This is a genomic window from Nocardia sp. NPDC059154 (assembly GCF_042755705.1).
Classification (GTDB): Bacteria; Actinomycetota; Actinomycetes; order Mycobacteriales; family Mycobacteriaceae; genus Nocardia.
In genome coordinates, this window is record NZ_JBHZCS010000078.1 from 1 (window position 1) to 43,905 (window position 43,905).

Sequence of the window (43,905 nt, forward strand, 5' to 3'; positions counted from 1 at the left end):
CCTCTGCCTCCCGGGACAGTCGGATACGTCCGAGTATCCGTTTCCCTACATGTTCGTTGCTCACACGTAAGTTGTACATGTTCGACCGTCGACATCTGCACCGCCCAGATCACGTCGGCGAGCTTCTCGACGCAGAGTTCGTCGGCGGTGCGGCCGTAGCGCGGGAAATACAGCTGGACAGTCGGAATCCAGTCCGGCGCACCGCCGGGCAGGCGTTTCTGGTGGACCTTGCCGCCGGGCAGGCCCTTCGGGAAGCGGTGCAGCATGCACGGCCGGTCCCGCAAGGCGTTGACGATCCCGCCGCCGACGCTCAGGTAGTACTGCACCAGGTCGAGCTTGGTCGCCCCGGTCTCCGGGAAGTACACCCGATCCGGATTGGACACGCGCACCGTGTGTTCGCCGACCGGCACCTCGATCGCCGGTGCGGCTGACTTGCTGGCCACCCGTCCGACGGTAACCGGCCTTCCGGTCATCCGCGACCGGCTCGCCGCGAACCACACACCTAACTAGAACACGTTATAGTTCACCTCGCTGGGATTTCTTCACTCGGGAAGGTGGGCGCAACGGTGCGGACCTGGGACTCTTCGGCCGATGTGGTGGTGGTCGGATACGGCGGCGCGGGTGTCGCGGCGGCGCTGGCCGCGCGGGAGTCGGGCGCCGACGTGCTCGCCCTGGACCGCTACCTGGGCGGCGGGGCGACCGCGCTGTCCGGCGGAATCGTGTACGCGGGCGGCGGCACCTGGGTGCAGCGCGCGGCCGGAGTCGAGGACGACGTGGAGAACATGCTCGCGTATCTGCGCGCCGAGGTCGGCGACACCGTGAGCGAGCGGACACTGCGCAGGTTCTGCGAGGAGTCGCCCGCACTGATCGATTGGCTGACCGGGCACGGGGTGCCGTTCCAGCCGTCGCTGTGTCCCTTCAAGACCTCGTACCCCACCGACGACTACTACCTGTACTACTCGGGCAGCGAAAACTCCGGCGGCTTCCGGGAATTGGCGCGACCGCGGCAGCGCGGGCATCGCGCGCACGGACGCGGCGTGTCCGGCAAGAAGCTGTTCGGTCCGCTCGCCGAGTCGGCGGCGAAACACGGAGTGCGCGTTCGAACCGGCACCCGGGCAACGCGACTCGTGGTCGAGGACGGCCGGGTGGTCGGCATCGAGGCGACCACGATCAGCGGCGCGCCCGCGGCGGTGCAGCGCAGGTTCGCCGCGCTGGCCCGGATCTCGGCGAAACCCGGTGTGTACCACCAGGGCTTGCGCAAGGCGGTGCAGGCGCTGCTGGCCCGCATCGAGCGGCGCTACGGGACGCCGGTGCGCATCCAGGCGCGGTCGGGGGTCATCCTCACCACCGGTGGCTTCATTGCCAATGGCGCGATGGTCGCCGAGCACGCGCCCGACTATCCGTGGGCCGAGGGCCTGCCGCTGGGCACCGCCGGTGACGACGGCAGCGGTATCGCCATGGCCCAGGCGGCGGGCGCGACCACCGGTCGCATGGACGCGCTGTCCACCTGGCGTTTCATCGCCCCGCCGAGTGCCTACTTCGGCTCGATCGCCGTGGATGCCAACGGGCAGCGCATGATCGACGAGTCCCGCTACGGCGCGGCCCTGGGCGCGGCCATCGCCGCCAGTCCGGGGCATCGGGCCTGGCTGCTGGTCGATGCGCGGCTGGCCGCCGAGGCGCGCCGCCAGATCGGGAAGCAGTCGGTGTGGTTCCAGCGCATGCAGGCCGAGCGGCTGCTGCGGTTCGGCAGCGTGACCGGCCGGACCGTCGAGGAGGTCGCGGCCCGGGCCGGTATCGACCCGGCGGCCCTGCGCAAGACCGTGGACGCGCACAATCGCGCCATCGAGCAGCAGCTGCCCGACCCCATGGGCAAGCCCGACGACATCCGCCACCCGTTGCACGCGGGACCCTTTGCGCTGCTGGATATCTCGTTCAAGTCCTGGCTGACCTACCCGATGCCCATGCTCACACTGGGCGGGCTGCTGGTGGACGAGGAGACGGGCGCGGTCCGCACCGAATCCGGTGCGGCCATCCCGGGTCTGTTCGCGGCGGGCCGGGCCGCGGTCGGGGTGTGCTCGAACTCGTACGTGAGTGGCCTGTCCCTGGCCGACTGCGTCTTCTCGGGCCGCCGCGCCGGCACCCACAGCGTGGAGCTGGCGGCCACGCACTGACCCCGGCGGCCGGCCGCGGCGTCAGTCGGTGGTGCGCGCTCCGAGTTCGAAGGTGTGCAACAGATCCGCCGCGACGCTCACCGCGATGACGGCCGGTTCCTTCCCGGTGATATCGGCCAGCCCGATCGGAGTCTTGATGCGGCCCAGGGCTTCCGGCGAATGACCGCCCTCGGTGGTGAGCCGCTTCCGGAACCGCGCCCACTTGGCCGGGGATCCGATCAGGCCGATGGTGCCGAGGCCGTCGGCGCGCAGGGCGGCATCGCAGAGGGCGGCGTCCTCGGCGTGATCGTGGGTCATGATCAGGATGTGGGTGCCGGGCGGCAGCCGGTCGAGGACCTGCTCCGGCAGCAGCGGCGTGTGATGGGTATGGACCCGGGCGATGGCGTCGTCCAGCGGCGCGAGCCGTTCCCCGGTGAGCACATCGGGCCGGGAGTCGATCAGGTGCAGGTCGACATCCTGACGGGCCAGGATGCGGGCCAGTTCCAGCCCGACATGACCGACCCCGAAGATCGCCACCGCCGGGCGCACCGGCAGCGGCTCGAGCAGCACGGTCACCGTGCCGCCGCAACATTGGACGCCGTGCTGACCGACGACCTTGTCGTTGAGGGCGAATTCCATCAGCTCGGGCTCGGCGTGCGGTTTCGCGATCAGCTCCCGGGCGCGCTCGACGGCGACGGCCTCGACATTGCCGCCGCCGATCGAACCCCAGATATCGGACTGTCCCACCACCATTTTCGCGCCCGCCCGGCGCGGCGCATGGCCGCGCACGGACGCCACCGTCACCAGGACGCCGGGTTCCCGCCGGTCGCGCAGGCGCGCGACCGCGGTCACCCAGGTCATGTCACGCACGGGCGGAAACGCTTTCCTCGGTGGCGAATTCGCGGGCCCGCCGGGCCGCGTCGAGGGCCCAGTACACCGCCTCCGGCGTGGCGGGTGAGCCCAGCTCGACGCTCACCCCGTCCGGTCCGAAGGCCGCAGCGGCCTGGCGCAGCGCCTCGCGCACCGAGAACGCCAGCATGAGCGGCGGCTCACCCACCGCCTTGGACCCGTACACCACGCCCTCCTCGTGCGCGTGCTGCAGCAGGGTGACATTGAAGACCTCGGGCATCTCCGAGAAGCTGGGCAGCTTGTAGGTGCTCGCCGCCTGGGTGAGCAGCCGCCCGCGGCCGGGTCCGTCACCGGTGTCCCAGCGGATGTCCTCGAGCGTCAGCCAGCCCGCGCCCTGCACGAAACCGCCCTCGATCTGGCCGATGTCGATGAGCGGGGACAGGCTGTCGCCGACATCGTGCACGATGTCGACGCGGCGGATGTGGTATGCGCCGGTGAAGCCGTCCACCTCCACCTCTGCGGCGGCGGTGCCGTAGGCGAAGTACTTGAACGGCGAGCCGTGCATGGTCTTCGCATCCCAGTGCAGACCCTCGGTGCGGTAGAAACCGGCCGCGGACAACTGAACTCGCTGCAGATAGGCCGTCCGGCACAGGTCGTTCCACTCGACGACCGGGTCACCGGGCCCCAGGGCGCGGGCGACGCCGTCGGCGATGCGGACGTCGGAGGCATGCACCCCCAGCCGGGCCGCCGCCACCTGCAACAGGCGTTCGCGCAGTTGCTCGCAGGCGTTCTTGATGGCCGCGCCGTTCAGGTCGGCCCCCGAACTCGCCGCGGTCGCGGAGGTGTTGGGCACCTTGTCCGTTCGCGTCGGCGCGAGCCGCACCTTGTCCAGCGGGATGCCCAGCGTGGTGGCCGCCACCTGCAGCATCTTGGTGTGCAGGCCCTGCCCCATCTCGGTGCCGCCGTGATTTATCAGCACCGACCCGTCCTTGTAGATCAGCACCAGCGCCCCGGCCTGGTTGAAGGCCGTCATATTGAACGAGATGCCGAACTTGACGCCGGTGACGGCCAGCCCGCGCTTCACGTGCGGATGCGTCGCATTGAAGGCCGCGATCTCCCGTGTGCGCGTGGCGATCTCACCGCGTTCGAGCACCTGGTCCCAGGTGGCGGTGATGCGTTCGGGGTGGCGCACCTGCTGCCCGTAGGGGGTGGACTGCCCGGCACGGTAGAAGTTGCGGCGGCGCAGTTCCATCGGATCCAGGCCGAGCAGCGGCGCGCACCGGCCCAGCAGGTCCTCCATGACAAGCATGCCCTGCGGACCGCCGAAGCCCCGGAAGGCGGTATTGGAGGGCTTGTTGGTCTTGGCGATGCGACCGGTGAAGCGCGCGTTGGGAATCCAGTACAGGTTGTCGACATGGCAGAGCGCGCGGGCCAGCACCGGTTCCGAGAGGTCCAGGCTCCAGCCGCCGTCCGAGGTCAGGGTGGTGTCCAGGGCCTGAATGTGCCCGTGGGCGTCGAATCCGACCCGCCACTGCGCGTGGAATCCGTGCCGCTTGCCGGACATGGTCAGGTCCTGGGTTCGGTTGAGCCGCAACCGGACCGGACGCCCGGTGAGGGTCGCGCCGAGCGCCGCGATGGCCGCGAAGCCGTGCGGCTGCATCTCCTTGCCGCCGAATCCGCCACCCATGCGCAGGCATTGCACGGTCACCTCGTGACTGTGCAGCCCGAGTACGTGGGCCACGATCTCCTGGGTCTCCGACGGATGCTGGGTGCTGGACTGCACGAACACCTGCCCGCCCTCGTCGACATGCGCCAGGGCGGCATGGGTTTCGAGATAGAAGTGTTCTTGATCGGAGAAGTGGATTTCACCGGTGAACACGTGCGCCGAGGCCGCGAACCCGGATTCCAGGTCGCCGCGCCGCACCTGGGGATGCGCGCCCTGGAAGCTGCCGGCCGCCACGGCTTCCTCGATCGTGATCAGCGAGGGCAGCGGCTCCAGTTCCACCTCGACCGCCGCCGCGCCCAGCCGCGCGGCCTCCAGCGTCTCGGCCAGCACCCAGCAGACGGCGTGGCCGTGGAAGCAGACCTCGTCGGGGAACAGCGGCTCGTCGTGCTTGACGCCGGCATCGTTGATGCCGGGGACGTCCGCCGCGGTGAGCACCCGCACCACACCCGGCACTCGCAGCGCGGGCGCGGTGTGCAGGGCGGTGATGCGCGCGTGCGCGTGCGGCACCTGTACCGGATACGCGTGCAGTACATCCTTGGTGCGGTACACCAGGTCGTCGGTGTAGAGCGCGGCCCCGGTGACGTGCAGGGCGGCGCTCTCGTGCGGCAGCGCCACACCCACCGCGGGATTCTCGGGTCGTTGCGACAGGTGGCTCATGACAGCACCCCCGCGGGTTCGGTGGTCTCGGCGAACAGTTTGCGCAGGCTCTCCCCGAGCATGGCGCTGCGATACCGCGCGCTGGCGCGGTGATCGTCGAGCGGCGTGCCCTCGTCCCGCAGCACCTGCGCGGCCGCCATCACGGTCGATTCGGTCCAGGGCCGGCCCACGAGGGCCGCCTCGGTGTCGTAGGCGCGCACCGGGGTGGCGGCCACACCACCCAGCCCGATGCGCGCGGTTCGGACCAGACCATCCTCGATGTCGAGCGCGAAAGCCACTGCGACGCTGGAGATGTCGTCGAAGCGGCGCTTGGCGATCTTGTGGAAGGCGGTCACCGGCGCCAGCGGCAGTGGAATCCGGACGGACTTGATGAGCTCGTCCGGCCGCCGCACCGAGCACCGGTAGCCGGTGAAGTAGTCGGCCAGCACGACCTCGCGCTCGCCGTCGGCATCGGCCAGCACGACCGACGCCGCCAGCGCCAGCAGCACCGGCGGCGCGTCGCCGATGGGCGAGCCGGTGCCGAGGTTGCCGCCCAGGGTGGCCGCATTGCGGATTAGCCGGGAGGCGAACTGCGGGAACAACTCCGACAGCAGTGGCACCCGCCCGGCCAGGCGGCGTTCGATCTCGGTGAGGGTGAGCGCGGCGCCCAGCTCGATCCGGTCCGTACTGATGGTCAGCTCACGCAGTTCGGGCAGCTGATCGACGGCCAGCGTGTACTCCGCCCGCTGGCCGCGGAGGTTCACCTCGACGCCCAGGTCGGTGCTGCCCGCCACCACCGTGGCGTCCGGGTGCTCGCGCAGCAGCCGGAGCGTGTCGGCGAGAGTCGCGGGCCGGACGAAACGCTGCCCACTGGAACTGAAGTCGGTCGCCACCGGTTCCGGCGGGTCGGAGGCGAGCCGCCGGGCCAGTTCGTCGTCGGCCTCGGGCTCGCCCACCGCGAAGGCGGCATCGCGGATGGGCCGGTAGCCGGTGCACCGGCACAGATTGCCGCTGAGCGCGTGCAGATCGAAGCCATTGGGACCGGTCTCGGCATGCGCGCAGTCGGGTGCGATCTCGTCGAGCGGCCGCCGATCCGGCCGGTAGTACTCCGCGGCCATGCTGCACACGAATCCCGGTGTGCAGTAACCGCATTGCGATCCGCCGCGCACCGCCATCTCGCGCTGCACCGGATGCAGCCGCTCGGGGCCGCCCAGGCCCTCGGCGGTGACGATCTCCTGCCCGTCCAGCGCGACGGCGGGCACCAGGCAGGCATTGATCGCCACCCATTCGGTCGGCTCGGCCACTCCCGGCCGGGCCACCAGCACCGAACACGCGCCGCATTCGCCTTCCGCGCAACCCTCCTTGCACCCCGTGAGCCCGAGCTCCCGGAGAAAGTCCAGCAGAGAGGTATGCGGCGCGGCGGGAGAAATCGTCGTGGTCTTCCCGTTCACCGTCATGAAAATTGCCATTGCAGGCTGCCTTCTACGTCGAGTGCACTATCCAGTGTTCGCGGATTAATTCCGCTCGTCGAGAAAGCCGTGCCTCAGCAGCCGTGCGCCACGCGGCCGGGCACCCACACCGTCCGGTGGGCGAGGCGACGCAGGTCGGAATTGGTGGACATCCGGTCGCCTCCTGCCTGTGACCACGGGTTACGAGGCACCGAACCTACGTCGCGGCACAATATTAGGTCAACACGAAGGGCCGCGGGCCGCGGGATTCTGTAGGAAAATACGAAGGCGGCCGGGAGGCGCGCCGAACCGGCTGGACAATCGAACAATCTGCTGCGGGACAGGTATTTCCTGCGCCATCATTCGGGTCGTGGTCGCGGCCTGTTCGGGCCGTTGTTCACGCGTTCCAGGAGGCATCATGCAAATGCGCTTTTCGCGCCCCTCCCGTAAACCCGATATCGGCGTCGCCCGGCCCCGGCATCCGGTCGACGAAATCCCGCCGCCCCCACGATTGGCGCTGCTGGGCCTGCAGCACCTGGCGATCATGTACGCGGGCGCGGTCGCGGTGCCGTTGCTCGTCGGCGGGGCGCTGAAACTGCCGGCCCACACCATCGGCCTGCTGGTGAATGCCGATCTGCTGGTCTCCGGCATCGTCACCATCATCCAGTCGGTCGGCATCGGCCGGATTCTCGGTGTCCGGCTGCCGGTGGTCGCGGGCGCGACCTTCACCGTGGTCTCGCCCATGATCCTGATCGCGCAGCAGTTCGGCGGCGGCGAGGCCGGGCTGCCCACCGTCTACGGCGCGATCCTGGTGTCGGGCGTGTTCGGTCTGATCATCGCCCGCTTCTTCGCCAAGGTGGTGCGGTTCTTCCCGCCGCTGGTGTCGGGCTGCGTGATCTGTGTGATCGGGCTGTCGCTGATCGGCGCGGACGCCGGGCTGATCGCCGGCGACGACCCGAAAGCGGCCGACTACGGCCAGATTTCGCATATCGCGCTGGCCGGGCTGGTGATCGCGCTGATCGTGGTGATCCACCGGTTCGCCCGCGGGCTGATCGCCCAGCTGGCCGTGCTGATCAGTGTCGTGATCGGCACGCTGGTGGCGGTGCCCATGCATCTGGTCGACATGTCGGCGGTCGGGTCCTCGGGCTGGTTCGCGATCTCGCGGCCGTTCATCTTCGGCGCCCCCGAGTTCCATCTCGGCGCGATCATCTCCATGTGCGTGGTCATGCTGGTGACCTTCACCGAATCCACCGCCGATATGGTCGCCGTCGCCGAAATGGTCGACAAGCAGCTCGAGCCCGCGGACCTGGGACGCGGCCTGGCCGCCGACGGACTCTCCGCGGTGCTGGCCGGATTCATGAACTCCTTCCCCGACACCGCCTTCGCCGAGAATGTCGGCCTGGTCGGGCTGACCGGCGTGCGCAGCCGCTGGGTGGTCGCGGCCTGCGGCGGCATGCTGGTGGCGCTGGGGCTGGTGCCCAAGGTCGGCAGTGTGGTCGCGGCACTGCCGGGTCCGGTGATCGGCGGCGCGGCCACGGTCATGTTCGCCATGGTCACCGCGGTCGGGCTGCGGGTGCTGCACAAGGTCCAGTTCGAGGGCACCAGCAATATGCTGATCATCGCGGTCACGCTGTCGGTGGCGCTGCTGCCGGCGGTGGCCCCGAACATCTACACCAAGTTCCCGGCCGACTTCCAGATGATCGCGGGCAGCCCGATCACCTCGGCCGTGATCGTGGTCTTCGTGCTCAATCTGGTCTTCAATCACTGGGGTGCGAGCAAAACCGGCACACCCGTGAACGAGGCGCACTGACCGATCACACCGGTTCCACTGCACCGCTGGGTAACTCGGCTTCCACCGGGTCCGCCCGGCGGGCATAGCGCTGAGCCAGAGCCGCGCAGGTGAAGAGCTGGATCTGGTGGAAGATCATGAGCGGCAACACGATCAGACCGACCGGATGCCCGGCGAACAGCACCGAGGCCATGGGCAGGCCGGTGGCGAGGCTCTTCTTGGAGCCGCAGAAGGTCAGCACGATGCGGTCCGCGCGGGAGAAGCCGAGTAGCCGGCCACCCAGCGTGGTCAGAGCCAGCACGGCGGCCAGCAGGGCCGCGCAGACCAGCACCGTGGACACCAGCACCCGAGCCGACAGTCCGTGCCAGATGCCGGATGTCACACCGGCACTGAACGCCGCGTAGACGACCAGGTAGACCGAGCCTCGATCCACCGTCTTGGTGGCGGCCGGATGGCCGAGCACCCAGCCCAGGCGGGGGCGCAGCAGCTGCCCGGCCAGGAACGGCAGCAGCAGCTGGACCACGATGGCGAGCACCGCCGACGGTGAAACATGCACGCCCACCGTGGTTTTCATGCAGACCATCACGAGCAGCGGGGTCGCGAGAACGCCGATCAGATTCGACAGTGAGGCGCTCACCACCGCGCCCGCCACATTGCCCCGGGCCATCGAGGTGAAGGCGATGGAGGACTGCACCGTCGAGGGCACCAGGCACAGGAACAGCACACCGGTGTACAGGTCCGGGGTGAGCACGCTCGGCACCAGCACCCGCAGGGCCAGGCCCAGCAGCGGGAAGATCACGAAAGTGGCTGCCAGCACTCCGGAGTGGAGTCGCCAGTGCCGCAGTCCGGCCAGGGCCTCACGGGGTTCCAGGCGGGCGCCGTAGAGCAGGAACAGCACCGCGATGGCGATCTTGGTGGCCCAGTCCAGCACCTCGGCCGCGTCCCCGCGCGCGGGCAGCAGGGCGGCCAGCGCCACGGTGGCGAGGATGCCCAGCATGAAGGTGTCGATGCGGAGTTTGGCGAGGAGCTGCACGTTTCGACGGTAGGAGCGCGGACGCTGATCGCGATAGTCGTTCGATCCGATATCTCTCATCGGGATACGTGATAATTACCGGCATGTTCGAACCCGAGCTGCTACGCACCTTCCTGGCCGTGGAGCGGGCCGGCGGCTTCACCGCCGCGGGCCGTCAGCTGGGCCTGCGCCAGTCCACCGTGAGCGGCCATATCGCCCGGTTGGAACAGGCCGCCGGGCGGGAGCTGTTCCGCCGCGACACCCGCAATCTGGCGCTCACCGCCGACGGCGCGGCCATGATCGGCTTCGCCCGCACCATCCTCGACGCGCAGGCCCAGGCCCAGGCCTACTTCTCCGGTTCCGCCCTCACCGGCCTGGTCCGGCTGGGCACGTCCGACGATGTGATGGCCCGCGCGCTTCCCGACATCCTGGTGGAGTTCCAGCGCACCCATCCGGGCGTGGATCTCGAGCTCACCGTCGGCCTGAGCGAGACCCTCAAATCCCGCATGGCCGCAGGCGAACTCGACCTGGTCTTCGGCAAACGGCTGCCGGGCGAGCGGCACGGCACTCTGCTGTGGCGGGACCGGCTGGTGTGGGCGGGGCGTTCGGCCACAACGGAATTCGAGGATCCTGTGTCCTTGGTCACCTATCCGGAGCCGAGCCTGACCCGGCAGCAGGCGTTGCGCGCGCTCGAGCACGCGGGCCGCACCTGCCGGGTCGCGTGTGTCAGCGACAGCCTGCTCGGACTGCGGGCGGCGGCCCTGGCCGGGCTCGGGGTGATCGCGCATGCGGCGGGTGTGCTGCCCGATGGGCTGGTCCCGCTCACCGACCCCCGGCTCCCCGAATTGGGGGAACTGGATTTCGTTCTCATGCACCGCCGCACCCGGCTGGCGGATCCGGAGCAGGCGCTGGCCGACGCAATCATCGCCAATGCGCGCCGCCTATCACTCCAGACCACACGGTCGGGCATGTGACCGCACCGCTCGCCGTGGACGGTAGGGTGCTGAGAATCCGAATTCGCGCTACGCAGAGCGCGGATCGGCCGGCCGATGGCCGGCAGCGTCAAGGCGGGTGGGCTGAAGCGTTCGTGTTCAGCATTTCTCGAGCCCGGCAGGTTGTATCGCACATCCGAGGTGGGTCTGGTGTTGATCGGTGCAAGGACGAACGACAGTGCTGTCATTGCGGATTCCGGTGGGCCACCGCCGGTATGGAGCAGAACGACGCTGATCGTGCTGGCCTTCGGTGCGGTGCTGTCGCTGGTGCTGATCTTCACGACCGCGGATCCGTGGCTGGACCAGGTGGGTTTTCTGGCGGGGGGCTTCGACGTCCACGTCTATCGGGACGGCGCGTGGAAGATCTACCACGGCCATCCGCTCTACACCGAGACGACGCATCGCGGCCTGTCCTACACCTACACGCCGTTCTCCACGCTGATGTTCCTGCCGATCCTGATGGTGCCGTGGGGCTACGTCACGAATTCCTGGCTGGCACTGAACATTTGCGTGCTCTACGGCTGTGTCCTGTTGTGCTGGCGCGTACTCGGCCACCGCCTCACCTGGCGGCTCGCCGGAATCAGCGCTCTGCTGGCGGCGACGGCCATGTTCCTGGAGCCGGTGCGCACCACGCTGTACTACGGCCAGATCAACCTCGTCCTGATGGCGCTGATCCTCTGGGACTTCTCGCGCCCGGAGGGCAGCCGGTTGCGCGGCGTGGGCACCGGGCTGGCCGCGGGCATCAAACTGGTGCCGCTGTATTTCGTGGCGCAGTTCCTGGTGCTGCGGCAGTGGCGGGCGGCAGTGGTGGCCGCGACCACCTTCGTCATGACGATCCTGGTCGCCGGCGCCGTCCTCCCGTCCGATTCGAAGCAGTACTGGACCAGGACGTTCTTCCAGTCGGACCGCATCGCTCCCGACACCCAGCCGGCCAATCAGTCGCTGCGAGGCGTGATCGCGCATCTCTCGGGCCATCAGGTGCCGCAGTGGCTGTGGCTGCTGATCGCCGTCCCGGTCGCGGTCGGCGGCCTGCTGCTCGCTGCGGCGCTCTACAGCCGCGGCGAGAGACTGCTCACCGTCACCACCGCGGGCCTGACCTCGTGCGCGGTCTCCCCGTTCTCCTGGAACCACCACTGGGTCTGGTTTCTGCCGCTGTTCGTCTACCTGATCAACCGGGCCGCGTCGGAACCGCGTTGGTGGTCGGCGGCCGGTTTCCTCTACCTGACCACCGGCGCCTGGGCCTACCACTGGACCGATCGCTGGGTGGTGGTCGGCTGGTTCCTGTTCCCGCCGTCCTGGCCGATCTCGCAGATCCTGCTGAACTGCTATGTCATCGTCTACGTGGTCATCCTGGGCGGCCTGATCGCCTGCCTCCGGCGCTCCCCCGATCGCGGATAGGCAACCGACCGGTCGGCTATTGGGCCGCATCCGTTATGGAAGAGATGCCGAGGGTATATCCGAATCAGGCCCAGGATGGGAATCCCTCTCGCGCATACCTTTCGCGAGCGATGACCGAGGAGGACGCCATGAAGGAGCCGGTGTGCATCGATTGCTGGCGGCGTGACAACCTCACCTTCGCCCAGCGGCTGGACCCCGCCTTCATCAAGCCGGGGCCGAAGTACCGGTGCGCCATGCACCGGGCGCAGTGCGAGGCGGACGGCATCGGACCGGACCACACCGAGCGCACCGACCGCGCCGCCTGACGAACCCGGACGCGGGGCGCGTCACGGCGTCTCGATGACGAGACCCGTTCGCGCGCTCCGCTTCTCACCCCACTCGTAGAGCGCGGTCAATACCGGGACCAGACTCCACCCCTCGTCGGTGAGGTCGTACTCCACCTGCGGCGGCACAGCGGGAAACACCGTGCGCCGCACCAGCCCATCGGATTCCAGCTCCCGCAACTGCTGAACCAGCATCTTCTCGCTGGTGTCCGGCATGAGCCGCCGCAACTCCCCGTACCGCCGCACCCCCTCCTTGAGGTGCGCCAGAATGACCGCCTTCCATTTCCCCCCGATCAGATCGACGGTCACCTCGACCGGGCAGTGGTAGCGCTTGGTTGGCATCTCGCCTCCGGTACTTACCGAAAAGTGCGTTCTTGTAACACTGTAATCATGGGACTTTCATGAATTCCCATGAAGGTCATTACATTCGATCGATTCAAGCCCGGCGTCACGCTGGAGACCATCACCCCGTATCTGCCCGAGGAGGTCGCCAATGTGTGGCGGCTGTGGAAGGCGGGCATCGTGCGGGAGAACTATGCCCGCGCCGACGAGCCGGGCGTGGTCATCGTGTTCGAGGTCGACAGTGTCGAGGAGGCACAGCGATACGTGAACGACTTCCCGCTCACCAAGAAGGGGTTCCTGGAGTGGACGTATGTGCCGGTCACGGCACCGCTGCCGATCGAGGCGCTGATGGACGCCTCGGTGGATGTCGCGGAACCCTACGACCGCACCCGGTGAGGCCGTCATGCGACAAGCCTACGGACTGACCATTCCGCAAACCGTCGAGGACGCCTGCCACCCGGAGCGCATGGCGCTGCTGATCTACGACATGCAGGTCGGCATCGTGGGGCAGCTGCCCGACGGCGAGAGCATCGTGAAGTCCTGCGTGCGGTTGCGGGATGCGGCGCGGGCGAACGGTTTCCGCGTCTTCTACACCCGGCACATGTCGATTCCTCCGGCGGCGGCGGGGATTTCGCAGTTGCGTACCGCCATGGAGTGGCAGCACGTGGACGATCCGGCCGAGGTGCGGGCCGCCTTCGCACAGGGCTCGCCGCAGTACCAGTTGGTGCCCGAGCTGTCCCCGGGTCCGGACGAGGTCGTCTTCGACAAGATCACCATGTCCGCCTTCGCCGGGACGCCGCTCGATATCGCCCTGCGGGACTTGGGAATCGGCGCGTTCGCGGTGGCGGGCATCGCCATGGAGGTCGGCATCGAACCCACGGTGCGGCACGCCACCGACCTCGGCTACCTGCCCATCGTGGTGACCGACGCCTGCGGTGCGGGCCATGCCGAGGCGGCCGAACGCTCGCTGGCCGGACTGGCCTTCGCGGGCGGTTCCCGCACCATCGACACCGATGCCCTGAGCGCGCTCATGAATCGCCGCTAGCGGGCAGAATCTCGGTGTAGGACAACGGGATCGCGGCCGGTCCGCGCAGCGTGACGTGTTCCCTGTACGGCGGACGCTCGCAGTCGAGCCGGGGTTCTCGCACGCGCCGCGCGAATCGGGTGAGGGCGATGTCGGCCTCCAGCCGGGCCAGCGGTGCGCCCAGGCAGAAGTGCTGGCCGAGACCGAAGGCCAGGTGCCGGTTCTCGCGGGCCGGGTCGAAACGGCCGGGCTCCGCGAAGACCTCCGGATCGCGGTTGGCGGCGGCGAGCAGCATGATGATCATGTCGCCCGCCGCGATCTCGATGCCCGGCAAGGTAATCGGGTCGCGGGCGATGCGCGGAACCAGTTGAACCGGCGGGTCGTAGCGCAGGGTCTCCTCGATCACCGGCCCGGCAAAGGGTGCGGCGGTACGCAGGATGGCCAGATGGTGACGGTGATGCAGCAGCGCCAGGGTGGCATTGGCGATGAGGTTGACGGTGGTCTCGTGACCGGCGATCAGCAGTAGGCCGCAGGTCGCGATGAGCTCCTCGTGGGACAGCGCGTCGCCGGATTCCTCAGCGGCGATGAGCGCCGAGAGCAGGTCTGCGCCGGGCCGCCGACGCCGTTCGCGCGCCAATTGTTCGAAGTAATCGTGCAATTCGTTGTTCGCACGTACCAGCTCGCCCGGATCGGGGCGGCCGGCCGTCGCGGTGCCCGACACCGGATCGAGGGTGCGGGCGAGCACGGTCGACCATGCCCGCAGACGCGGCTCATCCGCGAGCGGCACGCCCAGCAATTCGCAGATCACCGTGATCGGCAGCGGGTACGCCAGATCTGCCACCACGTCGAGGTGCCCGCGCTCGGCAGCCCGGTCCAGCGCGGCATCGGCGATGGCGGTGATGCGCGGCGCCATCGCGTGCACGACCGCCGGGGTGAACGCCTTGGCGACCAGCCGCCGCAACCGGGTGTGATCGGGGGCGTCCCGGAAGAGGAACGAGTGGGTTCCCGCCAGCTCCCCCGCCCGCTCGCCGGCGAGATCGTGGGTGGGTGTGGGCCCCAGCGGCAAGGTCGCATGCCGACGGTCCACCACGGCCGCCGAATGCCGCAGCACTGTCGCGCAATCCCGGTAGGAGGTCAGCACGATCACCGGCCCGGCACCGAGCCGCACCGGCCCGTGCTCGCGCATGCTGTCGTAGAGCGGATACGGGTCGGCCCTATTGGCCGGATCGAGCAACCCGGCGAAGAAGCCGGGTGTGGCCGAGGAGGACGCGGTGGTCATGAGTGCCGCCTGGAATCAGCCGTGCCGGATGGCGCGGTGGGTGAACGTGGGCGAGGTGCCGGGGTTGAGCAGTGCGCCGGTCAGTTCGCTGGAGGGGAAGAACTGGAGGAACCGGGAATCCTGTTGGGACACCTCCACGATTGTCTTCTCGATGACGAGCGAGTTGTACTGCTCGTAGGTGGTCTCGAGGGTATTGGCGTTGAGGATCACCTCGTGCCCCCAGGATTTCGCCGCGTGGGACAGCCCCGGAATACGCGACCGCTCCGGCGTGAGACATTCGGTGGCGATGGCGTTTTCGCTGATCGCCCAGATTCCGGTGTCGGTATTGAGCACCAGGGACTGATTGCCCAGGGCGTGGCCGGGCGTCGCGATGAGCGCGACCCCAGGACCGAGCAGCACGCTGCCGTCCAACGGCAGGATCTTCTCCGGCGGCAGATCGACGAAAGTGGTGGGCTGGTACCAGGGCCGTTGGAACGGGTGCAGGTCGGCCATGGCCTCCAGTTCCTCGCGCTGGGCGAGCAGCTTGGCGTTCGGGAAGGCCGCTGCCACCGGCTTGTTCGGGCTGATATCGGATTGCGGCCGGGTGGTGCCCAGCCAGCGACGCACATCCTGGGTGTGCAGGTGGTCGAAGGCGAGGTAGTCGACGTCGCCGGGATCGATCCCGGCCTTGCGGCACACGGTGAGCACATCGGAGTGCTCGGTCACGAAAAGGCGGCGCACCGGTCCGGGTGTGTAGCGCTGGAGCTCCGCGAAATACGGTGTGTAGGAGTCTAGTTCGTGGTCGCTCGGTTCGAACAGCAGGGTGCGGCGGGTACCGTCGGTCTCGGTCCAGCGGACGATGATCATTCGGTTGCTGATCGTGACGAACGGCGTCGGGCTGATCGCGGCCCGGAACAGCCCGTAACGCGTCGGGTACGGCAGCGAGATCAGGTCGTGGGTGCGCACCGAGTCCGGGCGGCCGGTGGCGGCGAACTCGCGGCGGAAATCCAGTGCGGCCGTGCGAGCGGCGCGCAGCCGGGGGCCGAAACCGCCGGCTGCGGACAGGGCCTTGTCGAAGGTGTCGATCCGGGCGAACGGCGCGGTGGTGGCCGGGCGCGGAATGGCGAGCGGCTCGCTGACGAGATGTTCGGCGATGCTCATGCGAGCCTCCTGGGGGTCACGGTCGATGGTGCGGCGGTCACAGGATCCGGGGCCGCATGCGAGTCAGGCCGAACAGCGGGCTGAGGGGACGCAGCGGAATCGGAGGTACCCACACGCCCAGCAGGTCGACCCGGTGCAGGCGGGCTTCGATGACCCGGCCGATACCCATCTGGTCGAGGGGATCGCGTTCGGATCCATGCACTTCCAGCCGGAAGTCCTCGATGCGGCGGACCTCGACGACGCTCTCGCACGGGGTGAAGGCCACCAGCCAGGACGGGAACAGCCCGGCGAGCCCCACGACATTGCGGTGCGGGCGGGCCAGGATGGGCGGCGGATCGGTGATGACCTCGCCGAGTCGCCCGTTCATGCTGAGCAGTTTGTGCCCGCGACGGGTCGCCTCGGCCCGGATCTCGGTGTCGGTGACCGACCAGTCGACCTCGCCCAGCTTCTTCGGATAGCCGAGCAGTTCGCGGCCGATGATCAAGGCCACGTCGTCGTCGAGAATCATCCACGGGCAGTGGATTCCGGTGCCCTGCACCGTCTTCACGTGGACGAACACACCGGCTTCGTGGTACCCGGGCGACTCGAAATTGTTGTCCGGGAAGCAGGCGGTGAACAGATCGGCGCGCGCCGGCTCGGCGAGCCGGACGCCGGCGGGCAGCCATTGCCGCATGCGGTCGGGATCGACTTCGACCGTCGCGCTGAAGTAGTGGGCGTCCCGGTACAGGCTGCGGCGCGGATCGCCCATGGCCAGCACGCGGCGCAGGTCTCCGCCGAGGGATCGGCCCAGGGTCCGGATGGCGGGTTCCCAGCCCATGTCACTTCGCCTTTCGATAGACGGTGCGCAGGATCGGACCGATCAGCGCACGCGGGGTGTACTGGCCGCCGACCGTCTGGACCTTGGCGAAGGCACCCGGCACCACGCGGCGGCGTCCCGCGGCCAGGCCCGAAATCGCTTCGCGCGCCGCCTGTTCTGCACTCACCCAGAGCGGGCCCGGGACCAGCCTGTCCAGGTTCGGGACCTCGGCGACCTCGGTGTACTCGGTGCGTACAGGGCCGGGCGCGAGCAGGGTGCAGGTCACGCCGGCGCCTGCCAGCTCGGAGTGGAGTGATTCGGCAAGGGTATTGGCAAACGCCTTGGTGGCGGCGTAGGTGGCGTTGCCGGGGCCGGGCTGGTTGCCCGCGGTGGATCCGGTGATCAGGATCGCGCCGGTGCCGCGTTCCACCATGGCGGGCAGCACTGCCAGCGTGAGGTCGTGCACGGCAACGGAATTCAGCTCGACCTGCTGGTGCTCGCGGGCCGGGCTCGCGCTCGCCAGGTCGCCGTAGGTGGCGAAGCCGGCGTTGTTGCACAGCACGGCGATGTCGCGGCAGGCCAGTTCATCGCACAGTTTCGAACGCTCGCCGCGGTCGGACAGGTCGACGGCGCGGATCTCGGCCTCGATGCCGTGGCGGGCGCCGAGCCGGACGGCCAGCTTGCGCAGCCGGTCTTCGCGGCGGGCAACCAGGATCAGCGAATGGCCCAGGTGGGCGAGCTCTTCGGCCAGGGCGACGCCGATACCGGAGGACGCTCCGGTGACGACGGCCCGGGAGGTGGGTGTTGGAGTGGGCAGGCTCATCGTTGGCTCCTCGATCAGAACTGGGTCAGTGCGCGGGCGGTCACGGTCATCCCGGCAGCGACCAGGGTGCGCAGCGCGCCCGGACCGCTCACCTGCTTCTCACCGGCGGCGATGCGGCGGAAATTCGCCGCGTGCCAGGCGAGTTGGAGGTAGGAGTTGACGGGCGCGAGGGGTAGCGGGATACGGGGTGCAGTCGGGAGCACCACCGGTTCCGCGGTCCCCGTCAGCAGGTCGGCGGCGATATTCGAGCGCACCGCGAACGGGCGGCCCAGCCCGATCACGTCGACCGCGCCCCGGGCCAGCACCTCGTTCATGAAGTCCAGGGTGCGTATGCCGCCGGTCAGCATGAGCGGCATCCTCGAGCGGGCGCGCAGTTGCTCGGCATAGCGCAGGAAGTACGCCTCACGCTCGCGGGTGCTGTCCTGCACCACGCCGGTCATGGCCGGGGCCTCGTAGTTGCCGCCGGAGATCTCCAGCAGATCGATCCCCGCCTGCTCGAGCGCGAGCGCCACGTCCAGCGACTCGCCTTCCTCCAGCCCCCTGCGCTGGAAATCGGCCGAGTTCAGCTTCACCGAGAGAATCGCCTTCGGACCGATAGCCTCTCGTACATCGGCGATCACCTCGAGCAGTAAGCGGCGGCGGTTCTCCGGGTTGCCGCCGTACCCGTCGGTGCGTTGATTGGCCAGCGGAGACAGGAACTGCGACAGCAGATAGCCGTGCGCGGCGTGCACCTGCACACCCGAGAAGCCCGCCGCCACAGCCAGTTCGGCGGTACGGGCAAAACGGCGACGCTGATCCGCGATGTCCGCGACCGACAGGGCGCGCGGTTTGCGCAGGTTGTACCCGATCACCTGGGGACGCAGCGCCGACGGGCCGACCGGGCGGCGGTGCAGCGGACCGACCGCCACCCGGCCCGGGTGATTGATCTGCATGAGCATCACCGCGCCCGCACGGGAACCCGCCCGCGCCCAATTGCTCACGGCCTCCAGGCGCCGATCGTCCTCGAGGGTCACATTGCGGGGTTCGACATAGGCGCGGCGATCGATCATGACATTGCCGGTGATCAGCAGTCCGGCGCCGCCGCGGCCCCACGCGCTGTAGAGGCGGGTCAGGGTCTGGCCGGGTCCGCCGTCGATATCGCCGAGCTGCTCGCTCATGGCGGCCTTGGCCAGCCGGTTGGGCAGTGTCACGCCGCAGGGCAGCGTGAGCGGACTGCCCACGGCGACGATGCGGGGTGCGCGGGTCTTGGGTGGCATGAATGACTCCTGGTGTCACGGAAGGGAATCGGAGGTCAGGCGATGCGCCGGGCGGCGGCGAGGATCGGGCGCAGAACGGCGCGCCGCAGATCGCGCGCCGGGCTGGGCGGTGGTGACACGTCGGCGGCGGTCGCGCCGGGCAGCAGGGTGAGCAAGGTTGACAGTTGGGTCATGGCGCGCACCAGGAACCGGCCCCGCAGCACCTCCCAGCGCAATTCCGGTCCGCCCGCGAGGATCTCGCCGGACGGCTCGGCGATGCGTGCGTAGAGGTCGCCGAGCGGAGTACGCAGGCGCTGTTGCAGCAGCGCGCATTCGGCGAGCAGACGGGAGGCGTTCATGAGCAGCATGCCCGCGCCCGATCGGGGTGCCACCAGACCGGCGAAGTACAGGTTGGCCAGACCGGGCGCGAAACTGTGCGCGACCAGCCGGGGCTGGCCGCGGTCCCACTCGAGCAGGCCCTCGCGCAGGAACGGGAAGGTCGTCCGGAATCCCGTCGCCCAGACGATGGTGTCGTATTCACCGCTGGTGCCATCGGTGAAATGCACCGTGCGGCCGTCGAATCGGGCGATCTCCGGCCGGACCGCGATGCGGCCGTGCTTGAGGAAGTACGGCAGTTGCTGGTTGACCACCAGATCCTGGTCGAAGATCCGGTGGGCGGGCTTCTCCAGCCCGAAGCTGCCGAAGCTGCCCATCCCCAGCGTCACGATCGAGCGGAACACGGCCTCCTGCGCCGGTTTCGGAATCGGCACCGAACCGATGTCGAATCTGCCGCTCGGGATCCCGAAGACGTACTTGGGGATGAACCAGTAGCTACGGCGCAGCGAGATCTCGGAATTCCCGAACGTGACGGCGGCCTCCACGGCCAGGTCGCAGCCGGAGTTCCCGGCCCCGACCACCAGCACGCGCGAGCCGTCCAGGTCCGCGGGGCGCTTGTAGTGCTTGGAATGGATCTGCTTGCCGGTGAATTCACCCGGGTACGAGGGAATGTTGATGTCCCAGTAATGGCCGTTGGCGACCACCACGCCGGTGTATTCGCGTACCCCGCCGCCCCCGAATTCGACTCGCCACCCGGCCGTGCCGGACTCGTCCAGCGGCGCGACATCGGTTACCAGTGCGCCGAATTCGATTCGGCGGTCCAGCCCGAACTCGGAGGCGAAGGCGCGCAGATAGTCGCGCATCTGCGCGGCGCTCGGAAAGTCCGGGTAGTCGTCCGGCATCGGGTAGTCCGGGTACTCGGTGACGTCCTTCGAGCTGATCAGGTACGTCGAGTCGTACACCCCGTGCGACCAGTTGCCACCGCTGGCATCGGTGGCCTCGACGTGGTCGTAGTCCAGGCCGAGATCGGTGAATGCCTTCGCCACGGCCAGCCCGGTGTACCCGGCTCCGATGATGCAGTAACGACGCGCCATTGCGACCTCCCAGAAAAGCTACAGTTTGTGTAGCTACAGTGAGTGTAGTATTTGCGCAGCGGTGCCGGTTGTCAAGACCGGCCCTGATCAGAGAGGTGGACGGCGAGCATGGCCGAACGTCAAAACCGGGCATACGCGCCGCGCATGGCTCCCGAGCAGCGACGGGAACAACTGCTGGACGCGGTCCTGCGCGTGATCGTCGAGCAGGGCATTCACAAGGTGTCCATCGACACGGTGGCGCGGGAGGCGGGTGTCAGCCGGCCGGTGATCTACGGACTGTTCGAGGATTCCAACGCCCTGCTGCGCGCCTCGCTGGACCGCGAGGAGACCGCGGCACTGGCGCAGCTGGCTTCCGCCGTGCCGCTGGCCTCCTTCGGGGATCCGGTCCGGGCCATGACCGACAGCGTCGAGCATTTCCTGTCCGCGGTACAGGCCGCTCCGGATCGGTGGCGGGCCGTGTTCCAGCTGGTCGATTCCAGCACCCCGACCTTCCGGCGACGGCTGGATCGCGGGCGGCAGGCATTCATCGCGGCGCTGGAAACCTTCGTGCGCGAGGCGGTCCCGGCGGAGCGCGAGGCAGCGGTGGATGTCCAGCTCACCGCTCGCACCATGTATGCGTTGTTCTGGGAGGCGGGACGGCTGGTGCTGGCCGATCCCGAAGCCTTTCCGCCGCAGCGTATTCGTGATTTCGCGGCGACGCTGATCCCCGCGCTGCCCGCGTTCCGGGCCTCGCGCGGGTGAGCGCTGCCGCATCTGGGGGAATACCCGGATAGCCATTGATTCGGGCATTCGAGAAACTGGATGCCGTGAATCGCCTATTGCCCGAACGGGTCCGCGCCTTCAGTGAGGTGCAGTGGTGACGGCGCTCGCCCGCGGGGAGAATCGGCCCGCGCCCGCCGACCGGATGACGGTCACCGTAACCTGTTCCGCCGCAGTCGATGTGTCGGCGCTGCTCCTGGGCGCGAACGGGCGGGTGCGGTCGGACGGGGACTTCATCTTCTTCAACCAACCGGTCGGCCCCGGCGTGGTCTACCGGCACGGCCGCGGCGCCGGGGACATGGTGGACGTCCAGACCTCCGCCCTGCCCGCCGACGTGGATCGGGTCGCCATCACCGCGAGCCTCGACGGCAGCGGGCCCGCCACCTTCGCCGCCGCCGGGACGCTCACCGCCGCCATCGGATCCCCCGCGGGCACACTGACTTTCGCGATGAACGGCCTGACCAGCGAGGCAGCCGTCGTCTGCGTGGAGATCTACCGCCGCGGCGACGCCTGGAAGGTGCGCGCGGTCGGCCAGGGTTACGACAACGGCCTGGCCGGACTGGCCGAGGCCTTCGGCGTGACCATCGACGACGACCCCGAGCCGCCGGTGCAGGCCCCACCCGCCCCGACGCTTCCGGCGCAGGCCCTCCCGCCGCAACCGGCCGCGCCACCTCGGCAGCAGCCGCAACCCGCGCAATACCTGCCGACACAACCCAATCCCGCCGCGCAGCCGATGCCGTTGCCGCCCACCCTGCCGGCCCAGCAATTCCAGCCGCCGGCCGCGCCGCAGCAGATGCCCATGGCCCCGCAGTCTTTCGCGCCGCCGCCCTATCCGCCCGCGGCCCCCGTCTCGAATCATTCCGCGCCACAAGGAGTTCCGTCCGTGCAGAGCGAGCTGTTCCATCCGAATCATGCCGAGGTCAGCGGTTACGGCATTCAGAAGCAGGGCGGCAAGATGATCCGGGTGGCCGTCGACGGGGAGACCCTGGCGCGGGCCGGATCGATGGTGGCCTATCAGGGCGAGCTGCACTTCAAGGCGCTCGGGTCGGGTGGGATCGGGCGGGCGATCCAGCAGCGGCTCACCGGGGAGGGTGTGCCGCTCATGCAGGTGTCGGGGCGCGGGGATCTGTTCCTGGCCAATGCCGCCTCCGATGTGCACATCGTGGACCTGGACGGCACCGACGGCCTGACCATCAATGGCGCGAACGTGCTGGCCTTCGACTCCACGCTGTCCTACAACATCCAAAGGGTCCAGGGCGCGGCCGGTTACGCCAGCAATGCGGGCTTCTTCAACTGCGTCTTCACCGGTCGCGGCCGGATCGCCATCACCACCCACGGCTCCCCCGTGGTCCTGAATGTCGACCAGCCGACCTATGCCGATCCGCAGGCCGCGGTGGCCTGGTCGTCCAGCTTGCAGACCGGCATCAAGCGCAATGACTCCTTCGGTTTCAGCCGCCTGATCGGCCGCAGCACCGGCGAGGGCCTGACCCTGTCGTTCTCGGGCCGCGGCTTCGTCATCGTGCAGCCCTCGGAGCTGCCGCCCGGCGGTTTCATCGGTGGCACCGGCGGCGGTCAGGAGGCCGGGCAGTCGGGCGGCATGTTCGGCGGGCTGCTCGGCTGACCTCGCCGTTCGTGGATCAGAGTGTGGCTCAGCGCTTGACGGCCGTCACGAATTGCACTGCGCCGGATGAATTCCGGCCGGTCACCTCGCAGCCCGCGGCGGTGAGGACGTCCGGCACGACGTGGTAGCCGAGGCTGCGCGCGCCTCCGATGCCGGCCACGCCGCGGAAGAGCGGGAAGTCGAGCACCGGCGGGTGGGCCAGCGCGGTCACCGCGATCCGCCCGCCCGGCCTGGCCACCCGGGCTATCTCCGCCAGCGCGCCCTCCGCGTCGGGAAAGAAGTGCAGCGCGAAGAAGCAGGCCACGGCGTCGAAGGCGCCGTCGGCGAAGGGCAGGTGGCCCGCATCGCCGCGCACGAAACCAACCGGTCCAACCGCATTGGTGCGCGCCGCCTCCGCCAGCATCGACTCCGAGGCATCGAGCCCGACGGCCAGGCCCGAATCCCCCGCCGCCCGGCCGAAAGCCCTGGTGAACAGCCCCGGCCCGCAACCGACATCGAGTACCAGCGCGCCCTCGGTGATCCCGAGCGAGTCCACCGCACGCTGCTTCTCCCGGCGCACGCCGACCGCTTTGCGTCCCATGGCGAGCCGGAAGAACTCGCGCCAGATGGGTTCGTAGATGCGGGAGATCAGCGGCACCCGCATGGCCGCCTGCCCGATGCCCTTGGCCGGAGGCGTCTCCGCCCCGAGCACATCGAGATAGCCGTGGACGACGGTAGATTCGGGGAGGAGCAGTTCCACGATGCGCTGCTGCGGCGACTGGGTCGCGATCATGCCGCGCAGCTTACGCAGGTATTCGGCGCAGCGAAAGGATTGTCTGGGACAGGAACCGACTGTTAGGTTCGATCTGCACGTCTCGTTCCGATGGAGGGGTTTTGCGCACAGTCACCCGAACACTGCTGATGCTGGTCACGCTGGTCTCCGCACTGACCCTGCTGCCCTCCCAGGCCATGGCCGCCCCCGCGCTCGACGAGGCCACCTCGCAGCAGCTGGACGAACTGCTCGCCGTGCGCAACTCGACCACGGGCACCCGGACCGACGCCATCGCCCAGCTCTCCAGCCGCTTTCTCGGCACCCCCTACGGCGCGAACATGCTCATCGGCTCCGCCACCCAGCCCGAGCAGCTGGTCATCGACTTCCGCCGCGTCGACTGCTTCACCTACCTCGACTACGTGGAGGCCCTGAGCCGCTCCACCACCCGCGCCGATTTCATCCAGAACCTGGTGGCCACCCGCTACGCCGACGGCCAGGTCGAATTCACCCGCCGCAAGCACTTCTTCACCGACTGGGCCGCCGTCGACCGCATCGCCGCCACCGACATCACCCCCACCCTCACCCCCGCCGCGGTCACCGTCACCAAACACCTCAACGCGAAAGCCGATGGCGGCAACTACCTTCCGGGCATCCCCGTGGTGGACCGCGACATCACCTACATCCCCAGCGGCTCGTTCGACAACGCCGTCATCACCGCCCTCCACACCGGCGACTACCTCGGCGCCTACGCCCCCGACGCCGGCCTCGACGTCTCCCACGTGGGCATCTTCATCAGCACCCCGAACGGCCCGATGTTCCGCAACGCCTCCTCCCTGACCGCCAACAACCAGGTCGTCGACACCCCCCTGACCCAGTACCTCACCACGGTCCCGGGCCTGGTCGTACTGCGCCCGAACTGATTCGGCCGCGCTCAGACCAGGTGCACCTCGACGCCCGCGTCGCGGATGGGGGTGAGGGCGGTGGGGTCGGCTTCGCGGTCTATGACCAGGACGTGGATGGCGTCGATGGGGCAGATGCGGGCGAGGGCGGTGCGGTTCAGTTTGTCGGCGGTGGCGACCGCGATGACGCGGTGGGCGCGGCGGACCATTTCGGCATTGATGCCCGCCTCGTCGAGGTGGCGGCATTGGGCGCCGCCCTCCGCGGAGATCGCGCCGACGCCGAGAATTACTGTGTCCAAACGCAATTCGGCCAGGGCCAGGGCCGCCAGGGGGCCGTGGAGTTCGTAGGACTCGCGGCGGGCCAGGCCGCCGAGGCAGATGGTGCGCAGGTGGGGGCGCAGGACCAGTTCGGCGGCGATGTTGAGGGCGTTGGTGACGATGGTGAGTTCGTGGTCGGTGGAGGTGGGGAGGTCGGGGCGGGCGGCCAGGGCGCGGGCCACGGCCGTGGTGGTGGTGCCGCCGTTGAGGGCCACCACTTCGGCCGGATCGATCAGGGCCGCAGCGTGTTCGGCGACGCGCTGTTTGGGCTCGTCGGCGCTGCCGCGGTAGCGGGCGGGGAGGTCGTAGGCGACGGCGGTGGCGACGATGCCGCCGTGGGTGCGGGTGGCCAGGCCCTGGTCGGCGAGGGCGGTGAAGTCGCGCCGGATGGTGGCGGGGGATGCGCCGAGGCGGGCGGCGGCTTCCTCGACCGAGAGGCGGCCGGCGTCGGCGAGCAGTTCCAGCAGGCGATTCCAGCGCCGGGAACGGTCTGCGGGAGCGGTCATTTGACGCTGCCGGCGGTGAGGCCGGCGACCAGGCGCTTCTCGATGAGCGCGAACAGAATCACGACGGGCACGATGCCGACGGTAGAGATGGCGAAGACATATTGCCAAGCCACGTCGTACTGCCCGACGAACTTGGTGAGCGCCACCGACAACGGCTGATTCTCCGGCGTGGTGAGAATGACCAGGCTGGCGGCGAATTCGTTCCAGCACGAGACGAAGGCGAACACGGTGGCGGTGACGATGCCGGGCCACACCAGCGGCAGGCTCACCCGGGTCAGGATCTGCCAGCGGTTCAGCCCGTCCAGCTGGGCGGCCTCCTCCACCTCGACCGGCACCCCGGCGAAGAAGCTGTGCAGGATCCACACCGCGAACGACAGATTGAACGCGCCGTTCACCAGGATCATGGCGAGCCAGGTGTCGTTGATGCCGAGGGTGAAGAACTCGCGCAGCAGGCCGGTCACCAACACGGTCGGTTGCAGCATCTGGGTGACCAGTACCAGACCCAGGAACAGCGTCTTGCCCGGAAACCGCCGCCGCGCGGTGTAATACGCGGCCGGAACGGCCACCACCAGCACCAGCAGCGTCCCGAACACCGAGATCACCAGGGTGCTCACCAGATTGAACGGCAGCGGCGTCTCCGGCGTGTGCCACATGGTGGCGTAGTTGTCCGGCCGCCACTGCCGCGGCAGGTAGGTCGGCGGGATCCGCAGGATCTCCGAACGCGGCTTGAGCGACCCGAGCACCATCACCAGATACGGCAGCAGGAACACCGCCGCCAGCACCGCGCCGACGGCCGTGAGCCCCCACCGCCGCCGGGTCATCGCGCCTCCTCACCGGCGGGCCGGATCAGCTTCACGTAGATCGCGATGATCACCAGGATCAGCACGAAGTTCAGCACGCTCATGGCGGCCGCCGTCGCGATCTGCTGATTCTGCCGAATCAGCTTGAAGGTCAACGTGGTCGTGGTGTCCGCCGAGAAGCCCGCGATGCTGCCGGTCAGCACCTGCAGGATCGGCAGCGAGTTGAACGAGTTGATGATGTTGATGACTGTCGCCACCGCCATGGCCGGACGCAGTTGCGGCAGTGTCAGATACAGGTACCGCTGCCAGGAGCTCGCCCCATCGACCCGCCCCGCCTCGTCGATATCGGCCGGAATCGATTGCAGCCCCGCCAGAATCGTGTAGGTCGTGAACGGCACGGACACGAACACCGCCACCCCGATGGCCACCAGGAACGCCGGCCCCGGCTCCTTGGTGAATCCGAAACCCCGGTCCAGCACCCCGATATCGACCAGGAACCGGTTGGCGATCCCCACATCCGGATCCAGCATGTAGTCGAAGATGGTGGTCGTCATGACCACCGACGCCGCCCACGGCACCAGGATGGCCAGCCGCACCGCCGTCCGCCCCGGGAAATCCTTGTTCAGGAACTGCGCCAGCCCCGCCGAGAGCACCAGCGTGATCACCACGACCGCCACCACCCACACCAGGGTGTGCGCCAGGATCGCGGGCAGCTCGTCGATGGCGAACAGCCTGCGGAAATTGGCGAATCCGGCCGGGCCGCGGTCGGTCCCGTAGGCGCTCAGGTCACGGGTCGAAGTCCAGATCATGTACCCGGCCGGGTAGGCCACCACCGCCGCGATCAGGACCAGCACAGGGCCGATCCACGGCAACGCACGCAGCGTGGCCGTGGATCGATGGGAGGCGACGCCCCTCAACTCGCCGCCTGCTGAATCTTCTGCAGCACCGAGGCCGGGTCGCTGCCCTGCGCGATCGTGCCCATCTGCTGCCGGATGGCGCCCTGTGCGGCACCCCATTTCGGGTTGTTGCTCGGGTAGAACTTGGCGACCGGCAGGGTGGCGGCGAACGCCTTCGTGACGGGATCGTCGGTGAGCGCGGCCGCACCGCTGGTGGTGATGGGGATGAAGTGCTCGCCGCTGACGAACTTGGCGTAGACGGCCGCGGAGTAGAAGTAGCTGAGGAACTTCTTGATGGCCGCGGCCTTGGTGCCGTCCTTCTTGAAGGCCATCAGGTGGTCGGCCACACCGAGGGTGGACGGGTCGCCGGTCTTGGTCGGCGAGGGCGCGGTGGCGTACTTCAGGCTCGGATTCTTGGCGGCGATCTGGCTGATGGTCGGCGGCAGCCCCTCGATCATGCCGATCTTGCCCTGGATGAACGCATTGATGACGTCGAGCCGGTTGGTGGCGCCCGGATTCGGTTCGGTCGCACCGGCATCCGCGATGGCCTTCATGGCCCGCACGCCCTCGAGGTTCTGCGGGGTGTCGACGGTGACCTTGTCGCCGTCGGACCAGGTGCCGCCCGCGCCGAAGGTCCAGATGGAGGTCTCGCCCTGGGCTTCCTCGCTGCCCAGCGGCAGCCCGTACCCGGAGACGCCGCCGAGAGCCTGGATCTTCTTGGCGTCGTCGGTGAGCTCCGTCCACGTCCGGGGCGGTGCGCCGATGCCCGCCTTGGCGAACAGCTCGGTGTTGTAGAACAGCGTGCGGGTGGAGGCGAAAAGCGGTAGCGCCCACTGGGTTCCGTCGATGGACGCGTTCTTCGCGAAGCCTGGCTGGATGTCGGCGATCACCGCCGGGTCGGCGATATCGGTGGCCGGGTACAGCTGGCCGTCGGTGGCGTAGGTCGAATAGGCGTCGATGTTCAGGATGTCGGGTGTGGTGCCCTTGGACTGCAGTTTGGTGCGCACCACGTCATTGATCGAATCCCAGGACTCCATCGAGAGTTTGACCTTGACATCCGGATTGGCCTGCTGGAAATCCGCGATGATGGCGTCCCACTCGGCCTTGGTCGCGTCGCTGTAGGTCGGCGCGAGGAAGGTGAGCGTATTGGGGTCCGAGTCGTCGGATTTGCTCCCGCCGAAACCGCAGGAGGACACCGTCAGCACCAGGCCGGTCAGCAGCGCCACCGAGGAAAGTGCGCCGCGCAGTGGACGTTTCACGACAAGGGCTCCTCAATCTGCACACCCTGCGACTCGAATCGCGGATGATGAATGAAGCGAACGATTCGGTATGTCCGAATCTAACGCGAAGTCTGCTCGAATGTGATCGTTTGACCGGGAAAATTGACAGGAACGATCACTGGGTTGATCCTGGGTACGTGCTGCCCGAGGCGAATCGAATCTCCATCCCCGCAAGTCATCTGGCCGCCGGATCCCATCTCGCCCGCGAGGTGGACACCCAGCCCGACGACTGGGCCCGCGCCGCAGCCACCGCCGCCGCGCACCGCCACCTGCTGCCCGTCTCGGGCGAACGGGTGGCCGTACTCGGCTGCGGCACCTCGCTGTTCATGGCCCGCGCCTTCGCGGCACTGCGCGAATCCGCCGGGCAGGGGCTCACCGACGCCTGGCCGGCGGGCGATCCGCGGCTGCGCGATCTCGCGGGGATCGGCCGCGGCTACGACCGCTATCTGGTGATCTGCCGCTCCGGCACCACCACCGAGGTGTTGGACGCCATCTCCGCACTGCCCGAGGAGATTCCGCGCACGGTCATCAGCTCCAGCCCCGCCACGCCGGTGCTGGAGCTGGCCGACCCCATCCTCATCGACGAGGTGGACGAGCGGTCGGTGGTCCAAACCCGGTTCGCCACAACCACGCTGGCGCTGCTGCGCTGGCATCTCGGCGAGGATCTGCGCCCGGTGATCGCGCAGGCCCGGGCCGTGCTGGCCGACCACGACCCCGATGCGCTGAACGTTATCCGCCATGCCGAGCAGATCACTTTCGTGGGAATGGATTTCGCCGCCGCACTCGCCGACGAGGCCGCGCTGAAACTGCGCGAATCCTGCCGCTCCTGGACCGAGTCCTACCTGTCCACCGAGTACCGCCACGGCCCCATCAGCATTGCCGGACCCGGCCGCGTGGTGTGGGCGCTGGGCCCGCAGCCGCCCGGGCTCACCGACGACATCCGCGCCACCGGAGCGCATGTCGAGCAGCGCGACATCGACCCCATGGCCGAGCTGGTGCGGGTGCACCGGCTGTGCCTGCTGCGGGCCGCCGACCTGGGTTTGGACCCCGATCAGCCGCGCAACCTGACGCGATCGGTCATCCTGAGCTGATGGGTGTGCCGTGATGGCTGACGCAGCAACGGATCTAGTGCTCGCCGTGGACGTCGGAGGCGGCACCACCAAGGCCGAGATCACCGATGCGGGCGGCGCCGTCCGCTGCGCGGCAACCGTCGGGACACCGCACGGCCAGGCCGCCTTCGACGCCATCGAACGGCTCGGCCGCGAGCTGCTGGCGGCCCTGCCGCCGGGCGACCGGCAGCGGGTGGCGCGGGCGGCGGTGGTCCTGCCCGGGCTGGTCGACTCCGACCGCGGCATCGCGGTGTTCAGTAGCAATCTCGGCTGGCGGAACGTGAAGGTGGGCAATCGTTTCGCCGACGGCTGGGGCCTGCCGGTGCTCATCGACCACGACGTGACCGTGGCGGGCTGGGCCGAATGGCGCTTCGGCGCGGGCCGCGGCCTCGACGATGTGTGCGTGCTGATCCTCGGCACCGGCATCAGCGGCACACTGTCGGTGGGCGGCCGCCTGGTACGCGCCCCCGCCGGGCAGCTCGGCCTCGCGCAGGCAGGGGAATACGGGCACATCCCCGTGCGCTACCGCGACGGGCTGCCCTGCCCGTGCGGCAATACCGGCTGCGTCGAGACCCTCGCGTCGGGACCGGCCATCGCCCGCGCCTACGCCGCGAGCACCGGCCGCGAAATCACCGGCGCGGAAACCGTTTTCGCCGCCGTCGATACCGATCCGGCGGCCCGGGCGGTAATAGACGATGCCATCGACGCGCTGGCCGCGGGCCTGCTGGGTGTCGTGCACGCGAGCTGCCCCGAGCTGATCGTGATCGGCGGCGGCCTGGCCCGTGCGGGCGCGGTCCTCACCGACGGCCTGCACGCCCGGCTCACAGCCCTGCTGCGGGTGGCACCCGTCCCCCGGGTCACACTGGGCGAGTTCGGTATTCGGGCCGGTCTGATCGGCGCGGCCCATCTGGCGCGGACGGGCGAACTGCGATGAGCGGCCGGCGCGGACTCGAATTGCGCGGCCGGGTGGTGACCCGGGCGGGGGTGCTGGAGGACGGTGTCGTCTCGATCCGGGGCGAGCGGGTGGCCACGGTGCGACCGGCCACCGAATGGGCCACGACCCACCGCGAACTACCGCCCGAATACGCGGGCACGATCGTCCCCGGCCTGGTGGACATCCACACCCACGGCGGTTTCGGCCATCGTTTCGACACCGAGGATCCGGCGGAGGCGCGCGCGGCCGCGGCCTTCCATCACCGGCACGGCTCGACCAGCGTGCTGGCCAGTCTGGTGACCGCGGCGCCCGACACCATGGTGGCCCAGGCCGCCGCGCTGCGGACGCTGGCCGCCGACGGGGCCATCGCCGGCATCCACATCGAGGGCCCGTTCCTGTCCCGGACCCGCTGCGGGGCACACGATCTCGGCTGTCTCATCGATCCGGATCCCGCGCTGATCGACCGTCTGCTGCGGGCCGCCGAGGGCAGCCTGCGGGTCATGACCCTGGCCCCGGAACGTGCCGGATTCGACACCGCCGCCAAACAATTGGCCGACAGCGGCGTGGTGGTCGCCGTCGGCCACAGCGATTCGACCTTCGCCCGCTTCCGGGCGGCGCTGAGCCCGGAGGGGTCCGCCACCCTGGTCACCCATCTCGCCAACGGCATGCCGCCGCTGCATCATCGGGCGGCCGGGCCGGTGGCGGCGGGCCTGGTCGCGGCGGCCCAGCGGCAAGCCTTCGTGGAGGTCATCGGGGACGGCGTGCACGTCGATTCCGGTTTCGGCGCACTGGTTTTCGCCACTGCCCCCGACCGCGTGGTGCTGGTCACCGACGCCATGCAGGCCGCGGGCATGCCGGACGGACAGTACCGGCTGGGACCGCGGCCGGTCACCGTGACCGACGGTGTGGCCCGGGTGCCGGGCGGCTCGCTGGCGGGCGGCACCGCGACGCTGCTGCACTGCCTGCGCTGGGCGGTGCGCGAGTGCGGCGTCCCGCTGTACGACGCCGTCGCGGCCGTCACCTCCACCCCCGCCGACGCCACCGGGCTGGATCAGGTCGGCGACCTGCGGCCGGGCCTGTACGCCGACGCCGTGGTGATCGACGACGACCTGAACCTGCGGCGGGTGCTACGGCGGGGACGGTGGCTGGCGTGATCCTCACCGTCACCATGAATCCCGCCTACGACCTGACCTACCGGCTCGAACGCCTGGAACGCGGGCGCGCGCAGCGGGTGCTGTCGGTCGAGCAGCGCCTGGGCGGCAAGGGCATCAATGTCACCCGCATCCTGTGCCAGCTCGGCAGCTGTGTGCGGGCAACGGGATTCGCCGACCACACCTTCGCCGCAGCGGCCGCCGCCGAATTCCCCGCCGACTTCGTGCCCGCCCTGCCGTGGGTCCGGCGCACCCTGGTGGTCAGCGAATCCCGCGACGGCACCGCCACCGGCCTGTGGGAGCCGGGCGCATACGTGCACGAGCCGCACGCCGTGGACCGGCTGCTGGATCGCGTCGCGTTCCTGCTGCCCGAGCTGCGCGGGCTGGTGATCTCCGGATCGCTGCCCGGCGGGGTCGACGACGCGGTGCCCGCCGAGCTGGTGCGCACGGCCGTCGCGGCGGGCGTGCCGGCCGTATGCGATGTCGACGGTCCGGCGCTGAAGCTCGCGGCCACCGTCCCCGGTGTCGTGCTCACCCCCAATCAGGATGAGCTGGAACGTCTCACCGGCGTGGTCGCCGAGACCCCGCGGGCCGTGGCGGCCGCCGCCGGTCCACTGCTGGCGGCCGGTGTCCGCGCCGTGGTCGCCACCCGCGGCCCGGCCGGCGTGGTCGCGGTGACGCCGTTCGGGGCCTGGTCCGCGACGCTGCCGGAACCGGTGGCGGGCAATCCGACCGGCGCGGGCGATGCCGCCGCGGCCGCTGTGATCCGCGCGCTGGCCGCCCCGGGCGAGCCGGACTGGCCCGCCCTGCTCACCGATGCCGTCGCGACCTCCGCGGCGGCCGTGGTGATCCCGGTGGCGGGCGAGATCGACCTGACGCTCCGCGACCGCCTCGCCCCCGCCGTCCAGGTCACCGCTCTGATCCCGGAGTCCCACCCGTGACGCTGGTCCCGCTCCCCGAGCTGCTCGCCGCCGCCCGTCCCGGCGGGCTGGGCGCGTTCAATGTCATCACCCTGGAACACGCGCAGGCCATCGCCGCCGCCGCCGAGTCCGCGAATCGTCCTGCGGTGCTCCAGATTTCGGAGAACACCGTCCACTACCACCGGGGCCTGAAGCCGCTCGCGCACGCCTGTCTGCACCTGGCCGCCGACAGCACCGCCGCCCTCGCGGTCCATCTGGACCACGCCACCTCCCGCGAATTGATCACGCAGGCGGTGGAACTCGGCATCACCTCGGTCATGTACGACGGCTCCGCCCTCGACTACACCGCCAATGTCGAAGCCACCGCGGCCATCACCGCCTGGTGCCACGACCGGGGCGTGCACGTGGAGGCCGAGCTGGGCGCGATCGGCGGCAAGGACGGTGCCCACACCCCCGGTGTGCGCACCGATCCCGACGAGGCCGTCGCCTTCGTCTCGTCGACCGGGGTGGACGCCCTGGCCGTGGCGGTCGGCTCCGCCCACGCCATGCGCACCCGCGATGCCGTGCTGGACACCGAGTTGATCGCTGCCCTGGCCGCGAAACTGCCGGTCCCCCTGGTACTGCACGGATCGTCGGGCGTCTCCGACGCCGGCCTGGGCGCGGCCGTCCGGCACGGCATGGCGAAGATCAATATCGCGACCCGCCTGAATATCGCACTGGCCGAATCGGTCCGGTCGACCCTCGCGACACACCCGGACCTCTCCGACCCGCGCCGATATCTGGGCCCCGGCCGGACCGCGATTCAGCACGAGGTCGAGCACTACCTCCGCGTCCTGTCCCCCGGACGGGGGATGGCGGGTCCCGCGCGCGCGTGACGATCGGCTCGCGGAACTGTCCTACGCTGCCCGGGAATCGCCACTTCGGCAGTAGGAGGCCCCTTGTTCGGCAGACGCGGATTCCTGACGGGAGCAGCGGCATCGGTGACGGCGGCGGTGGCCGCCACGGCGACCGGACCGGCACCCCGGGCCCGAGCCGATGTGGACCCGGGCAAACCGAACATCCTCGTCGTCATCGTCGACGAGATGCGCGCACCCGCCTGGTTCCCCGATCAGCAGACCCTGGATCAGCTGCTGCCCAACCTGGCTCGCATCCGGCACGGCAGCGTCTCGTTCGAGCAGCACTACACCGCCGCCAACGACTGCACCGCCTCCCGCGGCGCGCTGGTCACCGGGCTCTACAGCCACCAGACCGGCTGCATGGTGGTCTCGGAATCCACTCTCTCCCCGCGCTTCCCGACCTGGGGGTCCATGCTGCGCGAGCAGGGCTACGAGACGACCTGGTGGGGCAAGTGGCATCTGGGCCACTATCCGGATCGCACGCCGGGTGCGCTGGACGCCTACGGGTTCGGCGGCGGCACCTATCCGTCGCCGAACGGCGCGCCGGGGCAGGGGCTACAGGCCGATCCGAAGATCGTCGACGACTTCGTGGACTGGTTCGAGCATGATTCCGGCGGGTCGCCGTGGTGCACCACGGTGTCACTGGTGAATCCGCACGACATCCAGTACTGGCCGCGCTGGACCCGCCGGGACCAGGCCAACCTCGACCTGCCGCGCTGGATGGACCAGCTGCCCGGGAATTTCGAATCGCTGGAACAGCTTTCGGCCAAGCCGCGGCTGCAGATGGCACTGGTGCAGGCGTCGGTGGTGGCCTTCGGGCTCGCACCCTACGGCACGCCCGAGGCCACCCAGGCCTGGATCGATATGCGCAACCTGTACCTATGGCTGCAGCAGCAGGTCGACGGGCAGATCGGCCGGGTGCTCGACACGCTGTACTCGCGACCGGACGTCGCCGCCAATACGGTCATCGTGTTCACCTCCGATCACGGCGATTACGCCGGATCGCACGGGTTGCACGGCAAGGGCGGCGGCGCCTACGACGAGGCGATCCGGGTGCCGCTGTACGTGCACGACCCGCGCGGATACCTCAGCCCCACCGATTCCACCAGCGCCCGCACGCAACTCACCTCCAGCGTGGACCTCGCGCCCCTGCTGCTGACCATCGCCACCGGCGGCGCGGACTGGCGGGCCGGCGACCGCTACGAGCATCTGCGCGGCCGCCTGGACCTGGCCGCCCTGTGCCGCAATGCCTCCGCCGCCGGACGCCCGTGGATCGCGCACACCACCGACGAGTCCACCATCGAGGAGGCGGCGATCCTGTTCGACCACAACGCGCCCGGCCACGTGGCCATGGTGCGCACGGCCGACGCCAAGTTCGCCTCCTACTCGAAATGGCTGGACGGCCGCATCCAGATCGACACGTCGGCCGAGCAGGAGTTCGAGCTCTACGACTACTCCACCGAGAACGGCCGACTGGAGCTCGACAATCAGGCGGCGAGCGGAAATCCGCTGCGGGACACCATGGCACAGCTGCTGGCGCAGGCCATCGACACCGAGATCCAGCAGCCGCTGCCCGGGTACCTGAAGGACGCCCAGGAGCAGGGCATCGACGACTATGTGCAGTCCAACCGCAGCATCGCCGCGCGCGCCGAGCGCCTGGGCAACTTCCTGGAGGACTTCCTCACGCCGAAGTGACGAACTCGCGCAGGGTGATCGGCGGGTGGCCGGTGAACCGTTCGATGGATTCGGTCACGCGGAAGAGCTCGTGACCGGATCCGATGGCCGCGAACATGGTCCAGAGGTGGGTCAGGTGCTCGACGGCCACCGCGTCGCGGTAGACGGTCATGGCCCACTCCGACCACTCCGCCCGATCGACGTTCCGGTAAGGGACGCCGAACAATTCGGCGGCCTCGCCGACGGTCATGATTTCGCCCGCCAGCCACAGCACCGGATCCACCGGGCCCTCGGTACGCAGCACGCCCGCACCGACCCCGGCCACATCCGCGCCCGCGATGAGCGGCAGCACGGTGTCGGGCGAGCCGAGCGGCAGCGCCAACTCCCCGCGGTCGCCGATGGCCACCCGCAGGTTCTCGTAGAACACCGCCGCGCGCAGGTGCACCGCGCCGATGCCGGCGGTGTCGAGCACCTGTTCGGCCACCCAGTGCCGCCGCATGTGCGGGGTGCCCGCCTGCGGATCGGAGCCGAGCTGTGAGGTCGCGACCACGCGCTGCAGCCCGGCCTGCCGCCCGACGGCCGCGAGAACCGCGGTGGCGTCGATCATTCCGGCGGTCACCGGATAGGTGAAATAAGCCCGGCGCACGCCCTGCAGGGCGGGTGTCACGGCGGTAATTTCGCGCAGATCGCCGACGACGACCTCCGCGCCGAGATCCTTCAGCTCGGCTGCCCGGCCGTCATCGCTGTGCACGAAAGCACGCACCGGCAGGCCCGCGCGCATCAGGGTTTCGGCGACCAGCCTGCCGGTACCGCCTTGGCTTCCACCGGCCGCGCCAGTGACGAGAATCGGTTCCATTGCTCTGCTCCTCACGCCGTCGCCGGCAACCGCAGTTCGAAGGCCCCGCGTGCGACGAGGCCGGTCAGGAAGTCCACGGCGTCGAAAGCCTCACCGGGACTGGCGACTCCGCTCTTGGCGCCGCCGTCGGTGAGCCGCACCGCGGCTTCCACCGAAGCCAGCGCGGCCGCCGACCACAGGTCCCGGCCGGTCAGCGTCCCGGCCGCGGAACCGCCGGGCGCGAGAACCTGTGCGGCGATCATGAATTCGCTCGCGGCGCGGGCGGCCGCGTCCACCTGCTCACTGGCGAAGGCCTGCTCCTCCTCGAAGGTGCGCGAGGTCAGCTGTGCCTCCACCGCTCTGGTGCGGGTGTGCCGGGGCACCGTGACCGCTTCCGGGAACGGCACCGGCGCGATCATGGGCCGCGGCCCGACCGGCGGCGGGAACGCGAAGATCGCCTGTCGCGGTTCCACGAATCCGTGCCTCTGTTCGCCGTCCTCGTAGCCGATGCGATCGGTGTCGGCGAACAGCAGCCGCGCGGTCTCCACCGCGCCGTGGGTCATCATCCAGTTGGTGACGTTGTAGGCCACCGTGATCCGGTCGATGTCGGGGATCCCGCGTGCGACGGCACCGGCCAGTAGATCACCCAGTCCCCCATAGAAACTCACGCTCGGCAGCATGGTGATCCCGGCGCGCTGCGCGGGTTCGGTGAAGCTGTCGAACAGCCGCTTGACGTGGTGCACCTCCACCGCGTGATCGACATAGTGGCAACCGCCCTCGACGGCGGCGGTGGCTACCGGCAGTCCGGTGGTGGCGAAGGGCCCCGCGCAGTGGATGATCACGTCGGCGGCCTCGGCCAGCGCTCGCAATGCCCCCGGATCATCCAGCGCGGCGGGCATCACCCGCGAATAACCCAGGGCAGCAAGAGCATCCGGATCCCGCCCGGACACCACCACCTCTTTTCCCCGTGCGGTGAGATCGGCGGCGACCAGGCGACCGGTGTGACCGGTGGCTCCATAGATGGCGAATACGGTCATGAAAGATCAACTCTTTTGACTCGACGGACAATTCGAACGTCAGTTCACGTATATAGACCGCCGCGCCGACGAAAAGTCATCGCTCGTCGCCGGGGAATTTTCGATTCCCGGATCTCCGGACCCCGCAGCCAGGTCATGCACGCAGGCTCACGGCCACCGCAGCTCGGAGTCGTCGACGGCCAGCGTGATGTCCGGAAAGCGTTGCAGCAGTGCGGTGAAGGCCAACCGGCCCTCGAGGCGGGCCAGGGGCGCGCCGACGCAGAGATCGTGTCCCCGCTGGAAGAACAACGCGCCCTCGGCGAACTCGCCAGCGGCCCGACCCGCAACACCCTGGCCGGGCTGGTGATCGGCACGGTCGCCGGAGCCCTCGTCGGCGACCGCACACGATGCGGTAGTGCATTTTCCCGATGTGCCCGACACCCGTGTCTCGACTTTCCGGTGGTCTACCAGAAAGTCGAGACAGGCCGTGCTGTGCCGTGGCGGCAGCGGCCCCTGGGCCGCAGCGCCGAGCTGGGCGGAAGAAATTGACGCCCGCTGATGTCCGCTACTTACTGCTGCCTGAAGAGGAACCGCTGGGCAGCCGCGGGAATCGCAATGGGGAGTCGGGGATTCCGGCGCCGTCGGTGCCCGCGCCGTCCTTGGCGTAACTGCTCTGTCCCGGTGGGGCGGTCAGGGTATTGAGGTAATTCCATCCGCTGTACCCGCCTCCGACCAGTCCGGCCAGGATCGTGCCCGCTAGTCCACCAGCACCGGCGAATACCCCGATAATCGGCAATCCGGTCACCAGGCAGCCCACCGCAAGAACCGCGCACGTCGCCACCGCAAGTACCGCACCGACGATGGCTCCGGCGGCCGCGCCTGCGAGCGGCCCCAGCGCCAGCGCCATGCCGAACTGACCCAGGCTGTCGTTGGCAGCGAGCTGATTCTCCAGCGGAGATGCGATCGGCTGCGCGCTCGCCAGATCGGGGGCGAGGTCCAGAGTTCGACCGCCCGCGGAGATGTTGTGCCGGATGTCGTATCGGATTCCGTTGAGGGCAAAGGCAAGTGGCACCTGGCCGACGACCTGCCCGGCATCGTCGGAAACGACGATGGATCCGCCATCGGCAGCCGGCGTGAAGGTGCCTGCGTCGATCGTGGTGATGACCTGCTCTTCGGACACCTCGCTTCGGTACCCGACGACGGCTGGTTTCGCCGGGTCGGCCAACGCCGGTTGCATGGCCGCTGTTGACGCCGACAGCAACGATCCAGCCGTCACAGTGACGATGGCAGCCTTGCGGATCATCACTGTCCGGCCTCCTGCTGCTCGGGGGCCGGCTTTGCCAGCCCCGGTAGCTGAGACGCGTACTGGCTCTGCCCGGGAGCGGCCTGCATCGTGGTGTAGTAGTTCCACATGCCCTGGAGCAGTCCGGGAGCGCCGCCCAACGCCAGACCGACGACTCCGCCCGCCGCGCCCATCATCGTCATCAGCGGCGCCACCGTCAGCACGCAGCCGATGCTGAGAACCAGACACGATGCCCCGGCAACAGCGAGTCCGGCACCGACACCGACCACAGCGCCGACGATCGTCCCGACCAGTGTGCCGGCGGACAAACCGAAGCCGACCGAGTTGATCAGGTCGTTCATCGCCAGCTGGTTTTCCAAGGGCGAGGCGACCGGGCGCACCGCCGGCCCGCCAGTATTCGCCGGCATTTGCGGAGTCAGCCGCAACGTGTGGCCATCGGCCGAGATCTGCGTGGCGATCGGGTAGCGCTGTCCGTCGAGAACGTAGGCCGTGGGCGTCGAATCAATCGTTGCCCCCGACGAGTTGTGCAGCGAGACGGTCTCGGTGTCCGCGTCCTGCACGAATTCCCCGTCCCCGACGGTCGCAACAACACTGTCGCCGACGATCGCTCCCTGGTAATGCATCGAATCCGCGGGGGCAGCAGACTCCGGCGACGCGGTGGCGTTACCGGACGCGGCGACTCCGGCCGTTGCCATCACGGCGGCAATCACCACAGGGCTCATTCGCCTATAGAGCTTCATCTTGATCCTCATCATTCCGATTTGATTAGGCGGTTGAGAAAATGGCGCGACTGCAGACAGAAGAAACTGGTGATGCGCAGCGCCTAATCGGCTGCACGTTCGGAGTCGCGCCGATGACCTAGATTACATAACGGTCGGCGAATTGGGGAGATTTCGGAAAGACAGGGAGAATCATTTTGCTTCGAAAATTAGACACAAACACGAATAAGTGCCGACTGGCACCCATCTGCCAGCCGACACCAATCGTTGAACACGTAATGATTATAAGAAGACCGATCTACCTCCTAGGATTGGTAGCGCCAGACCGCCAATCGAGCCGACGTTGAACAAGCTAATTCACACTGTGCTCACGCCAGCGCGTCACACCATCGTGAATCGCGACGGGGCACGGTGAAGGGAATTGTGGTGGACCGTGTGCCCAGCGGCGGAACCAGCATGCGCGCCCCGAGCCGGCGCAGGAGTTGTCTAATGCAGTAGCTCGAAATTCGGGGCGGCCTCGTTTGATGCATGGTAGGGATTTCTGCCCCAGACTCCGGGGCCACAAGAACAGATCTGCAACAGCGGGAGCGCGAAAGTGCTTCGTGTCGTGCTGCCGGTGAATCGATTTCGAGTGCCGAGTTCAGTTACCGAGGTCGCTGTGTCAACCCTCACGGTTGCTCACCATATACTTGGCTGGATCGCGAGGCTGTGTCACCGAGGTGCGCCAAGAGCACCCTGCGCACCGCGTGCCAGTCCGCGAGTCGTTCTTCGAGGGACATGCCGCGAAGAGCTTGGGCCCGAGAGCCTTCGAGGATCAGCCGGACGACCCTGAACAAGTCGTCGGGATCGCTGGACTCATCCGCTACGTACGGTCGAACAGTTTCAACCATTCGGTCGAATCGGTCGGCGAAATACGCGTGCGCGGGGTGAAAAGGATCCTGAGCTTCCGCCTCGAGCGCATCGAAGTTGTTCGACTCCTGAGCGCGCGAGCTGTAGTAGTCGACCCCGGCGTCGAGCAGTCCGAGCAGCCCCTTGCCGCCGGCTTGGTCGGACACAGCGGCCGAATCCGTCCTGTCGCGCTCATCGAGTACTGCGACCAGCAACGCCTGCATGTCGGGGAAGTAGTGCATCAGTCCGGGTGCGGACATGCCACAGCGGCGCGCGAGCTCGCGGATCGACAAGGCCCGAATCCCCTGTTCGGCGATGGTCTGACGGGCAACGGCCAGAATTTCCAGACGCCGAGCTTCCGGTGTCATACGTTTGGCCACAATTGCCCTCCTCGTTGCGATGCGGGCCTCGTCACCCTTATGCTCACGCTATCTTACACGTGTTAGATAGCGAAAGGGAGCAGCTTTGATCATTCCGAAGACATACGAACACCGGCCGGGCACTGGCCGGTTCGTGCTGGAGGACGGCATGACCGTGGCGGTGGATTCGTCCGAACTCCGCGATGTCGCCGAGGGATTCGCGAACGAGCTTCGGGCCGATACCGGTATCCGACTGCGCGTGACGGTGGATCCTTCGCCCTCAGCGGCGCTGCGTGTGCGGCTCGACGACCTTGGACTCGACGATCTGCCCCGGCCCCGGGGAGGCCGCGCCGACGGCTTGGCCTCGGCGGACGAAAGGCACGGGCTTCAAGTCGATGATGACGGCGTGGTGGTCTGGGGCCCCGGCCCAGAAGCTGTTCACCGGGGCTTGACGTCACTTCGCCAACTGGCCGCAGCAACATTGACCGAAGGGGCGGCCCGCATCCCAACGCTGTCGATCCGCGATGTGCCCGACTACTCGTGGAGGGGGCTGACCCTCGACGTGGCCCGGACATTCCATGATGTGGACACGGTGAAACGGGTCATCGACATGCTGGCGCTGTACAAGTTCAACGTGCTGCACCTGCATTTGACCGACGACCAAGGTTGGAGGTTCGACGTTCCCGGGTGGCCACAACTACTCACGGTCGGCGCCGCTGGAGCTGCCGAAGGCCGTCCAGGGGGCTTCTACACGCGCGCGGACATTGCCGAGCTGGTCGAATACGCCGCGGACCGCTTCGTGACCGTGGTGCCGGAGGTCGATATGCCGGGTCACAGCGCAGCCGCGATTCGTTCGTATCCCGAGTTGGGGTCGGCACCGGAAGGTCATAGCGGCGCGGTCTACCTCGACCCGGCGGCCGACCGAACGTGGTTGTTCGTCGAGGACGTGGTGGCGGTGCTGGCCGACCAGTTCAAGACCTCGGCCTTCATTCACATTGGTGGAGACGAAGCGTTCGGCATGCGGGCCGAGGCTCACATCGCGTTTCTCGAGCGGGCTGCAGCGATTGTCAGAGAGCAGGGAAAGGACGTCATCGGATGGCAGGAGATGGCTCGCACCGAAGTCTCCTCCAGAGAAACCGTGCAATATTGGATGAGCCTGACCGAAGTGGACGAGATGCTGGGGTCGCAACGCCTGGAAGAACTCATTCCCCCGGAATTCGTCGATGTGGTGCGAGAAAACTTGGAGCGCGGCCGGACCGATCTTCAGCGAGCACTCGCGTTGGGCGCGAATATCATTGCGTCACCGACGTCCCGTTTCTACCTGGACCGCCCGTTCGCGGATTCGGCCCTCGACCCGAGCCACGAACACGCTCGAAGCCGCCTCGGGATGTCCGCCTATACGCCGACCTCAATCGAGGATGGGGTGAATTGGGAAATCGAAGACGAGCTTCCCGGTGTCGACCTGGACGCCCAGCTGGTTGGGTTCGAGGGCGCCGCATGGTGCGAAACGGTCACTGGGCGTGAGGATTTGGAGCTCCTCCTCCTTCCGCGACTGGCCGGTGTGGGTGAACGATCCTGGCGCGCCCTCGCCAGAGCGGACTGGCCCGATTACCGGCAGCGTCTCGCCACTCATTCGAGAGTGTGGAATGCCCGCGGATGGAACTGGTTCACGGCGTCATCGATACCCTGGATCGACGCGCCGGGCAATAGCTGAGAGGCGCTATTCGAGAAAAGCTCGAATTCACCGACGCCAATCCCCTCTTGTGCCATAATTCACTCACTCAGCTCATCTGGTAGTTGAGTTCGTCGAGACGACATGAGCGCGGTAAATTTCGCCCTTCCGGCGCGACCATCCCATTCGCCGCTCCACTTGCGTGATGTCACGCGTTTGTCGTCAGTTGAATTCCCGAAAGGGGTTGGTATGTCCACAACTCCCACTGTCGAGCCGGCCGACGGCGCCGATCCGCCGGAAGCACCCGGGGCGAGCAGCCGACCCGCCGGCTTGTCCCGAGCCCGAGTGTTCATCGCATTGGTGCTGATCGTGTTGTTCAGCGAGATCGCGCCGATCCAGACGATGATGGCCGCAGCCGCCTTGGACAAGATCGCGGCCGTCTTCCCGGGCAGTGGCACGAATACCGCCTGGACCATCATCGTGTCCGGTCTCATCGGAGCCGCCGCCGCACCGTTGATCGGCAAGATCGGCGATAGCTGGGGCCGAAAGCAGACTTTCGTGACCTGCGGCGCGCTGTTCGCGGCGGGGTGTCTGGTCTGCGCGCTGGCCGGCGGCTGGACGGCCTTCCTGTTCGGCCGCTGCCTGCAGTCTTTCGCGGTCGCGGGTGGAGTCGTTGCCTACGGGCTGGTCAGGGATCTGCTGCCGCGCACCGACACCGCACTCGGGTTCGGTGCGATCGCCGCCGGATCCGGGTTCGCCACGGCCGTCGCGCCGCTGGCCGTCTGGCTCAATGGCACGCACGGCTGGAGCGCGGCATTCTGGCTGTCGCTGGCGTTCACGCTGGTGATGATCCCGTTGGTCGTGGTGGCCGTACCGGGTTCGAAACCAGTTGCGCGCCAGCGTCTCGGCCTCACCGACACGGTTCTGGTCACGGTCGGCGCCGCACTGGTGATGGTCTATGTCGACCGGGGACAGGACTGGGGCTGGACCAGACCCGCGAGCCTGGCCTGGCTGGTCAGCGGGCTGGCAATGCTGGCCCTGTTCGTCCTCGCGCAGCCGCGGCTGAACGCGCCGCTGATCGATCCCCGCGTGTTGCGCCGGCCTCGCTTCGGCCTGCTGCTCGCGGTGGGACTGCTCGCATCGTGCACGATCGGTGTCCAGACCTACGCGATCACCTACATGGCCCGCACGCCCAGCCCGGCCGAGATCGAAAACGGAGTTGTCGCAGGCACGCTCGCGAAGGTCGCACAGGCCAGCGGAATGCTCCTACCGCCCGAAGCCGTCGAGGTGAGCCTCGTCCCAGGATTCAGTTACAGCAGTGGCTTCACCACGCACGAGTACGGCCTGCGTATCGCGCTTCTGCAGGGCATGATCACGATTGCCTTCGGCGTGATCGGCGCCCTCGTGGCGCGTCGGCTCGGCGCCCGGCTCCCGCTGTTGTCCGCCGCGGTGCTGTTCGCTGCGATCGCACTTGTCGAGGCTGCCGGATCGCATACCTGGGACATTCTCACCCTCACCAACGCAGCCTTCGGGTTGGCGCTCGGCTTCTTCTACACGGCCGCACCGGTTCTCGTCGCCGAGACGGTGCCGCGCGAGCAGACCGGTGCCGGCTTCGGCATGTTCACCCTGGTCCAGGGTGTGGGTACGGCGATCGGCGTCGCTATTGTCATCGCCTTCACAGCGGCACACCCGATGGCGGCCAGTGTGCGTGTCCCCGGAATGCCGCCCCTGCTCAGCCCGATTCCCGGGGTGTTCGCTGACCGCGGCTTCGAATTGGGAATCTGGTTCGCTACGGCGACCGCGCTCGCCGCGCTGGTCCTGTCGTTGCTTGTGCGCCCCGCCCGAGCCGCGCTCGGTGAACCGGGTGCGTGAGAACGCCACTCGCTGTTGCGTGGTGGGGCTGCTGCCGGAAGGAGCAGCCCCACTCGGCACCGGCAGGAACTCCGATTCCGAAAACCAAGACCTCACACCGGAGAAGAGATGAATCACCCCTTGCCCGCCGACTCGCCCGATCTGGAAGCGCATCTGACCGCGCTGCTGGACAAGCTGACGACGCAACAGAAAGTGCGGCTCCTGAGCGGCGAATCGCCCTGGTCGCTGCCCGCCGAGCCCGCCATCGGGTTGCGGTCGATCGTCATGTCGGACGGCCCCTCCGGCGTCCGGGGCGGGTCGATGGACGACCGGGACCCCTCCGCCAGCCTGCCCTC

Annotated in this window: 41 protein-coding genes and 1 pseudogene; 19 read left to right on the forward strand and 23 right to left on the reverse strand. The window is 68.6% G+C overall.

What is annotated here, in order from left to right:
• Positions 1 to 443 (reverse strand): annotated as a pseudogene (locus tag ACFXN1_RS42645) (hypothetical protein); the annotation flags it as partial.
• A gap of 111 nt (positions 444 to 554) precedes the next feature.
• Between ACFXN1_RS42645 and ACFXN1_RS42650 the strand changes: the two are divergent.
• Positions 555 to 2,171, forward strand: a complete 1,617-nt coding sequence (locus ACFXN1_RS42650; protein WP_379444560.1) for an FAD-binding protein — start codon at positions 555 to 557, stop codon at positions 2,169 to 2,171.
• A 21-nt stretch (positions 2,172 to 2,192) separates the two neighbouring features.
• Here ACFXN1_RS42650 and xdhC read toward each other — a convergent pair whose 3' ends face one another.
• Genes xdhC through ACFXN1_RS42665 form a run of 3 tightly spaced genes read right to left on the reverse strand, consistent with a single transcriptional unit; the run spans position 2,193 to position 6,830 of the window.
• Positions 2,193 to 3,011, reverse strand: a complete 819-nt coding sequence (xdhC, locus tag ACFXN1_RS42655) for a xanthine dehydrogenase accessory protein XdhC (RefSeq protein ID WP_379444584.1) — start codon at positions 3,009 to 3,011, stop codon at positions 2,193 to 2,195.
• Between the two features lies 1 nt (position 3,012).
• Entirely contained in the window at positions 3,013 to 5,382 is a 2,370-nt protein-coding gene (gene xdhB, locus ACFXN1_RS42660; protein WP_379444562.1) for a xanthine dehydrogenase molybdopterin binding subunit, read from the reverse strand.
• Positions 5,379 to 6,830: a xanthine dehydrogenase small subunit gene (locus ACFXN1_RS42665; RefSeq protein WP_379444563.1), complete on the reverse strand. Its 1,452-nt coding sequence runs from the start codon at positions 6,828 to 6,830 to the stop codon at positions 5,379 to 5,381. The genes xdhB and ACFXN1_RS42665 overlap by 4 nt, the downstream gene beginning before the upstream one ends.
• Positions 6,831 to 7,227: 397 nt before the next feature.
• On the opposite strand from ACFXN1_RS42665, the gene ACFXN1_RS42670 reads away from it, so the two are divergent.
• Positions 7,228 to 8,619, forward strand: coding sequence for a nucleobase:cation symporter-2 family protein (locus ACFXN1_RS42670; protein ID WP_379403058.1), 1,392 nt, complete (start codon positions 7,228 to 7,230; stop codon positions 8,617 to 8,619).
• A 4-nt stretch (positions 8,620 to 8,623) separates the two neighbouring features.
• Here the strand turns inward: ACFXN1_RS42670 and ACFXN1_RS42675 are convergent, their stop codons facing one another.
• A complete protein-coding gene (locus ACFXN1_RS42675; RefSeq protein WP_379444586.1) occupies positions 8,624 to 9,631 on the reverse strand; it encodes a bile acid:sodium symporter family protein in 1,008 nt (335 codons plus the stop codon).
• Positions 9,632 to 9,714: 83 nt separating this feature from the next.
• Between ACFXN1_RS42675 and ACFXN1_RS42680 the strand changes: the two genes are divergently transcribed.
• From ACFXN1_RS42680 to ACFXN1_RS42690, 3 genes are all read left to right on the forward strand, one after another.
• Positions 9,715 to 10,584, forward strand: a complete 870-nt coding sequence (locus ACFXN1_RS42680; protein ID WP_379444564.1) for a LysR family transcriptional regulator — start codon at positions 9,715 to 9,717, stop codon at positions 10,582 to 10,584.
• A gap of 168 nt (positions 10,585 to 10,752) precedes the next feature.
• Complete coding sequence (locus ACFXN1_RS42685) at positions 10,753 to 12,000, forward strand: glycosyltransferase 87 family protein (protein ID WP_379444566.1); 1,248 nt, start codon at positions 10,753 to 10,755, stop codon at positions 11,998 to 12,000.
• A gap of 110 nt (positions 12,001 to 12,110) precedes the next feature.
• Positions 12,111 to 12,305: a hypothetical protein gene (locus ACFXN1_RS42690; protein ID WP_354841682.1), complete on the forward strand. Its 195-nt coding sequence runs from the start codon at positions 12,111 to 12,113 to the stop codon at positions 12,303 to 12,305.
• A gap of 21 nt (positions 12,306 to 12,326) precedes the next feature.
• On the opposite strand, the gene ACFXN1_RS42695 is transcribed toward ACFXN1_RS42690, so the two are convergent.
• The gene (locus tag ACFXN1_RS42695; RefSeq protein WP_379403054.1) at positions 12,327 to 12,665 is read right to left on the reverse strand and encodes a winged helix-turn-helix transcriptional regulator; all 339 of its coding nucleotides are present in this window, start codon (positions 12,663 to 12,665) and stop codon (positions 12,327 to 12,329) included.
• Positions 12,666 to 12,734: 69 nt separating this feature from the next.
• Between ACFXN1_RS42695 and ACFXN1_RS42700 the strand changes: the two genes are divergently transcribed.
• Together ACFXN1_RS42700 and ACFXN1_RS42705 are read left to right on the forward strand one after the other, a co-directional pair.
• Entirely contained in the window at positions 12,735 to 13,061 is a 327-nt protein-coding gene (locus ACFXN1_RS42700) for a hypothetical protein (protein WP_213557582.1), read from the forward strand.
• A gap of 7 nt (positions 13,062 to 13,068) precedes the next feature.
• Positions 13,069 to 13,710: a cysteine hydrolase family protein gene (locus ACFXN1_RS42705; RefSeq protein WP_379444567.1), complete on the forward strand. Its 642-nt coding sequence runs from the start codon at positions 13,069 to 13,071 to the stop codon at positions 13,708 to 13,710.
• Here the strand turns inward: ACFXN1_RS42705 and ACFXN1_RS42710 are convergent.
• The 6 genes from ACFXN1_RS42710 to ACFXN1_RS42735 are packed head-to-tail and all read right to left on the reverse strand — an operon-like array spanning position 13,694 to position 20,392.
• The gene (locus ACFXN1_RS42710) at positions 13,694 to 14,968 is read right to left on the reverse strand and encodes a cytochrome P450 (protein ID WP_379444569.1); all 1,275 of its coding nucleotides are present in this window, start codon (positions 14,966 to 14,968) and stop codon (positions 13,694 to 13,696) included. The genes ACFXN1_RS42705 and ACFXN1_RS42710 overlap by 17 nt on opposite strands.
• Positions 14,969 to 14,983: 15 nt before the next feature.
• On the reverse strand, positions 14,984 to 16,108 hold the full coding sequence (locus tag ACFXN1_RS42715; protein ID WP_379444570.1) for a hypothetical protein: 1,125 nt from the start codon (positions 16,106 to 16,108) through the stop codon (positions 14,984 to 14,986).
• 37 nt (positions 16,109 to 16,145) lie between these two features.
• Complete coding sequence (locus ACFXN1_RS42720; protein WP_379444571.1) at positions 16,146 to 16,925, reverse strand: acetoacetate decarboxylase family protein; 780 nt, start codon at positions 16,923 to 16,925, stop codon at positions 16,146 to 16,148.
• Position 16,926: 1 nt separating this feature from the next.
• The gene (locus ACFXN1_RS42725; protein WP_379444573.1) at positions 16,927 to 17,727 is read right to left on the reverse strand and encodes an SDR family NAD(P)-dependent oxidoreductase; all 801 of its coding nucleotides are present in this window, start codon (positions 17,725 to 17,727) and stop codon (positions 16,927 to 16,929) included.
• Between the two features lie 14 nt (positions 17,728 to 17,741).
• Entirely contained in the window at positions 17,742 to 18,983 is a 1,242-nt protein-coding gene (locus tag ACFXN1_RS42730) for an NADH:flavin oxidoreductase/NADH oxidase family protein (RefSeq protein ID WP_379444574.1), read from the reverse strand.
• A 35-nt stretch (positions 18,984 to 19,018) separates the two neighbouring features.
• The gene (locus tag ACFXN1_RS42735) at positions 19,019 to 20,392 is read right to left on the reverse strand and encodes a flavin-containing monooxygenase (protein WP_379444575.1); all 1,374 of its coding nucleotides are present in this window, start codon (positions 20,390 to 20,392) and stop codon (positions 19,019 to 19,021) included.
• 108 nt (positions 20,393 to 20,500) lie between these two features.
• Here ACFXN1_RS42735 and ACFXN1_RS42740 point away from each other — a divergent pair, with 108 nt between their 5' ends.
• The gene (locus ACFXN1_RS42740; protein ID WP_379444576.1) at positions 20,501 to 21,133 is read left to right on the forward strand and encodes a TetR/AcrR family transcriptional regulator; all 633 of its coding nucleotides are present in this window, start codon (positions 20,501 to 20,503) and stop codon (positions 21,131 to 21,133) included.
• 163 nt (positions 21,134 to 21,296) lie between these two features.
• Positions 21,297 to 22,772: an AIM24 family protein gene (locus ACFXN1_RS42745; protein WP_379444587.1), complete on the forward strand. Its 1,476-nt coding sequence runs from the start codon at positions 21,297 to 21,299 to the stop codon at positions 22,770 to 22,772.
• A 28-nt stretch (positions 22,773 to 22,800) separates the two neighbouring features.
• On the opposite strand, the gene ACFXN1_RS42750 is transcribed toward ACFXN1_RS42745, so the two are convergent.
• A complete protein-coding gene (locus ACFXN1_RS42750) occupies positions 22,801 to 23,544 on the reverse strand; it encodes a class I SAM-dependent methyltransferase (protein ID WP_379444578.1) in 744 nt (247 codons plus the stop codon).
• A gap of 101 nt (positions 23,545 to 23,645) precedes the next feature.
• Here ACFXN1_RS42750 and ACFXN1_RS42755 point away from each other — a divergent pair, with 101 nt between their 5' ends.
• On the forward strand, positions 23,646 to 24,443 hold the full coding sequence (locus tag ACFXN1_RS42755) for a DUF1460 domain-containing protein (protein ID WP_379444579.1): 798 nt from the start codon (positions 23,646 to 23,648) through the stop codon (positions 24,441 to 24,443).
• Positions 24,444 to 24,454: 11 nt separating this feature from the next.
• Here ACFXN1_RS42755 and ACFXN1_RS42760 read toward each other — a convergent pair whose 3' ends face one another.
• The 4 genes from ACFXN1_RS42760 to ACFXN1_RS42775 are packed head-to-tail and all read right to left on the reverse strand — an operon-like array spanning position 24,455 to position 28,201.
• Entirely contained in the window at positions 24,455 to 25,246 is a 792-nt protein-coding gene (locus tag ACFXN1_RS42760) for a DeoR/GlpR family DNA-binding transcription regulator (protein WP_379444580.1), read from the reverse strand.
• Positions 25,243 to 26,067, reverse strand: a complete 825-nt coding sequence (locus tag ACFXN1_RS42765) for a carbohydrate ABC transporter permease (protein WP_379444582.1) — start codon at positions 26,065 to 26,067, stop codon at positions 25,243 to 25,245. Before ACFXN1_RS42765 ends, ACFXN1_RS42760 begins: the two co-directional genes overlap by 4 nt.
• Positions 26,064 to 26,900: a carbohydrate ABC transporter permease gene (locus ACFXN1_RS42770; RefSeq protein WP_379463902.1), complete on the reverse strand. Its 837-nt coding sequence runs from the start codon at positions 26,898 to 26,900 to the stop codon at positions 26,064 to 26,066. The genes ACFXN1_RS42765 and ACFXN1_RS42770 overlap by 4 nt, the downstream gene beginning before the upstream one ends.
• A 59-nt stretch (positions 26,901 to 26,959) precedes the next feature.
• The gene (locus tag ACFXN1_RS42775) at positions 26,960 to 28,201 is read right to left on the reverse strand and encodes an extracellular solute-binding protein (RefSeq protein ID WP_379445620.1); all 1,242 of its coding nucleotides are present in this window, start codon (positions 28,199 to 28,201) and stop codon (positions 26,960 to 26,962) included.
• A gap of 158 nt (positions 28,202 to 28,359) precedes the next feature.
• Here ACFXN1_RS42775 and ACFXN1_RS42780 point away from each other — a divergent pair, with 158 nt between their 5' ends.
• From ACFXN1_RS42780 to ACFXN1_RS42805, 6 genes are all read left to right on the forward strand, one after another.
• Entirely contained in the window at positions 28,360 to 29,313 is a 954-nt protein-coding gene (locus tag ACFXN1_RS42780; RefSeq protein ID WP_379445621.1) for an SIS domain-containing protein, read from the forward strand.
• A 13-nt stretch (positions 29,314 to 29,326) separates the two neighbouring features.
• A complete protein-coding gene (locus tag ACFXN1_RS42785) occupies positions 29,327 to 30,265 on the forward strand; it encodes an ROK family protein (RefSeq protein WP_379445622.1) in 939 nt (312 codons plus the stop codon).
• Positions 30,262 to 31,419 carry an N-acetylglucosamine-6-phosphate deacetylase gene (locus tag ACFXN1_RS42790; protein WP_379445624.1) on the forward strand — a complete coding sequence of 386 codons (1,158 nt, stop codon included), beginning with the start codon at positions 30,262 to 30,264 and terminating at the stop codon, positions 31,417 to 31,419. Before ACFXN1_RS42785 ends, ACFXN1_RS42790 begins: the two co-directional genes overlap by 4 nt.
• Positions 31,407 to 32,357 (forward strand): hexose kinase, encoded by a 951-nt coding sequence (locus ACFXN1_RS42795; protein ID WP_379445625.1) that lies wholly within the window; start codon positions 31,407 to 31,409, stop codon positions 32,355 to 32,357. The genes ACFXN1_RS42790 and ACFXN1_RS42795 overlap by 13 nt, the downstream gene beginning before the upstream one ends.
• Complete coding sequence (locus ACFXN1_RS42800; protein WP_379445626.1) at positions 32,354 to 33,211, forward strand: class II fructose-bisphosphate aldolase; 858 nt, start codon at positions 32,354 to 32,356, stop codon at positions 33,209 to 33,211. The genes ACFXN1_RS42795 and ACFXN1_RS42800 overlap by 4 nt, the downstream gene beginning before the upstream one ends.
• Before the next feature lie 63 nt (positions 33,212 to 33,274).
• Positions 33,275 to 34,927: a sulfatase-like hydrolase/transferase gene (locus ACFXN1_RS42805; protein WP_379445627.1), complete on the forward strand. Its 1,653-nt coding sequence runs from the start codon at positions 33,275 to 33,277 to the stop codon at positions 34,925 to 34,927.
• On the opposite strand, the gene ACFXN1_RS42810 is transcribed toward ACFXN1_RS42805, so the two are convergent.
• From ACFXN1_RS42810 to ACFXN1_RS42835, 6 genes are all read right to left on the reverse strand, one after another.
• Positions 34,914 to 35,762: an NAD(P)H-binding protein gene (locus tag ACFXN1_RS42810; protein ID WP_379445628.1), complete on the reverse strand. Its 849-nt coding sequence runs from the start codon at positions 35,760 to 35,762 to the stop codon at positions 34,914 to 34,916. The two genes, ACFXN1_RS42805 and ACFXN1_RS42810, sit on opposite strands and share 14 nt — an antisense overlap.
• A gap of 11 nt (positions 35,763 to 35,773) precedes the next feature.
• A complete protein-coding gene (locus ACFXN1_RS42815) occupies positions 35,774 to 36,778 on the reverse strand; it encodes a saccharopine dehydrogenase NADP-binding domain-containing protein (protein WP_379445629.1) in 1,005 nt (334 codons plus the stop codon).
• Positions 36,779 to 36,925: 147 nt separating this feature from the next.
• On the reverse strand, positions 36,926 to 37,198 hold the full coding sequence (locus tag ACFXN1_RS42820) for a hypothetical protein (RefSeq protein ID WP_379445630.1): 273 nt from the start codon (positions 37,196 to 37,198) through the stop codon (positions 36,926 to 36,928).
• Between the two features lie 124 nt (positions 37,199 to 37,322).
• Positions 37,323 to 38,060, reverse strand: coding sequence for a hypothetical protein (locus tag ACFXN1_RS42825; RefSeq protein ID WP_379445631.1), 738 nt, complete (start codon positions 38,058 to 38,060; stop codon positions 37,323 to 37,325).
• Positions 38,060 to 38,815: a hypothetical protein gene (locus ACFXN1_RS42830; RefSeq protein ID WP_379445632.1), complete on the reverse strand. Its 756-nt coding sequence runs from the start codon at positions 38,813 to 38,815 to the stop codon at positions 38,060 to 38,062. Before ACFXN1_RS42830 ends, ACFXN1_RS42825 begins: the two co-directional genes overlap by 1 nt.
• Before the next feature lie 632 nt (positions 38,816 to 39,447).
• Positions 39,448 to 40,047 carry a TetR/AcrR family transcriptional regulator gene (locus tag ACFXN1_RS42835; protein ID WP_379445634.1) on the reverse strand — a complete coding sequence of 200 codons (600 nt, stop codon included), beginning with the start codon at positions 40,045 to 40,047 and terminating at the stop codon, positions 39,448 to 39,450.
• Between the two features lie 85 nt (positions 40,048 to 40,132).
• Between ACFXN1_RS42835 and ACFXN1_RS42840 the strand changes: the two genes are divergently transcribed.
• The 3 genes from ACFXN1_RS42840 to ACFXN1_RS42850 all read left to right on the forward strand — a co-directional run.
• A complete protein-coding gene (locus tag ACFXN1_RS42840; protein WP_379445635.1) occupies positions 40,133 to 41,740 on the forward strand; it encodes a family 20 glycosylhydrolase in 1,608 nt (535 codons plus the stop codon).
• A gap of 207 nt (positions 41,741 to 41,947) precedes the next feature.
• Positions 41,948 to 43,570 (forward strand): MFS transporter, encoded by a 1,623-nt coding sequence (locus tag ACFXN1_RS42845; protein WP_379445636.1) that lies wholly within the window; start codon positions 41,948 to 41,950, stop codon positions 43,568 to 43,570.
• A gap of 108 nt (positions 43,571 to 43,678) precedes the next feature.
• Positions 43,679 to 43,905, forward strand: a 227-nt coding sequence (locus ACFXN1_RS42850; RefSeq protein WP_379445637.1) for a hypothetical protein, incomplete at its 3' end; no start/stop codon positions are given.

Bases quoted from the DNA above. Each gene is read 5' to 3' on its own strand.
- xdhC (WP_379444584.1), bottom strand. From the start codon at position 3,011: ATGACCTGGGTGACCGCGGTCGCGCGCCTGCGCGACCGGCGGGAACCC.
- xdhB (WP_379444562.1), bottom strand. From the start codon at position 5,382: ATGAGCCACCTGTCGCAACGACCCGAGAATCCCGCGGTGGGTGTGGCG.
- ACFXN1_RS42665 (WP_379444563.1), bottom strand. From the start codon at position 6,830: ATGGCAATTTTCATGACGGTGAACGGGAAGACCACGACGATTTCTCCC.
- ACFXN1_RS42670 (WP_379403058.1), top strand. From the start codon at position 7,228: ATGCAAATGCGCTTTTCGCGCCCCTCCCGTAAACCCGATATCGGCGTC.
- ACFXN1_RS42680 (WP_379444564.1), top strand. From the start codon at position 9,715: ATGTTCGAACCCGAGCTGCTACGCACCTTCCTGGCCGTGGAGCGGGCC.
- ACFXN1_RS42690 (WP_354841682.1), top strand. From the start codon at position 12,111: ATGACCGAGGAGGACGCCATGAAGGAGCCGGTGTGCATCGATTGCTGG.
- ACFXN1_RS42695 (WP_379403054.1), bottom strand. From the start codon at position 12,665: ATGCCAACCAAGCGCTACCACTGCCCGGTCGAGGTGACCGTCGATCTG.
- ACFXN1_RS42700 (WP_213557582.1), top strand. From the start codon at position 12,735: ATGAAGGTCATTACATTCGATCGATTCAAGCCCGGCGTCACGCTGGAG.
- ACFXN1_RS42705 (WP_379444567.1), top strand. From the start codon at position 13,069: ATGCGACAAGCCTACGGACTGACCATTCCGCAAACCGTCGAGGACGCC.
- ACFXN1_RS42710 (WP_379444569.1), bottom strand. From the start codon at position 14,968: ATGACCACCGCGTCCTCCTCGGCCACACCCGGCTTCTTCGCCGGGTTG.
- ACFXN1_RS42715 (WP_379444570.1), bottom strand. From the start codon at position 16,108: ATGAGCATCGCCGAACATCTCGTCAGCGAGCCGCTCGCCATTCCGCGC.
- ACFXN1_RS42720 (WP_379444571.1), bottom strand. From the start codon at position 16,925: ATGGGCTGGGAACCCGCCATCCGGACCCTGGGCCGATCCCTCGGCGGA.
- ACFXN1_RS42725 (WP_379444573.1), bottom strand. From the start codon at position 17,727: ATGAGCCTGCCCACTCCAACACCCACCTCCCGGGCCGTCGTCACCGGA.
- ACFXN1_RS42730 (WP_379444574.1), bottom strand. From the start codon at position 18,983: ATGCCACCCAAGACCCGCGCACCCCGCATCGTCGCCGTGGGCAGTCCG.
- ACFXN1_RS42735 (WP_379444575.1), bottom strand. From the start codon at position 20,392: ATGGCGCGTCGTTACTGCATCATCGGAGCCGGGTACACCGGGCTGGCC.
- ACFXN1_RS42740 (WP_379444576.1), top strand. From the start codon at position 20,501: ATGGCCGAACGTCAAAACCGGGCATACGCGCCGCGCATGGCTCCCGAG.
- ACFXN1_RS42745 (WP_379444587.1), top strand. From the start codon at position 21,297: ATGACGGTCACCGTAACCTGTTCCGCCGCAGTCGATGTGTCGGCGCTG.
- ACFXN1_RS42750 (WP_379444578.1), bottom strand. From the start codon at position 23,544: ATGATCGCGACCCAGTCGCCGCAGCAGCGCATCGTGGAACTGCTCCTC.
- ACFXN1_RS42760 (WP_379444580.1), bottom strand. From the start codon at position 25,246: ATGACCGCTCCCGCAGACCGTTCCCGGCGCTGGAATCGCCTGCTGGAA.
- ACFXN1_RS42765 (WP_379444582.1), bottom strand. From the start codon at position 26,067: ATGACCCGGCGGCGGTGGGGGCTCACGGCCGTCGGCGCGGTGCTGGCG.
- ACFXN1_RS42785 (WP_379445622.1), top strand. From the start codon at position 29,327: ATGGCTGACGCAGCAACGGATCTAGTGCTCGCCGTGGACGTCGGAGGC.
- ACFXN1_RS42790 (WP_379445624.1), top strand. From the start codon at position 30,262: ATGAGCGGCCGGCGCGGACTCGAATTGCGCGGCCGGGTGGTGACCCGG.
- ACFXN1_RS42810 (WP_379445628.1), bottom strand. From the start codon at position 35,762: ATGGAACCGATTCTCGTCACTGGCGCGGCCGGTGGAAGCCAAGGCGGT.
- ACFXN1_RS42815 (WP_379445629.1), bottom strand. From the start codon at position 36,778: ATGACCGTATTCGCCATCTATGGAGCCACCGGTCACACCGGTCGCCTG.
- ACFXN1_RS42825 (WP_379445631.1), bottom strand. From the start codon at position 38,060: ATGATCCGCAAGGCTGCCATCGTCACTGTGACGGCTGGATCGTTGCTG.
- ACFXN1_RS42830 (WP_379445632.1), bottom strand. From the start codon at position 38,815: ATGATGAGGATCAAGATGAAGCTCTATAGGCGAATGAGCCCTGTGGTG.
- ACFXN1_RS42845 (WP_379445636.1), top strand. From the start codon at position 41,948: ATGTCCACAACTCCCACTGTCGAGCCGGCCGACGGCGCCGATCCGCCG.